At 43.4% G+C, this 57,495-nt stretch carries 58 protein-coding genes and 1 tRNA gene (1 of these 59 only partly in view); 18 read left to right on the top strand and 41 right to left on the bottom strand.

Features of this window, described 5'->3' with window-relative positions; translation table 11 throughout:
- A protein-coding gene (locus EJA10_RS02140; protein ID WP_125478333.1) for a potassium/proton antiporter crosses the window boundary here: on the top strand, positions 1 to 324 show its final stretch. 1,179 nt of this gene lie to the left of the window's left edge; only the last 324 of its 1,503 coding nucleotides appear in the window; its start codon lies beyond the left edge, outside the window; the stop codon is at positions 322 to 324.
- 38 nt (positions 325 to 362) lie between these two features.
- Here EJA10_RS02140 and EJA10_RS02135 read toward each other — a convergent pair whose 3' ends face one another.
- From EJA10_RS02135 to fdhD, 12 genes are all read right to left on the bottom strand, one after another.
- Positions 363 to 977 (bottom strand): TetR/AcrR family transcriptional regulator, encoded by a 615-nt coding sequence (locus EJA10_RS02135; RefSeq protein WP_125478332.1) that lies wholly within the window; start codon positions 975 to 977, stop codon positions 363 to 365.
- Positions 978 to 999: 22 nt separating this feature from the next.
- The gene (locus EJA10_RS02130; RefSeq protein WP_281274459.1) at positions 1,000 to 2,532 is read right to left on the bottom strand and encodes a carboxypeptidase M32; all 1,533 of its coding nucleotides are present in this window, start codon (positions 2,530 to 2,532) and stop codon (positions 1,000 to 1,002) included.
- A 216-nt stretch (positions 2,533 to 2,748) separates the two neighbouring features.
- The gene (locus tag EJA10_RS02125) at positions 2,749 to 4,287 is read right to left on the bottom strand and encodes a flotillin lipid rafts scaffold protein FloT (RefSeq protein WP_125478331.1); all 1,539 of its coding nucleotides are present in this window, start codon (positions 4,285 to 4,287) and stop codon (positions 2,749 to 2,751) included.
- A gap of 11 nt (positions 4,288 to 4,298) precedes the next feature.
- Positions 4,299 to 4,835, bottom strand: coding sequence for an NfeD family protein (locus tag EJA10_RS02120; protein ID WP_125478330.1), 537 nt, complete (start codon positions 4,833 to 4,835; stop codon positions 4,299 to 4,301).
- A 184-nt stretch (positions 4,836 to 5,019) separates the two neighbouring features.
- On the bottom strand, positions 5,020 to 5,571 hold the full coding sequence (locus tag EJA10_RS02115; RefSeq protein WP_246017645.1) for a DinB family protein: 552 nt from the start codon (positions 5,569 to 5,571) through the stop codon (positions 5,020 to 5,022).
- Between the two features lie 131 nt (positions 5,572 to 5,702).
- Positions 5,703 to 6,392, bottom strand: coding sequence for a DUF975 family protein (locus EJA10_RS02110; protein ID WP_125478329.1), 690 nt, complete (start codon positions 6,390 to 6,392; stop codon positions 5,703 to 5,705).
- A gap of 96 nt (positions 6,393 to 6,488) precedes the next feature.
- Positions 6,489 to 8,537 (bottom strand): bifunctional diguanylate cyclase/phosphodiesterase, encoded by a 2,049-nt coding sequence (locus EJA10_RS02105; RefSeq protein ID WP_125478328.1) that lies wholly within the window; start codon positions 8,535 to 8,537, stop codon positions 6,489 to 6,491.
- Between the two features lie 205 nt (positions 8,538 to 8,742).
- Positions 8,743 to 10,299 carry a BCCT family transporter gene (locus EJA10_RS02100; RefSeq protein WP_125478327.1) on the bottom strand — a complete coding sequence of 519 codons (1,557 nt, stop codon included), beginning with the start codon at positions 10,297 to 10,299 and terminating at the stop codon, positions 8,743 to 8,745.
- 182 nt (positions 10,300 to 10,481) lie between these two features.
- On the bottom strand, positions 10,482 to 11,219 hold the full coding sequence (locus EJA10_RS02095) for an amino acid ABC transporter ATP-binding protein (RefSeq protein ID WP_125478326.1): 738 nt from the start codon (positions 11,217 to 11,219) through the stop codon (positions 10,482 to 10,484).
- Positions 11,220 to 11,231: 12 nt separating this feature from the next.
- A complete protein-coding gene (locus EJA10_RS02090) occupies positions 11,232 to 11,891 on the bottom strand; it encodes an amino acid ABC transporter permease (protein WP_125478325.1) in 660 nt (219 codons plus the stop codon).
- Positions 11,892 to 12,039: 148 nt separating this feature from the next.
- Positions 12,040 to 12,804: a transporter substrate-binding domain-containing protein gene (locus EJA10_RS02085; RefSeq protein ID WP_125478370.1), complete on the bottom strand. Its 765-nt coding sequence runs from the start codon at positions 12,802 to 12,804 to the stop codon at positions 12,040 to 12,042.
- Positions 12,805 to 13,289: 485 nt separating this feature from the next.
- Complete coding sequence (gene fdhD / locus EJA10_RS02080) at positions 13,290 to 14,078, bottom strand: formate dehydrogenase accessory sulfurtransferase FdhD (RefSeq protein WP_125478324.1); 789 nt, start codon at positions 14,076 to 14,078, stop codon at positions 13,290 to 13,292.
- A gap of 472 nt (positions 14,079 to 14,550) precedes the next feature.
- Here fdhD and EJA10_RS02075 point away from each other — a divergent pair, with 472 nt between their 5' ends.
- From EJA10_RS02075 to EJA10_RS02055, 5 genes are all read left to right on the top strand, one after another.
- The gene (locus tag EJA10_RS02075) at positions 14,551 to 15,813 is read left to right on the top strand and encodes an L-lactate MFS transporter (RefSeq protein ID WP_125478323.1); all 1,263 of its coding nucleotides are present in this window, start codon (positions 14,551 to 14,553) and stop codon (positions 15,811 to 15,813) included.
- Between the two features lie 72 nt (positions 15,814 to 15,885).
- Positions 15,886 to 16,248, top strand: coding sequence for a Na-translocating system protein MpsC family protein (locus tag EJA10_RS02070; RefSeq protein ID WP_125478322.1), 363 nt, complete (start codon positions 15,886 to 15,888; stop codon positions 16,246 to 16,248).
- A 121-nt stretch (positions 16,249 to 16,369) separates the two neighbouring features.
- Positions 16,370 to 18,730 (top strand): FdhF/YdeP family oxidoreductase, encoded by a 2,361-nt coding sequence (locus EJA10_RS02065; protein ID WP_125478321.1) that lies wholly within the window; start codon positions 16,370 to 16,372, stop codon positions 18,728 to 18,730.
- A 208-nt stretch (positions 18,731 to 18,938) separates the two neighbouring features.
- On the top strand, positions 18,939 to 19,418 hold the full coding sequence (locus EJA10_RS02060) for a hypothetical protein (RefSeq protein WP_125478320.1): 480 nt from the start codon (positions 18,939 to 18,941) through the stop codon (positions 19,416 to 19,418).
- A gap of 117 nt (positions 19,419 to 19,535) precedes the next feature.
- Positions 19,536 to 20,099 (top strand): hypothetical protein, encoded by a 564-nt coding sequence (locus tag EJA10_RS02055; protein WP_125478319.1) that lies wholly within the window; start codon positions 19,536 to 19,538, stop codon positions 20,097 to 20,099.
- A 26-nt stretch (positions 20,100 to 20,125) separates the two neighbouring features.
- Here the strand turns inward: EJA10_RS02055 and EJA10_RS02050 are convergent, their stop codons facing one another.
- Positions 20,126 to 21,253: a DUF2515 domain-containing protein gene (locus EJA10_RS02050; protein WP_211340517.1), complete on the bottom strand. Its 1,128-nt coding sequence runs from the start codon at positions 21,251 to 21,253 to the stop codon at positions 20,126 to 20,128.
- 209 nt (positions 21,254 to 21,462) lie between these two features.
- On the opposite strand from EJA10_RS02050, the gene EJA10_RS02045 reads away from it, so the two are divergent.
- Complete coding sequence (locus EJA10_RS02045) at positions 21,463 to 22,311, top strand: manganese catalase (protein ID WP_125478318.1); 849 nt, start codon at positions 21,463 to 21,465, stop codon at positions 22,309 to 22,311.
- Between the two features lie 74 nt (positions 22,312 to 22,385).
- Here EJA10_RS02045 and EJA10_RS02040 read toward each other — a convergent pair.
- Positions 22,386 to 22,458: transfer RNA gene (locus tag EJA10_RS02040), tRNA-Val, on the bottom strand.
- A gap of 71 nt (positions 22,459 to 22,529) precedes the next feature.
- The gene (locus EJA10_RS02035) at positions 22,530 to 23,162 is read right to left on the bottom strand and encodes an NUDIX hydrolase (protein ID WP_246017643.1); all 633 of its coding nucleotides are present in this window, start codon (positions 23,160 to 23,162) and stop codon (positions 22,530 to 22,532) included.
- Between the two features lie 174 nt (positions 23,163 to 23,336).
- Between EJA10_RS02035 and EJA10_RS02030 the strand changes: the two genes are divergently transcribed.
- Positions 23,337 to 23,558, top strand: a complete 222-nt coding sequence (locus EJA10_RS02030) for a hypothetical protein (RefSeq protein WP_125478316.1) — start codon at positions 23,337 to 23,339, stop codon at positions 23,556 to 23,558.
- A gap of 69 nt (positions 23,559 to 23,627) precedes the next feature.
- Here the strand turns inward: EJA10_RS02030 and EJA10_RS02025 are convergent, their stop codons facing one another.
- From EJA10_RS02025 to EJA10_RS02015, 3 genes are all read right to left on the bottom strand, one after another.
- Positions 23,628 to 25,571: a TRAP transporter permease gene (locus EJA10_RS02025; RefSeq protein ID WP_125478367.1), complete on the bottom strand. Its 1,944-nt coding sequence runs from the start codon at positions 25,569 to 25,571 to the stop codon at positions 23,628 to 23,630.
- A gap of 4 nt (positions 25,572 to 25,575) precedes the next feature.
- Entirely contained in the window at positions 25,576 to 26,109 is a 534-nt protein-coding gene (locus tag EJA10_RS02020) for a DUF1850 domain-containing protein (protein ID WP_246017642.1), read from the bottom strand.
- A gap of 213 nt (positions 26,110 to 26,322) precedes the next feature.
- Positions 26,323 to 27,327, bottom strand: a complete 1,005-nt coding sequence (locus EJA10_RS02015; RefSeq protein ID WP_125478315.1) for a TAXI family TRAP transporter solute-binding subunit — start codon at positions 27,325 to 27,327, stop codon at positions 26,323 to 26,325.
- A 205-nt stretch (positions 27,328 to 27,532) separates the two neighbouring features.
- Between EJA10_RS02015 and EJA10_RS02010 the strand changes: the two genes are divergently transcribed.
- The 3 genes from EJA10_RS02010 to EJA10_RS02000 all read left to right on the top strand — a co-directional run bounded on the left by EJA10_RS02010 (position 27,533) and on the right by EJA10_RS02000 (position 29,319).
- A complete protein-coding gene (locus EJA10_RS02010) occupies positions 27,533 to 28,258 on the top strand; it encodes an alpha/beta hydrolase (RefSeq protein WP_125478314.1) in 726 nt (241 codons plus the stop codon).
- Between the two features lie 119 nt (positions 28,259 to 28,377).
- Positions 28,378 to 28,887 (top strand): YjcG family protein, encoded by a 510-nt coding sequence (locus tag EJA10_RS02005; protein WP_125478313.1) that lies wholly within the window; start codon positions 28,378 to 28,380, stop codon positions 28,885 to 28,887.
- Between the two features lie 6 nt (positions 28,888 to 28,893).
- Entirely contained in the window at positions 28,894 to 29,319 is a 426-nt protein-coding gene (locus tag EJA10_RS02000) for a GNAT family N-acetyltransferase (RefSeq protein ID WP_125478312.1), read from the top strand.
- A 58-nt stretch (positions 29,320 to 29,377) separates the two neighbouring features.
- Here EJA10_RS02000 and EJA10_RS01995 read toward each other — a convergent pair whose 3' ends face one another.
- On the bottom strand, positions 29,378 to 29,710 hold the full coding sequence (locus tag EJA10_RS01995) for a hypothetical protein (protein ID WP_125478311.1): 333 nt from the start codon (positions 29,708 to 29,710) through the stop codon (positions 29,378 to 29,380).
- A gap of 213 nt (positions 29,711 to 29,923) precedes the next feature.
- Here EJA10_RS01995 and EJA10_RS01990 point away from each other — a divergent pair, with 213 nt between their 5' ends.
- On the top strand, positions 29,924 to 32,242 hold the full coding sequence (locus EJA10_RS01990; protein WP_125478310.1) for a UvrD-helicase domain-containing protein: 2,319 nt from the start codon (positions 29,924 to 29,926) through the stop codon (positions 32,240 to 32,242).
- Positions 32,243 to 32,270: 28 nt separating this feature from the next.
- On the opposite strand, the gene spoVIF is transcribed toward EJA10_RS01990, so the two are convergent.
- The 9 genes from spoVIF to EJA10_RS01950 form a co-directional block, all read right to left on the bottom strand.
- A complete protein-coding gene (gene spoVIF / locus EJA10_RS01985) occupies positions 32,271 to 32,525 on the bottom strand; it encodes a sporulation-specific transcription regulator SpoVIF (RefSeq protein ID WP_125478309.1) in 255 nt (84 codons plus the stop codon).
- Positions 32,526 to 32,653: 128 nt separating this feature from the next.
- Positions 32,654 to 32,785 (bottom strand): YjcZ family sporulation protein, encoded by a 132-nt coding sequence (locus EJA10_RS01980; protein WP_125478308.1) that lies wholly within the window; start codon positions 32,783 to 32,785, stop codon positions 32,654 to 32,656.
- Positions 32,786 to 32,889: 104 nt separating this feature from the next.
- Positions 32,890 to 33,606, bottom strand: coding sequence for a DUF421 domain-containing protein (locus EJA10_RS01975; protein ID WP_125478307.1), 717 nt, complete (start codon positions 33,604 to 33,606; stop codon positions 32,890 to 32,892).
- A gap of 26 nt (positions 33,607 to 33,632) precedes the next feature.
- On the bottom strand, positions 33,633 to 33,989 hold the full coding sequence (gene spoVAE, locus EJA10_RS01970) for a stage V sporulation protein AE (RefSeq protein ID WP_125478306.1): 357 nt from the start codon (positions 33,987 to 33,989) through the stop codon (positions 33,633 to 33,635).
- A 15-nt stretch (positions 33,990 to 34,004) separates the two neighbouring features.
- Positions 34,005 to 35,018, bottom strand: coding sequence for a stage V sporulation protein AD (gene spoVAD, locus EJA10_RS01965; protein ID WP_125478305.1), 1,014 nt, complete (start codon positions 35,016 to 35,018; stop codon positions 34,005 to 34,007).
- Complete coding sequence (gene spoVAC, locus EJA10_RS01960; protein ID WP_125478304.1) at positions 35,019 to 35,498, bottom strand: stage V sporulation protein AC; 480 nt, start codon at positions 35,496 to 35,498, stop codon at positions 35,019 to 35,021.
- Positions 35,499 to 35,513: 15 nt separating this feature from the next.
- Entirely contained in the window at positions 35,514 to 36,002 is a 489-nt protein-coding gene (locus tag EJA10_RS01955; protein ID WP_246017641.1) for a YhcN/YlaJ family sporulation lipoprotein, read from the bottom strand.
- 246 nt (positions 36,003 to 36,248) lie between these two features.
- The gene (locus EJA10_RS23875) at positions 36,249 to 36,374 is read right to left on the bottom strand and encodes a hypothetical protein (protein WP_281274458.1); all 126 of its coding nucleotides are present in this window, start codon (positions 36,372 to 36,374) and stop codon (positions 36,249 to 36,251) included.
- A 95-nt stretch (positions 36,375 to 36,469) separates the two neighbouring features.
- Positions 36,470 to 36,814, bottom strand: coding sequence for a DUF1360 domain-containing protein (locus tag EJA10_RS01950; protein ID WP_125478303.1), 345 nt, complete (start codon positions 36,812 to 36,814; stop codon positions 36,470 to 36,472).
- 203 nt (positions 36,815 to 37,017) lie between these two features.
- Between EJA10_RS01950 and EJA10_RS01945 the strand changes: the two genes are divergently transcribed.
- On the top strand, positions 37,018 to 37,515 hold the full coding sequence (locus tag EJA10_RS01945) for a CotY/CotZ family spore coat protein (RefSeq protein ID WP_125478302.1): 498 nt from the start codon (positions 37,018 to 37,020) through the stop codon (positions 37,513 to 37,515).
- Positions 37,516 to 37,570: 55 nt separating this feature from the next.
- Here EJA10_RS01945 and EJA10_RS01940 read toward each other — a convergent pair whose 3' ends face one another.
- From EJA10_RS01940 to mgtE, 4 genes are all read right to left on the bottom strand, one after another.
- The gene (locus EJA10_RS01940; RefSeq protein WP_125478301.1) at positions 37,571 to 38,056 is read right to left on the bottom strand and encodes a CotO family spore coat protein; all 486 of its coding nucleotides are present in this window, start codon (positions 38,054 to 38,056) and stop codon (positions 37,571 to 37,573) included.
- A 148-nt stretch (positions 38,057 to 38,204) separates the two neighbouring features.
- Positions 38,205 to 38,972, bottom strand: coding sequence for an enoyl-ACP reductase FabI (fabI, locus tag EJA10_RS01935; protein WP_125478300.1), 768 nt, complete (start codon positions 38,970 to 38,972; stop codon positions 38,205 to 38,207).
- A gap of 108 nt (positions 38,973 to 39,080) precedes the next feature.
- Entirely contained in the window at positions 39,081 to 40,940 is a 1,860-nt protein-coding gene (locus tag EJA10_RS01930) for a monovalent cation:proton antiporter family protein (protein WP_125478299.1), read from the bottom strand.
- 12 nt (positions 40,941 to 40,952) lie between these two features.
- Positions 40,953 to 42,278 (bottom strand): magnesium transporter, encoded by a 1,326-nt coding sequence (gene mgtE / locus EJA10_RS01925; RefSeq protein ID WP_425462060.1) that lies wholly within the window; start codon positions 42,276 to 42,278, stop codon positions 40,953 to 40,955.
- A 294-nt stretch (positions 42,279 to 42,572) separates the two neighbouring features.
- On the opposite strand from mgtE, the gene prpE reads away from it, so the two are divergent.
- Positions 42,573 to 43,313 (top strand): bis(5'-nucleosyl)-tetraphosphatase PrpE, encoded by a 741-nt coding sequence (prpE, locus tag EJA10_RS01920; protein ID WP_125478297.1) that lies wholly within the window; start codon positions 42,573 to 42,575, stop codon positions 43,311 to 43,313.
- A 394-nt stretch (positions 43,314 to 43,707) separates the two neighbouring features.
- Here the strand turns inward: prpE and EJA10_RS24040 are convergent, their stop codons facing one another.
- From EJA10_RS24040 to EJA10_RS01895, 5 genes are all read right to left on the bottom strand, one after another.
- The gene (locus EJA10_RS24040; protein ID WP_425462059.1) at positions 43,708 to 44,790 is read right to left on the bottom strand and encodes a CAP domain-containing protein; all 1,083 of its coding nucleotides are present in this window, start codon (positions 44,788 to 44,790) and stop codon (positions 43,708 to 43,710) included.
- 105 nt (positions 44,791 to 44,895) lie between these two features.
- A complete protein-coding gene (locus EJA10_RS01910) occupies positions 44,896 to 45,801 on the bottom strand; it encodes an RluA family pseudouridine synthase (protein WP_125478296.1) in 906 nt (301 codons plus the stop codon).
- Positions 45,802 to 45,953: 152 nt separating this feature from the next.
- Positions 45,954 to 46,754, bottom strand: coding sequence for an NAD kinase (locus EJA10_RS01905; RefSeq protein WP_125478295.1), 801 nt, complete (start codon positions 46,752 to 46,754; stop codon positions 45,954 to 45,956).
- A 33-nt stretch (positions 46,755 to 46,787) separates the two neighbouring features.
- On the bottom strand, positions 46,788 to 47,426 hold the full coding sequence (gene yjbM, locus EJA10_RS01900) for a GTP diphosphokinase (protein WP_125478294.1): 639 nt from the start codon (positions 47,424 to 47,426) through the stop codon (positions 46,788 to 46,790).
- Positions 47,427 to 47,460: 34 nt separating this feature from the next.
- Positions 47,461 to 47,841 carry a UPF0738 family protein gene (locus tag EJA10_RS01895; protein WP_125478293.1) on the bottom strand — a complete coding sequence of 127 codons (381 nt, stop codon included), beginning with the start codon at positions 47,839 to 47,841 and terminating at the stop codon, positions 47,461 to 47,463.
- A 118-nt stretch (positions 47,842 to 47,959) separates the two neighbouring features.
- Here EJA10_RS01895 and EJA10_RS01890 point away from each other — a divergent pair, with 118 nt between their 5' ends.
- The 4 genes from EJA10_RS01890 to EJA10_RS01875 all read left to right on the top strand — a co-directional run bounded on the left by EJA10_RS01890 (position 47,960) and on the right by EJA10_RS01875 (position 50,694).
- A complete protein-coding gene (locus tag EJA10_RS01890; protein WP_125478292.1) occupies positions 47,960 to 48,547 on the top strand; it encodes a CYTH domain-containing protein in 588 nt (195 codons plus the stop codon).
- 20 nt (positions 48,548 to 48,567) lie between these two features.
- A complete protein-coding gene (locus EJA10_RS01885) occupies positions 48,568 to 49,203 on the top strand; it encodes a lytic transglycosylase domain-containing protein (protein ID WP_125478291.1) in 636 nt (211 codons plus the stop codon).
- 211 nt (positions 49,204 to 49,414) lie between these two features.
- The gene (locus tag EJA10_RS01880) at positions 49,415 to 49,816 is read left to right on the top strand and encodes a globin domain-containing protein (protein WP_125478290.1); all 402 of its coding nucleotides are present in this window, start codon (positions 49,415 to 49,417) and stop codon (positions 49,814 to 49,816) included.
- Positions 49,813 to 50,694: a ClpXP adapter SpxH family protein gene (locus EJA10_RS01875; RefSeq protein WP_125478289.1), complete on the top strand. Its 882-nt coding sequence runs from the start codon at positions 49,813 to 49,815 to the stop codon at positions 50,692 to 50,694. The genes EJA10_RS01880 and EJA10_RS01875 overlap by 4 nt, the downstream gene beginning before the upstream one ends.
- 891 nt (positions 50,695 to 51,585) lie before the next feature.
- Here EJA10_RS01875 and pepF read toward each other — a convergent pair.
- The 4 genes from pepF to mecA form a co-directional block, all read right to left on the bottom strand.
- Positions 51,586 to 53,403 (bottom strand): oligoendopeptidase F, encoded by a 1,818-nt coding sequence (gene pepF / locus EJA10_RS01870; protein ID WP_125478288.1) that lies wholly within the window; start codon positions 53,401 to 53,403, stop codon positions 51,586 to 51,588.
- Between the two features lie 126 nt (positions 53,404 to 53,529).
- The gene (locus EJA10_RS01865; RefSeq protein ID WP_170169029.1) at positions 53,530 to 54,762 is read right to left on the bottom strand and encodes a competence protein CoiA; all 1,233 of its coding nucleotides are present in this window, start codon (positions 54,760 to 54,762) and stop codon (positions 53,530 to 53,532) included.
- 90 nt (positions 54,763 to 54,852) lie between these two features.
- Positions 54,853 to 56,364: a cardiolipin synthase gene (gene cls / locus EJA10_RS01860; RefSeq protein WP_125478286.1), complete on the bottom strand. Its 1,512-nt coding sequence runs from the start codon at positions 56,362 to 56,364 to the stop codon at positions 54,853 to 54,855.
- A gap of 154 nt (positions 56,365 to 56,518) precedes the next feature.
- Positions 56,519 to 57,190, bottom strand: coding sequence for an adaptor protein MecA (mecA, locus tag EJA10_RS01855; RefSeq protein WP_125478285.1), 672 nt, complete (start codon positions 57,188 to 57,190; stop codon positions 56,519 to 56,521).
- Positions 57,191 to 57,495 lie beyond the last annotated feature (305 nt).

The raw sequence follows: 57,495 nt of genomic DNA, 5'->3' as shown, positions 1-57,495 counted from the left end.
GGATTGAACGGGCCGAAGAAAACAGAACCGATGCAGTCACTTGAATTGATTTCCCTTGGAAAAGCGGATGCGGAAATGATCGAGTATGAAATGGAAAGCGACAGTGCCATTATCGGCAAACCGTTGAAGGACATCCCTTTCCCGGAAGGCTCCCTCGTGAATGCCATCATCCGGAATGGAAAACTTATTGCCCCTACCGGCAATACCATCATCATGGCTGGAGATTTCCTTTACATCCTATCAGCACGGAAAAACAAGGCACATCTTAGTAAAGTGTTGAAGGAGAAAACGATTTATACACAAGAGACAATGGAGCTAAAATAAACAAACCCAGTGAGGAAATCCTCACTGGGTTTGTTGCTTCACAGCCTTAACTTTTCGACGAACATTCTCTGCATTTCTTCTAAAATTTTTTTATACGGATAGTTTTCAAGGATGGTTGCCTGCAGGGTGACTCCATTGACCATCGCCCAGAATATAGCTGCATAGACATGGGAATCGTGTTTCTTATTGAATTCTCCCGCACCCTGCCCTTCCTCGATGATTCCTGCCACCAAGTTGACGAAGAAATCCTTGTAGCGATCCGTCAGCGCCTTCTTTAATTCAGGATTTCGTGTAGAATAAAGCCTGAACTCAAAGTGCACAAGCGCCTGATCCTTATTCTCTTCAGCATTTGGGTCATTGTCCAAATAAGCCGACATCAGATAATTCAATTTTTCAAAAGCTGAGTCACGCTCGGCAATTGCTTTAGCGAACTTTGTACCTGATTCGTTTGTCTGTCCTTCCATGAGCGCAAGGTAAAGTTCTTCTTTGCTCTTGAAATAATTATAGATTGCTCCTTTGCTTAGGCCAGAATGCGCCACAATATCATCGACTGTCGAAGCTTCGAATCCCTTTTTCGCAAAACAAGCATGGGCACTTTGCAGGATTTCCTGCCGCTTCTTTTCCTTGTATTCATCCGAAACAATCGGCGCCATCGCTTCTACCTCTTTTTCCGAATTAGAGATTATAAACTTTGCTGTATTTCTCTTCGAGATAGTTTACAAGATAATCCGCATTCAGTTCTTCACCTGTAGCTTTGACCATGAGCTCATTCGGTGTGTACAACATCCCGTATTGATGGATGTTCTCCCTCAGCCACTTTTGTATTACCACAAAATTCCCTGTTTCTATACTTTCGTAGAATCCTGGTACATCCTGCTGGATCTTGTTCAGGATTTGGGCTGCATACAGGTTACCTAAGGAATAAGACGGGAAGTATCCAAAGCCCCCAAATGACCAATGGATATCCTGTAACACACCCTCCCTGTTAGTTGGAGGAGTAATGCCAAGGTATTCATTCATCTTTGTGTTCCAGATTTCTGGAAGGTCCTTCGCTTCAATTTCCCCGGCAATTAATGCCTTTTCAATCTCGTATCTTACCATGATATGGAGATTATATGTCAGCTCGTCAGCCTCAACGCGTATGAAAGAAGGCTGCACTGCATTGACGGCACGATAAAAATCATCCAGTTCCACGTTCCCTAGCTGCTCTGGGAAATGCTCCTGAAGCTTAGGATAGAAGTATTTCCAGAATTGTTCACTGCGCCCTACCATGTTTTCCAGGAATCGGGATTGTGATTCGTGAATTCCAAAAGAAGCACCTTCCTGGAGGACTGTCCCCTCGAATTTTGAATCGATATTCTGCTCATATATTCCATGGCCTGCCTCATGGATCGTGCCGAAGATCGCTGATCGGACATTGTCTTCCAGATACCTGGTCGTGATCCGAACATCCCCGGTGTTCACAGTCTGTGCAAATGGGTGGACTGTCTCATCCAGCCTGCCTGCTTCCATGTCGAACCCAATCTCCGGAAGGATATAGCGGTTGAAATTCTTTTGCTTTTCTATCGAGAATGGCTGCTCAAAAATTTCAACAAAGGGCCTGGTGGCCGAGTTCTGGATTCTTTTTAGAAGATCAGTACTAGACTCTCTTACCTTAACAAATAATGAATCCAGCTTTTCAACAGTCAGTCCAGGTTCATATTCATCCAGGAGCGCATCATATGGATGGTTCTCATAGCCATAGATTTCGGCTGCTTTTCTTTTGAAATCCACAATTTTTTCAAGGTATGGAAGGTACTTTTCAAAGTCATTTTTTTCCCTCGCTTCTTCCCAGGCCTCATTTGCCTTAGAAGTAAGTACAGAAAAATCTCTGATCATATCAGCTGGAATACTCTTTGAGCGGTTATAGGCATTAAGGCGTTCACGTACTCTTGCTTTTGAGACCTCATCCAAATGTTCTTCTGCCTCATCAGAAGTCAGCGCTTGGAGAAGCTCCCCCATTTCTTCAGAAACGGTCAACTTGAACGTTTCCGTCCTGAGAGTCCCGTTTGCTTCGGCAAAAATGGACCTTCCTTTTTTAGGAGCAACCACTTTTTGATCCCAGCTAAGCAAACCTAAAATACTATTAAAATGTGAAATTCTTTCATCTAGTTCTGTAAATTTCTCAAGTGCATTCATGATCGTTTCGTTCATTACTTTTTGTTCCATACAGCTTCCCCCTTTAAAATAAACCATTCAGTCGATTTATTATAAACGATATTACATTATTTTTTCAATTATCACAAAATTATTAAAAAATATTTGATTTTCGCTTTTAAATCAGGACTATCTCTATAAAAAATGTTATCGTTATTAAATTAGATTTTTGCTATGTTAGGCCCCTGTAAAAAAGCCGCCTGGATTCACAGTCCAGGCGGCTTTCCTTTAATTTTCGTCTTTCACAGCCGTTTCCACGGTCTTATTATCACGAATTTCATCCGTCAAGGCATCGATGCTATGCCTAACGTTTCCTTTTCCAGAAAAATTTTCGATCAGTTCCTTTACATCAATCCCAGAGGATGCCTTCAGGGACTCCTGGAGGGTGGACATTAAGTTCGTGGCATAGCCAGTCACCTTGTTCGCTCCTCCATTGGAATCACTTCCGCCAGTATCCACGACTGTGATCTTATCAATATTACCTAGTGGTGCTGCAACCTGTTTTGCATATTCAGGAAGCATCTTCACAATCATATCAAGGATGGCTGCCTGGCCGAATTGCTCGAACGCTTGAGCGATTTTTTCCTTCGCTTCTGCTTCAGCGACACCCTTCAGGCGGATGATCTCAGCTTCTGTTTCCCCTTTCGCGCGTTCAGCTTCGGCTTTTGCCAGACCATCCATGCGGATTCTTTCGGCTTCAGCGCGTGCCATTGCTTCAATCCGATATTTGTTTGCATCGGCTTCGGCAATTTGTTTCGCCTTGTCTGCAGCTGCTGATTGCTCAACGGAGTAACGGTCTGCGTCCGCTTTCTTCTTGACCTCGGAATCATACTGGCGTTCACGGCGAAGGATTTCTTTTTCTTCCAGTTCGATTTGCTTCTGGCGCTCAATGATTTTAACTTGCATTTCATGTTCGGTTACTTCTTGCTGGGCTCTTGCTGTCTCAAGGTCGTACGCCTGGTCGGCGCGGGCTTTGGCAATGTCCTGCTCACGTCTGAATTCTGCCATTTTCAGGCCATTGATCTTTTCAGCTTCGGCGATTTCAGTCGCACGCTCAAATTCAGCCTTCTTTGCTTCTTTGTCTGCTTCCGCTTTCTTGATGCGTGTTTCTTTTTCAGCATCTGCAGTCGCAATGTCAGCATCACGTTTTACCTGGGCGATTCTCGGTTTACCAAGTGAATCCAGGTATCCATTTTTATCCCGGACATCCTTGATCGTGAACGAGACGATGACAAGACCCATTTTCGCAAGGTCCTGTGAAGCGACCCTCTGGACTTCCTGGGAAAACTTATCTCGGTTCTTGTAAATTTCTTCTACAGTCATGGAACCCAGGATGGAACGAAGATGACCTTCCAATACTTCTTTCGCTTCATTTTCGCGGTCTTCTTTTGTTTTTCCAAGGAACTGCTCGGCAGCCGTTGCGATTTCACTGATCGATCCGCCGATTTTGATGATCGCCGTTCCGTCAGCCATAACAGGAACTCCCTGTTCTGTGTAAACTTCAGGAGTCGTAACTTCTAATTTACTGGACAGCAGGCTCAGCGGACGTGACTGCTGGAACACCGGGAAAATGAACGTACCGCCGCCCCTGATGATCTTTATTTTATTGTTCGATTCATCTGTGTGAACATTTCTGCTCCCCAGGAAACTTCCCGTAACGATCAAGGCTTCATCAGGGCCCGCTGTCTTATATTTAGTAATGAATACTGCAATTAATGCGATGATCAGGAATACAACAAAACCAATAACGATAAACATTAGATCCATACCAATTCCCCCTAAATAAAAGTCTCTAATTCTTCATGCAGCTTCACTTGCAGAACACCACTTTCAATATCAATGACCAGCACTTTTTTGCCATACGGTATTTCGGATTTTGTAAAACTGACTGCCGGCTTTGAGATGCGGCCGCTGATATTCTCGATCATGACTTCTCCATAACCGTCGACCGGGATTGAAGTTATGACGGTTCCGATCCTTCCCCTCAGGTCGCTTTCCTTATACACCAGGGATTCTTCGGCATTGGATAAAGGGATCAGCACAAACACATTCAATAAGGTGACAAGAATAAGAGCAATAATAGCTGATGCCCCAGCGATCAAACCGCTGTGCAATTTTGTAAAAACTTCACCCAAATAGCCGCCTGCCGAGAAAATCGTCACAAATGAAAAGATTAATGTCGGATTGACCAGCGGGATTGCTTCAAGAACTCCATCAAGGAAATCACCAAAAAACAGATAGATGATTGTAATTGCCCCTGATATGACCAACCCCCAAAAATAAATGGTTTCCAATGGTGTACCAAACAGCTCCATTTTTCTCACTCCTTGTTACAATCTAAAAAGCACCCTCCCTTATTCCATTAATTGCTTGATATGTAATACGATTGTCACGGGAAGAAGTTTCACAACAATGAAAAATTTGTAAAAAAAACTGTCTTCTTTTGCGAAAACAGTTCCTCCCACTATATTTCGCCGCTGAATAATATTGGCTACCGGGCTATTTAGCCAATCCTTCCGTCGCTTTGCTTTGAATTTTTCTGATCATCCGGATTTGGCCGCGATGATTGATTTCATCTTCAAACACATGGAACCATTTGAAATAATTGTTTGCAGGCTGATTCCACCACCAATTCGTTTGTTCATACAGCCATTCATCGGAAAGTGACTGGAATTTCTGATAAGTGATCTCCCTTACCTTCTGGAGGTCTTCGAGATAGTACTCCAGAGGATAACCCTTGAATGTGGTGCGGCCTTTCTCGCCAAGTTCAAGCCCCGCTGAGAGTGCTTCCTCCTCTTCTTCCGTTGGGTCCCTCCTTTCAAATGTGACAATCTGATAAATCCGCTCCACAGCAGCCATATGGGCAAGCAGCATCCCAATTGAATTCGCTTCGTCATGGACAAGAAAATCCAGTTCCTCAATCGAGAGCCCCTCAACCGCTTCATGCGTGGTCTTGCGCACATAATTCATCATCGAGACCAACTGGCTGAATTCTGGATCGAATCCATCTTTTTGATCAATCAAAAATAATGTGGACATATCAAACCCCATATTCTCCCTCTTTTCCCTATAGAATAGAAGATATATATATTCGCCGTATACTCTTGTTTCTCCTTTATCACAGTCAGGTGAGCAGCAAATAAAGAAAGCTCCAGCTATCAATCTAGCTGGAGCTTTTTTAGTTAGATTGCCAAATCCGCAGATTTTGCATCGTCGTTTCCCTGAGGTGCGATTAATTCATTGTAGAAGGTTGCATTGGCTGTACTGATGTATGGTGTAAGCCATAAAAGTCCAATTCCAAAAGTGAAGATGGCGATGAAGACCCATCCGATAAAGCTAAGATTCAACAAGAAATACTTCCACTTGTAGCCCTTCATCCGCTTTTTGCTCTCGGTTATGGCGTCCAGAGCGGACAGCTGTGGATTGTCCTTGATCAAGAAAAAGACTTGTGAATAGGAAATCGCTTTGATAATCCCGGGTATAATCAATAATAATGACCATAATGCTGTGAAGATCCCCACCAGGATCGAGCTCCCAATGACTTTCAATGATAGACCCATATCTTTATAGACTCCAAAGACCTGGGATATTTTCGGATCATTCCATCTCGCAATAATCAGGTAGAACCAGTAGCTTGCCACTGTCAGCGGAATCAGCACGATCGATAAGAATACATTGACCACATCCGCAAGCACAGGTGTTTCCGTCTGTTCTACCCACGTCGAAAACCCGCCGCTGGCAAGAACTTCAGCAATTCCCGGTACAATGGTTGTCACTAAAAATACAAGGAATGTCAGGCCAACACCAATCCCCCACATCCCTTTTAAAGACGCAAGGGCTTTCTTTTTAATTTGAGAAATACTTAATTCCATTCCCTTTCCTCCTTTTTAGATATACCGGTAAAATATAGCAAATTCCAAGCTACATATCAATTGTATTTTGAAATTTTTAACAAATACATGGAATATTTACGATACTGCACTTGATATTTTTCTAAATTCATTGACCCAATCTACGATCTCTGCTGCATTAAGCGGCCTGGAATAATAATAACCCTGGATGATTGGGTTCTCCGAACTCGTGGACAGGAACTTAACCTGTTCTTCAGATTCTACACCTTCCACTACCACCTTCAGCTTTAGTGAATGGCCGAGGCTGATGATCGATTTCATTATCGCCGAGTCCTTTTCAGAATGAGGAACATCATCAACGAATGACTTATCAATTTTCAACGTCGAAATGGGCAGCCGTTTCAAATAGGATAATGAAGATACGCCAGTCCCAAAATCATCAAGCGCAACAGTAAAGCCGTAACGATTAAATTCACCTACAGCCTGGATTGCATTTTCAATATGGTCGATGACACTCGTTTCGGTAATTTCCAGTTCGAGGCACCTGCTGTCAATACCATATATTGAGACTTTCTTCTTCAAGGTTTGCATGAATTGAGGAGATGTAAAATAAGACCCTGGAACATTGATGGCGACTTTTAGTGGCTGATAGCCCATTGAAGCCCAGGAAACGATTTGCAGGCATACATGATTGATCAGCCAGTCCGTTACTTCGTGCATCTTGCCATTTTCCTCGAGGATCGGGATAAACACGCCAGGCGATATCATTCCATGCTGAGGGTGTTTCCAGCGAAGCAATGCCTCTACACCGAATACGATGTTTCTGTTTGAATATATAGGCTGGTATAAGACAAAAAGTTCATCTTCCTCAAGGGCCCTGTCTATATCCTGGATAAGGTTCCGTTCAAAGGCAAAAGTATGAATTTTCGGGTCGTATTCAATTACCTCATGGTTATAAGCGATATTTGTATGCTGCAGCACTGCAATGGCATTGGAAAATAAATTGATATTGCCACCCTGGTTATAAGCTAAAGCACAAACAGAATTGAGAACTAACTTCTTTTCATTGATAATGAGAGGCTTTTCCAATACGGCTGAGATTCTTTCCAGGGAAATTTTGAATTTTTCATCATTCCGGCTTACAGATGTTATGATCGCAAAACGATTTCCTTCAATCCGATATAACGTTGCGAAACCTGGCTTTAATCTGGCAATAATCTCACTGCTTGCCTTGATCATTTCATCCCCAAAATCATATCCGTATCGGCTGTTCCATTTCTCCAATCCGTGTAAATGGATGATTGCAAGTCCGGTTACCCCTTGAGCATGTATCATTTTCTCAAATTGCCTTCTGTTTGGGAGGCCTGTCAATGAATCAAAGTGGTTTAATCGAAATTCCACATAACGATCGAGAAGGCTTGAAAACCCTGATAACCCGAGGATGACAAAAATCCCAAGCGATATAGCCACAACCAGCAGATGCAAGTCCATCTGATGACCATGATAGAACGAACCTTGCAATGCCGCATCAGCATAAAAAACAACTGCTTCCATCCCTGTATAATGCATGCTGGCAACAGCAATCCCCATCATCAGAGAAGTAATTGACTTTACAAAAAAGTTTTCCAGCCATTTCTGTTTGCTCGAGAAGATAAACAAAGCAACATAGGATACGATGATTGCCAATAAAATGGACAGGACAAAAATGAAAGGTTTATACGTAAAGTGAATGCCCTCTTCCAGATCCATTGCTTCCATTCCGATATAATGCATCGCGGCAATTCCGCAGCCCATAATGATACCGGCAAGAATCTGCGGCCACCTGCTCTGATTCGAACGATTGGCTATATAGAATGCCAGATACGAAGCGGTAATCGCCGGCAGGACTGATAAGACCGTCAGAGAAACATTGTATTCCATTGAAACAGGAATGAGAACAGCGCTCATCCCAATGAAATGCATTGCCCATATCCCCAGCCCCATCGCAAATGATGCCAGAACCAGCCAAAAGTTTCGGCTGAAGAACCCGTTTTTTTTAAGCCTCTCATTCATTGTCAGGGCTGTAAATGCAGCGAGACAGGAGATAATAATGGAGAGGATGACTATAGGAATTGAATACTCCACGGGTAAAATAATCAGATTTTCGGAATCAGGCATAGTGAACATGGCGTAAACATCCTTTACAGGTCTTTCCGAATCCTTTATTGCTTCCTGGACCCCTCACATGATTCCTAGTCCGCACTGATGATACGAAAATACCTTTTTAGTTTTTCATGGTGTAAATAATAGTTTTTATATCGGCTGCACCCGGTAATTATTAATCAAAACACAAAAAAACGCTGCACCTTAACAGCGTTTTTTTGTCTACCTATTACTTTTTTTCATGGTCCTGATTTGCGGCTTTTTCCAGTCTCCTGAACCGGCGTAGATCTGCAGGCCTGATTGGCAGCGGCTCCTTTTTCAAAAGCTTCAGGATTGCGAACATCAGCAGGACGAGAATAACTGTGAAAGGAAGTGCGGCAATCAGGGAAGCCGTCTGCAATGCTTCAAGTCCGCCCGCGTAGAGCAATACGGCAGAAATAGCTGCCATTAACGATCCCCAAACAATTTTGGCAAACCGCGGAGGATTCAGGCTACCCGAGGATGTCATGCTAGCCAGAATGTAGGTCGCAGAATCCGCTGATGTTACCAGGAAAGTAAATATCAGGATGATGGATAGGATGGACAGGATCGTCGTCAATGGCAGAAATTCAAAAGTCTTGAACAATGCCGAGGTTAAATCTGCATCAACCGCTGCAGCAATTCCTGTGTTCTTATTTAAATCGTTCCATAGGGCAGTACCTCCGAAAGCTGCAATCCACAGGCAGGCAATTACTGGCGGTATCACCATGACACCAAAAATATATTCCCGAATCGTCCTTCCCCTGGATACCCTGGCAACAAATGCCCCGACAAACGGTGACCAGGCAATTGCCCAGGCCCAGTAAAAGATGGTCCAGTCCCTTGTCCACGTTCCCTCCTGATAAGGCTGGAGCCTGAGGCTGTATTGGATGAAGTTAGCAAAATAATCCCCAATAGCCAGCGTAAAACTCTCCATAATGAAGACGGTAGGTCCAGCTGCCAGTACGAATAGCAAAAGCACAATCGCAATACCAAGATTCACATTGCTGAGCATTGCAATCCCCTTCTCCAACCCTGTCGAGGAGGAGATCATATAGGCTACAAACATGACAAAAATAATGACCATTTGGATCCCGATCGAATTTCCGGTATTGAATACGGCGTTGAGACCGCCATTCATCTGCAGGACACCCAACCCGACAGAAGTGGCAATCCCCATTACAGTAGCGACAACCGCAAGCGTATCGATCGCATTTTTAACAGCGGGCTTGCTGCCAGTAATGGGCTCGAGGGCCGTCGAGACCAGTCCATTTTTCTGCTTCCGGAATTGGAGGAAGCCTATAACCAGGCCGACAATCGCAAAGACTGACCACTGGCTGACTCCCCAATGGAAAAAGGAGTAACCCATAGCCACTCTGGCTGCACTTCTCGATTCCCCTTCGAGATTTGAAAAAGGCGTATTAAAAAAATGGCTCATCGGTTCCGCGATGCCCCAGAATACGAGTCCGGCTCCAAATCCTGCCGAGAATAGCATTTCCATCCAGGTGAAGAAGGAGAATTGCGGCCGCTCTCCTTCACCTCCAAGCCTGATGGCACCATATTTGCTGACTGCCAGGCCAATCAGGAATAAAACAATAATGAATACCGCCAGTAAATAGAACCAGCCAAAGTTGATGGTTGTAAACTCAAATAGCTTTCCAGCAACCGCACCAAATTTCTCTGGCATGATTGCCCCAACTACGACGAAAAGCAAGATCACCGCAGCTGACACAGAAAAAACGAAGTTTGAAAAAATCTTTCTAATCATGTCAGCCTCCATTTGCATTAAACTTTTAGATGTATTAGTATTCCAATAAAGTTTCTCGATGGCAACTATTTTGCCTAATAGAAAAACATCTTGTACTATCACGCTTTTTTATGATGCAAAGTATTTCCCTTTATTATCCATGGTTATAAAAAAAGAACGCTTAGCGAACTAAGCGTTCAATTCTAAAAAGTTTTGCTTAAAAATTCACGCGTCCGTTCTTCTTTTGGTTTATCAAATATTTCATCCGGGTGGCCAACTTCAATGATCCGTCCGCCATGCATATAAACGACCCAATCCGCAACTTCACGGGCAAAGCCCATTTCATGGGTGACGACAACCATTGTCATCCCTTCCTCCGCAAGTTCCTTCATGGTGGCGAGAACTTCTCCAACAAGTTCTGGATCAAGTGCTGATGTCGGTTCGTCAAACAGCATGATATCCGGCTTCATCGCCAGCGCACGTGCAATTGCCACACGCTGTTTCTGTCCGCCGGAAAGCCTGGATGGATACACATTTTCCTTGTCTGCCAGTCCTACCTTTACCAGCAGCTCCCTTGCTTCCTTAATGGCCTGATCCTTGCTAACTCCCTTTACATGGACCGGTGCCTCTATGATATTCTCGATCACATTTTTATGAGGGAAAAGGTTAAAATGCTGGAAAACCATGCCGATTTTCTGGCGTACTTCGTTCAAATCGTGCGTATTTGCATTTATTTCTTCACCTTCTATGATGATTTGGCCATCATCCTTGATTTCAAGGAAGTTAAGACAGCGTAACAGTGTACTTTTCCCCGAACCACTGGCACCGATCAAACAGACAACGTCGCTTTCTTTTACAGTCATATCCACATCCTTCAATACATGAAGATCACCAAAGGATTTATTTAGTTTTTTCACATTGATCATATCTCTACCGTCCATAACAATTCCCCCTTAATCACTTACAGAAAGTTTCTTCTCAAGCAGTCCTACCAAAGCAGATATCAAGTAAACCAGGAATAAATAGTAAACAGCAACAATCAGCAAATAGGTCATATTGTCAAAATCATTTGCTCCTTTTGTTGTCGCTACATTGAATAATTCATACATCCCAATGAAGGCTGCTAATGAAGAATCTTTAAGTCCGATGATAAATTGATTTCCAAGGGGAGGCAAAGCACGCCGGAATGCCTGCGGAAGGATGACTCTTCTCATCGTCAGGTTCCTGCTCATTCCAAGCGAGCGTCCTGCTTCCATTTGTCCCTTATCTATCGATTGAATCGTTCCTCTGAAAATTTCTGCAATGTAGGCACCGTTATGGAAAGCGAGTCCGAGTGCTACTGCCCAAAATGCAGACATATTTAAATTTGTCATCCCAAAGTAGAAGATAAAGATTTGGACGATCAGCGGAGTACCCCTGACCAGATAAATATAGGCATTAGCAATCCATTCCAAAATTTTAATGCCTGAGATCTTAAGAAAGGCAAACAATAAACCTATAAAAATAGCAATAAAAATCGAGACGGCTGTAACCTGCAAGGTAAGCAGCATGCCTTTTAGAAATATATCGTAAGTGTCAAAAAAGACTTCGATAACATGCGATAAACTTGGCAAAATACATTCAACTCCCTGTGAGCTCTTTTCGAAAATGGCTGTTGGGTTCAGGCAAGCTCTTGATATGAGCGATCCAAAACCCTGAAAACAGCATGTTTAAGCAGAAACGAATGTGCAGTAATACCGCACATTCGTCCCAACTGACAACTTATTGCTCCGGATCAGCAGTGATATCTTCTCCGAAATAATTTTCACTGATTTTTTTCAACGTTCCATTTTCCCTTAAGGTTTCCAATGCTTCGTTGATTTTCTTCAGTAATTCATCGTTGTCTTTGGCTACGGCAATACCTTGCTCGCTACGTCCAAGAAGTTCCTTGCCTTCAAGTTTAAGACCGGCTCCCATTGCTTCTTTTCCTGTAATAAAGTCCGTTATAACAGCGTCGTGCCTTCCATTTGCCAACGCTTCCAGAGCTGTTACGTCACTGTCATAAAGCACAATATTATCTGTCACTTCTTCTGCTGTCTTAGCATAAGTCGACCCTTTGGATACGGCAATTTCCTTCCCTTCTAAATCAGCCAGCGCTTCAGCGTCGCTATCTGGCCTAACAAAAATCTGTGGACCGGAATAATAGTATGGAGTAGAGAAATCGACATGCTTCAATCGGTCTTCGTTAATAGTATGACTGGCAACCGCTGCATCAAAGCGGCCTGTTTTCACACCTTCTACAATACTGGCAAACTTAAATTTCTGCTGGTTCGGCTCGAGCCCCAGTTCCTTTGCCACTGCTTCTGCAACATCAATGTCAAAACCAGTCATCTGGCCTTCGCCATTTGTAATGCTAAACGGCTTAAATTCCCCGGATGCAGCAAAAGTGAACTGGCCATCCTTTGCCAATTTCATACCGCCTTCACCGCCGGATGCCTTTTCATCGCTGCCGCAAGCAGCCAGGAGACCAATCGCGGTCAACATCATCACGAATACAGTTATAAATTTCTTCACTTTTTAAAACTCCCCCTCAATATTTCTTTCATTTATACGACTGGATGGAAAACCCCTACAAAAAAAATGTCGTGGGCACCCTGACTTCTTTTACCCGTTTTTTTTATAGAGTAAACACCTGGATTGCTAGCTTTAAATAATAGACCGGGACCCCCTTGCACATATAATATTTGATTCAATATAATTGTAACAATCCTGTAATATGCACTCAAAATGCAAATTATCTGATAATTCACTATATACTAGCATATATCCTATTCTCATGGATTCAGCTGGCTGAGCCTCCCTTTTCCCGCCAGATCCTTTCATATGCTCCCGTTTCTTTGATGTCCGACAGAATATCCGAAAGTTTTACATTATACTAAAAAAGCCAGGTTCCATGATGGCAACCCGGCTTTTTTTAGTATAGAATTTTTCCTGCAATCACTGCATGTTAGGTTTTTCCTGATCAATAATCATTAATCTATGATTCTTTCCGGACATGAGTACACGTTAAAAGACTTGCCTCGGATAAAGCCTACTGCGGTTATATTCAAATCCTTCGCAAGTTTAATGGCAAGGTCTGTTGGTGCAGACTTAGAAAGAACGATTCCGACTCCTATTTTCGCCGCTTTTAACAAGACCTCTGAGGAGATTCTCCCGCTGAATACAATGATTTTATCACGGACTGGAATTCTGTTCATCATGCTATATCCGAATAATTTATCAAGGGCATTATGGCGCCCAATATCCGTGCGAACAGCAAGCATTTCATCAGGAGAACAAAGGGCTGCATTATGTACGCCTCCTGTCTCCATGAACACTTTGGAACTTTTTTGCATCTCATTCATGAGTGCAATGCTCTGGGATGCAGTAATAGTCGTTTTTGCCATTGAAGTTTTTGCTGTTCTCGCATCGTTATGAAAATAAAATTGTCTGCTTTTCCCGCAGCATGAACCTATGAAACGCTTTGAATAATACTCCTGGTTCGTGGTCATATTCACTTTCAACATTACGTAGGCATATCCCCTGCTTTCATCGATGCTCAGTGAATGTATATCATTGTAAGAGCGGATTAACCCTTCAGATGCCAGAAAGCCGACGACCATTTCTTCAAAATGTGTTGGAGTGCAAACCATGGTGGCGAACTCCAGGTCATTGACATATATCGTCAACGGGAATTCATTCACGATAAAATCTTCTACATCCAAAAACTGCCCATCCTGATATTTTGTGATGCTATATTTTTCGCTCATATTTTCCAACATTGCCCTCACCTTAACCTTAAGAAATTGAGAATAGTAAAATCTAAACATACTATTTTCATTTTCACAAGAAAAATTTACAACACCGACATAGTGAAAAATTAATTTAGCAATGCTAAAGGGTATTGCAAGTGTATTTGGGAAATGATAAGATTTTTTGTAGTTCACAATTCTGACACATTTTGATACGAGATAGCGACCCTGTCTTCGGTTAAGATGGTTTCGGAAATGAAAGCGATTAACTGTTGGTCCGTAAGTAGCGAATCCTGCTTATTGCTAACCGTCAATCTTTCGGTCAAAGTCCGTTTTAACGGGGTTTGGGAAGATTGGCGGTTTTCTGTTTCTTGAGAATGATTCAGCTGTCCTTAAGATTGCCAACAGGATTCATACCGAACAGGATTCACCAGTTCAGTGATTCTATGAAACTCAATCACTGTCATTGACGAAACAAACAAATAGTAAAGGGGAATTAAGCATGAAAAAGACGAAGAACCGATGGCTTATTGCTGCATCGGCAGTGGGAATTCATATTTCCATTGGATCGGTATACGCCTGGAGTAACTTCACAAATCCGTTGATTGAGGAATTCGGCTGGACATCAAAGCAAGTTCAATTTACCTTCAGCCTTGCAATCCTGTTTTTAGGATTATCCGCTGCCTTCCTTGGCCATTTCGTTGAAAAGCACGGACCAAGAAAAGCCGGCCTTCTTGCTGCAGGATTTTTCGGAGCTGGAATCTTAGGCTCAGGCCTTGCAGTCAACCTTGGATCATTGCCATTATTGTATATTACATACGGTGTGTTAGGCGGCATCGGGCTTGGAGTTGGTTACATCGCCCCAGTCTCCACACTGGTGAAATGGTTCCCTGACCGCAGAGGACTTGCTACAGGTCTTGCAATCATGGGATTCGGGTTTGCAGCAGCAATCAGCAGTCCAATCATGGATTCACTGATTAAGTCTGTCGGTACCGCAAATACATTTTATATTTTAGGTGCTGCCTATTTCATCATCATGACAGCATCGTCACTATATCTGGAAAAGCCGCCTGTAGATTGGGTTCCAAATGGCTTCAAGGAAAAAACACAGTCCGGAAAAGTAAAAGTCCAGAAAGATCTTTCACAGCTGACAGCGAATGAAGCGATTAAAACTTCACGCTTTTACTATTTATGGGTGATGCTATTCATTAATGTCACTTGTGGGATCGCAATTCTTTCAGCTGCAAAGCCATTAGCAGAAGAGAGCATTGGGCTTACTACTGCAGAAGCAGCAGCACTCGTTGGCGTTTTAGGTCTCTTCAACGGCTTTGGCCGGATTGCCTGGGCTTCCATTTCCGACTATATCGGCCGACCGAATACTTATACGATTTTCTTTGCGTCACAGATTATATTATTCATGCTGCTGCCTCATACGAAGGAAGCATTTCTGTTCCAAATCATGCTTGCTATAGTTTATACAATGTACGGCGGAGGCTTTGCTGCGATTCCTGCTTTCATTGGTGATATGTTTGGAACAAAGCAGCTTGGTGCCATTCACGGCTATATTTTGACTGCATGGGCTGCTGCAGGATTGGCTGGTCCAATGTTCGCTGCCTGGATGAAAGACACTACCGGAAGCTATGGAACAAGCTTGACTTTCTTCAGCGGGCTTTTCGTTGTTGCCCTCGTGGTCTCCATTCTGATCCGACGTGACATCCAAAAACTGCGCAAGCAAAATGAAGCGAGTGAAAGATTGGCTGGATAATTCTTTTTTATTGCCTGATCGTATGGTAAAATACCAATCATCTTATAGCCTGTATATTGGCAGGAGGATATCATGAATAAATACGAGGCAGAGTTCAGCAATATAGTACGCTCCTTCCGCAAAAAACACATGGGTAAAGGCCCGAGCAAAATTACAACGACGTTTTGCAAAAAGTGGGCTATTTGTGAAATGGAAGGCAATCTTTCACCAGTCGAGAAGTTTATCGCTTCAGCAAATGAAGGTAAACAGGCATTAAGAGCAGCACGAACTGAAATGGTGAAAGAAATGTACCGGAAAAACCCACCGGTAGAAATGGAAGAATTCCTCGGCTGCAAACTTGTCGAACTCTTTGTGGATATAGATATAGACCGTGATTTCGGTATGTCGATCTTCGTTTTCGACGAGGATATACAAGCAAAATTTTGCAGCGAATAGGTATGGCACTTGGCAGCGAACCTGCTAAAGACTAACCACCGTTAAAAACCTGAAGCAATCGCTCCAGGTTTACGGTGGTTTTTTAATGGACTTAAAGATTTCGTAATGGGAGTGTTATAGAGTGGGAAAAACAATACATCCAGGACCACAGAAAAAATCGGCTATGCCGGCCCCAGAGCATTGGGTAAGTCCCATCCCGTTCGGTCTCGGGAAGGTAAAGCCTAAACATATCAGGGACACTGTAAAAACCCTTTGGGACAATAAAGATAATTTTGGCTACGCGGCCAATATTCTCACGAAAGGTGTGTGTGACGGTTGTGCACTTGGGGTATCCGGTCTTCACGATCAGACCTTGACTGGCCCGCATATTTGTACAACTCGATTAAACGTTCTCCGTCTGAATACGATCGGAGCGATCAAACCTGAAATCCTGCACGCAGATATTGATGAACTCAGAAAATATGACAGCACTGAATTGCGTAAACTAGGCCGTATCCCCTACCCTATGATCCGCAGAAAAGGCGAAAGAAAGTTTTCTCGTATTACCTGGGACGAGGCGATGGACATGATTGCCGGGAAAATGAAAAAGCTTGACCCAAAACAGTATGCCTTTTACTTAACAAGCCGCGGAATCACAAATGAATCTTATTATGTAGCAGGAAAAGTAACCCGATTCCTTGGTACGAATAATATTGACAATGCCAGCCGGATTTGCCACTCCCCATCTAAAACAGCATTGAAGCGTTCGATTGGGGTTGGGGCATCAACTTCAAATTACCAGGACTGGATTGGCACCGATGTCTTATTGTTCTGGGGAAGCGTGGCATCAAACAGCTCACCTGTTTCATCAAAATATATGCTCGAAGCAAAGAAAAAGGGAACAAAAATCATCGTCATCAACCCATATAAAGAACCTGCGATGGATAAATACTGGATACCTTCAAATCCAGAGTCTGCCCTGTTTGGCACGAAAATCGCAGATGATTTCTATCAGGTCAATATCGGTGGCGATATCGCTTTCATGCATGGAATCATGAAGCATTGGTTTGATATGGAGGAAAGCATGCACGGTTCTGCCATCAATCATGACTTTGTAGAAAAGCATGTAAATGGCTACGAAGAATTAAAAGCAAAGGTGACGGAACATTCCTGGGAAGATATCGCAGCTTCTTCAGGAGTATCCAAAGAGCGCATTATTGAATTGGCAGAACTGCTTGCCAACAGTAAGAATGCTGTATATGCCTGGGCGCTTGGACTCACAATGCATTCATTCGCAACCGACAACATTTCTCAAGTGGCAAACCTTGCTCTGCTTCGAGGTCATCTGGGCCGAAAGCATGCTGGTTTAATGCCCTTCCGCGGCCACTCTTCTGTTCAGGGAAGCGGTGAAATGGGAGCGGATCCTTTCGTCCTTCCTGGCGGGGATTTTTATGGAGAGAATATAAAGCGCATTGAAGACCTATGGGGATTTGAATTGCCAAAATGGCAAGGTGACATCGTAGGAGTCACTCTTGAAAATATCCTGCTGCCTGAAGACCACGAGCGAAAGATCAAGATGTATTACCTTTCAGGCGGAAACTTCCTCGAAACCATGCCAGATCCAAACTTCGTGGAAAAAGCATTATCACAGCTCGAAATTCGAGTGCATCAGGATATCATATTAAATACTTCCACTCTTGTTGATGCGAAAGAAGCCGTCATCCTCCTTCCTGCTAAAACACGATACGAACAAGAAGGCGGCGGAACCTCCACTTCTACAGAGCGTATGGTTTATTTCAGTCCTGAAATTGAAGGAAATAAGAACCAAGTCGAAGAAGCAAAGGCGGAATGGAAGATTTATATTGACCTGGCAAAGCGAGTTAAGCCAGAAACAGCACATCTGGTGGATTTCAAGGACGCACAGGAAATCAGGAATGAAATCGCTGCAGCAAACCCTAACTACGATGGAATCCAACACCTTGAAAAAGCTGGAGATGTCTTCCAGTGGGGCGGAGCGTGGTTATGTGAAGATGGCATCTGCCCTACCCCTGATGGCAAGGGACATCTGATTCCTGTTGATATTCCTGAACTCGGGAAAAAGGAAGGCCAATTCATTGTTACCTCACGACGCGGCAAGCAATTCAACTCCATGGTCTACAACGAAGTGGACCCGCTAAACGGGGCTGGCCGATATGATGTGCTCATGAATGCAGATGATGCCCAGGACCTTAGCATTGCTGAAGGTGAAGGGATTGTCCTTTACAATGGATTCGGTGTATTCCAGGGCAGAGCGAAGTTTGTGGACATTTCCAGAGGGAACGTCCAGGTCCATTTCCCGGAAGGAAACTTCCTGCTGCCAAGAGGACGCTATGAGAAGTTTGCCGGAATCCCAGATTACAACATCACGGTTACACTTGAAAAAGCCGACCGCTTCAATGCTCGCAAGGATGTAGAGCATCAAGAAAGAAGAATTGAAGACGACGAACTTGACTCCCCTGCTTAAAAGGGATGGAAACAGCTTGCTAGACTACAGTCTGCAAGCTGTTTTTTTATGATCATCATAAGAAAACCCAACAAAAACAGTCACTGGAAAACTTGGAAAACAAAAATCCACCATGAAAACATTTACAGAATGAAACCTCGTTTATATGCTATAGCATGGGGTAAAACCTGTACATTGATTCATAATAAGCCAAGGAGGGATCTGAGTTATGTTTGGCTTTTCAGACTTCTTGGGTTTTCTTTTAGCCCTTTTGTTCATTTATCCTTTTGTATCGTTCGTGCATGAATTGGGACACTCTTTTTTCGCCTGGTTATTCGGCGGAAAATTCAGCTTTTCCCTTGGCAGAGGAAAAAGAATTATCAAGACAGGACCCTTTAGTTTAAATTCCATGTATTTCTTGGACGCATTTTGTGAATATGAAGAGTTAAAATTCAACAATCGCCTTACCCATTTTCTCGTCCATGCTGGAGGAGTCATTTTCAACCTTGGTTCGGTATTATTGCTTAACCTTCTCATTTCCTATGGAGTACTCGAACCGCATGACATTTTTGTCCGTTATTCCTACTTTTCGGTTTGGCTCGCGACCTTTTCTTTAGTTCCAGTTGATTATGGGAACGGAAATTACAGTGACGGCCTGGCCATTTACAAAGTCATCCGGCACAACAATTGGCCAAAGCTTACGGGGTGACTATGGATCATAAAAGCTTGCTCCAAAATACATTTTTGGGGCTCTTTATCATTATCTGACTTGATTTCCGCATTGGTTGTCTTCCTTTTTCATATGATGGTGAAAAGGAGGTTGACCATGTTCCTGTACAATCTTTTTGTCTTTTTTTCACTTGGGGTACTGCTCTTGTTATCAGCCATTTTTGCAGTATGGTACAAAAAACAGCTTGCCGGCATGGCCGGTATGATGATTTCCATGTATATAGGGATGAATATAGGCTTAACAAGCGGGATTCTGCTTGGCACAGTGTTTCAAGGCAGTTTATTCCTATCTACACTTCTTGCCATGTTGATTGCCGTTTTAAGCGGGACCCTGATAGGTTTCATGTTCAGCACATCTGCGGCGATCGAAGGAATGATGGCTGGTATGATGGGCGGTATGATGGGGGCAATGCTGGGTGAGATGATCCCTCCCCATCAGACACTTATTCTCGTTAATATTTTCTTGACCATTTCTTTATCAGGCTTATTCCTTTTTAACATCCTTTCCAGGAAGGAATCCTCTGTAAAATCTAAATCAGACTTCGTCAAGCCTGGTCTGCTGCTGGCCATTCTGACAATCTATCTTATTGCCGGAAGCCAGTTAGGATACAACTGGGTCAACGATTTACAGAAAGGGCAAGGGCAGCATCACCAGCATTGAAAAAATGCTGAAAGGGGTGCAATCAATCAATCCATGATTGAAGTAATCTTTTTGGCTAAAGCGGCCAGTTCCAGTCTCTCAAGAGTTTTGCAATAGTCAAATTCAATATTGCCAACTTGGGGAGCTTCCACTTTATGGAGATTCTCTAATACTTTAAAGCTTTTAAACCAATCCCCCGGTGCTGCTTCCTCATGTTTTACGTCTCTCCATGCGTTCATAAGTGCGGGGCTGAAAATTCTGCTCGCTCCGCTTTTTTTCTTGCACGCACTCAATTTGATTTGGTATTTCAGCTTGGGGATCCCTTCATTGACATCATTAAAGATGTCTGGCCAGTAATCCTTGCGGGAAGCTGTATGGGGATGCACTAATGCCCAGTCTACGGCATGACTTAAAACATCGTGGTCGAAGAGAATGGCATATAACCTCTTCCCTAATTGAATCCGCTCATCCAGAGATTTAAACTGGTTGACCGTTTGGCCCGCGAGACGTGTCGCCCCGTAAAGTTTATATGGGAACAGGATTTGATTAAAAGATAGTAGATCCTGTATCTCAAACTCAAAAGTATCAAATACTCCCTTCATATAAAGCTGATTTTGAATGACTCGGTTTTGGATATAATTCTGTTCGTTAACGATCAACCCAATGGTAAGCAGGGCTGAATCCTGCCTTTTCCAATAGTAGTTCCACATTCCCTCCATAAAGATTGAAATATTTAATGGACCGAGCAATTTAAACAATGGCTCTTTCCTTTTCTGGCTCTCTTCGTAAAGAAGAAGCTGTGGGTATGCATCCTGAAATATCAGCCAGTTTCCCCTTTCCAGAAATGAAAAATAAGATACTTTCTCCTTTTTGCTTAGCAATCTGGATAATAGCTCACCCTTGAGGTCTGTCATGCTCCATCCACCGTTGCGTGAGACCATATGAGCCAGGAATGCCCAGTGTATCTCCGGGTGACGCTGATAAAAATCCAGATAGGCTTTTGTTCTGGTGATATTGTTCAGGTTCAGCTCTTTAGTTCTCTCTTTTATGCGGCATATGATGGTCTCTTCGGTCTTAGAGAGGTTCTTAGATATGCTGACAGCTTTCAACATTTGCAACTCGGCCTTGATTTCCTCAACCGGCGATTGAACTGGTCTATTTGTGAAGAAGATCATCGTCCCTCCCTTTTCCAAAATTGTCACTAATACAATCCGTAGATATTTGCAGCACAGTCCCTCCTTCTCATCATATTTACAGCTAAGTAAATTCATGATTTTTAATCGAATCAGCATGATGAGAGCGAATGCAATGTTCAAGTTTCCATTTCTGCCTAATCCCATAATATAACTTTGGAGTGAACTTTTTCGTTTAGGGGAGGAATAAGATGTTTTACCATAGAAAAGAACTGCAGTACCAGGCTAAGCCAGAGAGGCCCGATCCAGTTTACGCAAAGAAACTGCAAGAGGTTCTTGGCGGACAATTCGGAGAGATTTCTGTCGCGCTTCAGTATTTATTCCAGGGATGGAATACCCGAGGAGACGGAAAGTACCGGGATTTATTAATGGATACAGGCACAGAAGAATTGGCACATATTGAAATGCTTTGCACCATGATCGCAAGACTGCTTGATGGTGCCCCTGTTGGAGCCCAGGAGGAAGCCGCGAAGGACCCGATGATCAAAGCAATCCTTGGAGGCATGAACCCTCAACATGTCATCGTATCGGGCTTAGGGGCAATGCCTGCTGACAGTGTAGGGAATCGCTGGACTGCAGATTATATCGCAGCGAGCGGCAATCTGCTGGCTGATTTTCGGGCAAATTTGACTGCAGAATCCATGGGGAGGCTTCAGGTAGCCCGGTTATATTATGAAACGACAGACCGTGGCGTCAGGGACATGCTATCATGGCTGCTGGCACGCGACACGATGCATCAAAACCAATGGATTGCCGCGATCAAGGAACTGGAAGCAAAAGAAAACGTCGTGGTACCAAGTACGTTCCCGAGAAACCTCGAAAAACAAGAGGTTTCATACGTTCTCTTCAACCTTTCTGAAGGAGATGAGAGTGCTGCAGGCAGGTGGGCAAGCGGACCAAGCATGGATGGCAAGGGAACATTCCAGTACGTCCAAAACCCTGTTCCATACGGTCCAAAGCCGAAACTGAAGCCAGCCCCTCCCCACATACACAATACTTTACCTGAAGTCATGCATCACGTACCGCCAAATAGAATGTAAGACCAGCAAAAAAAGGATAATGACCATAAAAAAAAGTCGGCAACAGATAAACTGTTGCCGACTTTTTCTGCGTATGATTCCGACTGGGATCGAACCAGCGACCTCTACCCTGTCAAGGTAGCGCTCTCCCAGCTGAGCTACGGAATCGTTAATGAGTTTGTCCTTCAATGAGGACATTAATAAATATAATACGGAATGGTCGCAATGTCAATCACTTTTTACAAATCTTTAAGAATTAAATTGTCGATTGCTTTGATCACACTCTCAATATAAGAATCTTCATGTGGAACAAAATCTCTCCTGGCAACTGTCCTGGTTTGCAGGATTTTCTCACCAAAATCATTTATTATGAATCCTGCAACCTCTATTTCATTCAATTCCCTAAACCACAGCTTTTTAAAATCATTGGTACACACCTTAAAGATACCTGCAACCTCTTCTCTCTGAAGCTTAAATGCTTCTAATGGAACTTGCCTGTCATATAAATAGACATGGCACAGCTCTCGATCGATAAACGCCGGGCTTACTAGCTCATCCTTTATCAGACCCAATGGAATCACTTCGTCAAATGCCAGAGTGATTCCCAGTTCCTCTTCCACCTCTCTTAAACCATCTGCCGGACTTTCATCTGACAAAATATGCCCTGCTGCTGTTATATCCAATAGATTCGCATAGTCTTTTTTTACCGAACTGCGCAACTGGAAATAGAGATAGGTTCCTGCATTCTGACTCTCAACAAACCAGCAATGAAAAGTCTCGTGCCAATGTCCTGCTTGATGCACCACAGACCTTTGTTCAATTCCTGTTTCATTGCCTTCCTCATCAAAAGTTTTAAGTAACTCGTTTTCCAAGATATTCCCTCCATTATATAAAAATCACTTTTGGTCATCTCTCATCTTTCCTGATTATACCATTTATTATGGAAACTAATATACGGAAACAACAACGAACACAAGTTCTGTTTTTATCGAATAAAGAACGAATGTTCGGGTATAATAAGATTATCATGAAAAGGAGGATTAACCATGAATGCACTTCTTGCAAGGTCCCTTAAGGAACATATTCCTGTGGAAATGATCTATCTTGCCGCAAATAATCAGATTACCCAGCGAAGAATAATCGTGAAAGAAATGCGCGGCAGCTATTTTAAGGCTTTTTGCTTCCTTCGCAATGATGACAGGCTGTTCAAATTAGAAAACATTCTTTCTGTCATGCCTGAAAAACAACGACTTTTAAAAACCAGCTAAAAAAAGAAGCCCTTTAAAAAGGACTCCTTCTCTTTTAATCAAGCTACTATCAAGGTAAGGACCGTTATCTTATGACTTAGCAGGCTTTGGACCAGCCTCACCTTTATCCTTCACAAGAATTTGCAGTGCAACTACCAGAATGAAGATACCCAGACCAATTATATCTGTCATACCTTCCGGATAAATCAGCATGATTCCGCCTACAATCCCCAGCACTCTTTCCCACCACTGAAGCTTGCGCAGCCAGTAACCGATGATTCCAGCACCGATCGCCAGCATACCTGAAATAGCCGTGAAGACAACCCAGATTAATTCATACCATGTCGTATCAATCATCAGCAATTGTGGTGACAACACGAACATATATGGAATGATGAAGGCCGCAATTGCCAGTTTCGCCGAGTTCACACCAGTCCGCAGCGGTTCCCCGCCGGAAACCCCGGCAGCCGCAAAGGCCGCAAGAGCGACTGGAGGCGTGATATCAGCGATAATCCCGAAATAGAACACAAACAAGTGAGCTGACAGATCCGGCACACCGAGCAAGATGATGGCAGGAGCAGCGATAGTCGAGGTGATGACATAGTTTGCCGTCGTAGGCGAACCCATACCCAGTACAATGGCCGCAAGCATTGTCAGCATCAAGGTCGGAATCAAATAACCGCCTGAAAGGTCAAGCAAACCATTGGCAAGCTTGAGACCAAGGCCTGTCTTTGTTACTACCCCGACAATGATACCTGCTGCTGCTGTTGCTGCCGCAACGCTCAATGCGGTACGGGCACCATCAACAAGTGCATCGATCGCATCTTTAAAACCGATTCTCGTCGCTTTGTTGAAAGCACTGACGATAATCGTAGAAAGAATGGACCATAGCGCTGCACGCATGATACTCATTCCACTGACCATCAAAATGATGACGATCAGAATCGGCAATAGAAGATAAATCTTTTTCAAGACTTCTTTCCTGTTTGGCATTTCTTCGTCCTTAAGGCCGCGAAGTCCGACCCTTTTCGCTTCAAAATGCGTCATGATCCAAATCCCTGTAAAATAGAGCAGGGCCGGGATCGTTGCTGCTTTGGCAATGTCCCAGTAGGTAATTCCGCCACCGATGAACTCAACCATCAGGAATGCCGCTGCACCCATGATTGGAGGCATCAGCTGACCGCCAGTCGATGCAGCTGCTTCAACGGCACCTGCAAACTCTTTGCGGTATCCAAGCTTCTTCATCATTGGAATCGTGAACGACCCGGAAGTCACAACGTTAGCAACCGAGCTGCCGCTGATCGTCCCTTGAAGCGCACTGGAGAAAATCGCAACTTTTGCCGGTCCTCCTGTACTTTTACCCGCAACCGCGACAGCGAGATCATTGAAATATTGACCTACACCCGTCTTTACCAGGAACGCTCCAAATAGCAGGAACAGGAAGATGAACGTTGAGGAAACGCCCAGTGGAGTACCAAGGATCCCCTCAGTCGTAAAGAACATTGTCTGGACAAGTGACTCAAGATCAAGCCCTCGATGTGCGAGAAACCCTGGCATATACGGTCCATAAAGGGCATATGTCATGAACAATGCCGCAATGATCGTGATCGGCAATCCAACTGTTCTGCGTGTTGCTTCCAGTACCAGCAGAATTGCGGCAATCCCAATATAAAAATCTGTAGGGGTAAGGCGTCCGACACGATTGACCAGCTCATCAATCATAAGCGGCCAATATGCACCAACCGCAACGGCGATCAGGGCCAGGAGCAGATCATACCATGCTACTTTTTTAGCCCTGAGATTCTTCTTCCTCGCCGGGAACAGCAGGAAAATCAATGCCAGCGCAAATCCCAGGTGAATGGAACGCTGAAGCTGTGCAGTCAGCACACCAAAGATGGAGGTATAAAGCTGGAATAATGAGAATGCCAGCAGTCCGAAGAAAACAACCCATCCCATAATACCTGCCAATTTTCTTGTTGCGGCTTCTGGATCAAATTTCTCCAGAAGCTCTTGCTGTTTTTCTTGAGAAATCATTTCTTCATCTTTCGTCAAGGATGTTCACTCCTTCCAATTGCTTCAGTAAACTAATTTTCTTAACCTTAATGCGAACCCTGCTGCCAGGTTCTATCGCATTTGACAAAGGGTAGGTAATCCCGTCATACATTATGGTATGGTTTGCACGGACCTGTCCAATCCTCAGGTCGAACTGTTCAAATTCCCTGCTCATGTTTTTGATGAAGTACTTGCCATCCTTCATTTCAAAGCGCTCACCATCAGCAATGTCGGATGGCATCCCAATTGCAAAATCTTCATATTCAAGTTCATATTGCATGATTTGATCGGTATTGGTTACCTTGTACTTTTCAATTACATCCGTTAAATGAATCGAATGCGTATACTTGATTTGAAAGGTTTCTCCCTCGTCAATCGGTACATAGCAGAGTATATCATTTCTTTCTGGCTGAAGGAAAACTAGAGCTTTTTTATAAGGAATATTAATTGAGATTATAGCAAAAAAAATAATGAGGGTTAACAGAACGAAGATTTTTATTTTACAAATGTCCATTTTCATATTACTAGCCTCGCCTGTCCAATGTCTCTCCTGGAGAAATACAATTCATACAGTAAAAATAGACCGATTGGAAATGCGGTCTATCATTCCGGAATATTCCACCGGTGCATGATCCTGTTTAACCTTTCCCCAAATGCGAGAAAAGCTATCTCTTTAAAGATGAATTGACCGGACAACGTCCTGGAAGGACACTGCCCGGTCATGGTCAATCTATTACTGTGCTGCTTTTACACCTTTTTCATCGAAGTACTTTTGAGCACCAGGGTGAACGTCAATACCGACGCCATTCAAAGCATTTTCAAGCTTGATTTGCTTCGCTTTCGCGTGTGTTACTTGATCAAGGTTCTCGAAAATCGACTTTGTGATGTCGTAGACAAGTTCATCAGATAGATCAGACTTTACAACAAGCATTGCAAGAACAGCAACTGTTGGAACTTCTGAAGCCAGCTTGTAAGTGCCAGAAGGTACGACTTCCTTAGCATAATAAGGATATTTCTCGATCAGCGCATCAGCCTTATCAGCTTCAACAGGAACGATTACGACTTTTTCTGTAGCTGAGAGTTCTTCAACAGCAGCTGTGGGTGTACCAGCAGTTACGAAAGCGGCATCGATTGTGCCATCTTTGATTCCTGTTACTGACTCGTCAAAGCTTAAATCCTGCTTCTTGATGTCAGAAAGTGACAGGCCGTATACTTCAAGGATTTGCTCTGCATTCGCAGCTGTACCAGAGCCTGGGGCCCCAATGGAAACTTTCTTGCCTTTAAGGTCTTCAACTGTCTTGATTCCGGATTTTTCAGTTGTAACGATTTGAATTGTCTCTGGGTATAGAGTACCAATTGCCTTGATATTATCAATTTTGTTTCCGTCGAACATCAGCTTTCCTTCCGTTGCATAGGAAGCGATGTCAGTTTGCGTGAAGGCGATTTCACCTTTGTTGTCCTTAATGCTCTGCATGTTTTCTGCAGATGCACCTGTTGTTTCAGCATTAGTTTCAACCCCAGTTGCTTCTGAAACGATTTTTGCAAAAGATCCGCCCAATGGGAAGTATGTACCACCTGTCCCACCAGTCAGGATGCTCATGAATTTTGGTTTTTCAGCTGATTTTCCATCGCCTTGTCCTTCGCCGCCCTTTTCGTCTGAGCCGCCGCCACATGCAGATAGTACCATTGAAAGCACTAACATTAGTGTGGTGAACAAAAGAAACTTTCTTTTCTTCATCAGAATTCCCCCTTGTTATAAAATAGAATGCTTCACCTTAATCTTACCTATCACTTCACACAATTGTCAAACATGTTACTTAAATGGCAGGTTCCCGTTCCCGATATAAATAGATTTCCATATAAGCTTTTTCAAAACACATATGCTAAAATCGGTTTGTGGAAAAGATAATAGGAATAGTATGATTGATTTGGAGGGTAAATAAATGGATTATCCAATGGGCAAAATTGAAGAAATCACACTCAAAAGCAAGGAGTTGCGGGAAGATGTGACCATGCTGGTATACCTTCCTGCCAACTATTCTCCCTTATATAAATACTCTGTCCTGATAGCGCAGGATGGCCGGGACTACTTCCAGCTGGGAAGGATCGGCAGGGTGGCAGATGAGCTTCTTGGCAAAAAGGAAATTGAAAACGTCATCATTGTAGGAATTCCTTATGAATCTGTTGAAGATCGAAGGCGAAAATATCACCCAAAAGGAGAACAGCACCAGGCATATATTCGCTTTCTTGCTCATGAGCTTGCTCCATACCTTGATGAGAAATATCCAACCTATCAAATGGGGATGGGACGGGCCTTGATTGGCGATTCACTGGCAGCGACTGTATCCTTGCTTACAGCATTGAATTATCCGCATACGTTTGGCAGAGTGCTGCTCCAGTCACCATATGTAAATGATGATGTATTTTCGGCTGTTAAACATTTCAATCAGCCAGCCTTGCTGAATATTTACCACACAATTGGGAAAGAGGAAACGTCCGTTAAGACATCATCCTCCAGCAATAATGACTTCTTGACACCTAACCGTGAGCTTTCAGGTATATTTAAGGAAAAAGGTTTTTCTTACTTTTACGATGAGTTCGATGGTGACCATACATGGACCTATTGGCAGCCTGACCTCAAACGAGCTATAAAACGAATGTTTACTTAAAAACAACACTTCTATATATTATATATTTTGAAAATTTGTTATAATGAATGGTAAATCATATTTTCGGTTTTCTTCAAATTACGGTTACTGCACCATACTATTGAAACGGAGGTATTGAGATGAAATTTGGTATTGTCATATTTCCAGCGAAAAAAGTCCAGGACTACGCTAACTCACTAAGAAGGCGCTATGACCCGCATTATGCGTTGATTCCGCCGCATCTTACCTTGAAGTCCGCATTCGAGGCCACTGAAGAAGAAATCAAAGAAATTGCCAACAAGATTCATTCAATCGCAAAAAACTTTGACCCGGTCAATATCAAGATCACCAAGATTGGCTCTTTTAAGCCGGTGAATAACGTTATCTATTTGAAGGTTGAATCTCCTGAAGAACTGGAAAACCTTCATAATGAGCTTAATTCTGCATTCGACGGGAATCAGGAATACAATTTCGTCCCGCATATCACGATTGGCCAAAAGATGTCAGATGATGAACATTCCGACGTATATGGCTCACTAAGGATGACTGCAGTGGATTTCGAAGATTTAGCAGACAGAATTCATTTACTGTACCAGTTGGATAATGGTTCCTGGACAGTATATGAAACATTCAGACTTGGAAAGGAATAGACTTAAGTGGAAGTAAAAATCGCAGGAAATGAACAAGAATTAGCAGATGCATTTGAAGTGCGCAAGACCGTTTTCATTCATGAACAGAATGTGCCGGAAGAAGAAGAAATAGATCAATTCGAATCTGAATCCGTCCACTTTGTATTATATGACGATGCAGGAAAGCCTGCTGGTGCCGGACGATTCCGTGTACTGGATGGAGTTGGCAAGGTGGAGCGTATTTGTGTTTTGAAGGAAAACCGCAAAACGGGAGTCGGCGTCGCTGTCATGAATAAAATCGAGGAATATGCCAAGTCCCAGGGGGTTGGCACCTTGAAATTAAACGCTCAGACACATGCAATCCCATTCTACAGCAAACTTGGATATGATACCGTGTCAGAAGAATTTATGGATGCAGGTATACCACATAAAACCATGAAAAAATACATTTAAACACGAGCTCCTCTTAATGAGGAGCTTTTAGTTTGCAAAAAAAAGCACTCCAGCCGAGTTAAATGGACTCGCTGTAGTGCTTTCCTTTCCCTGTGATTTCAGCATATGTTCTGCTGACTACCACTGGATTGACTCTTTTTTTGTAAACTCTGTCTGACGCTTTGTACCCAATGTCAGAAGCAGCCAACTGCATCCGTGCCACAGGCTGTTGTTCTTTTCTCTTCGTCCCCATCGCTAAAGTGGTCTCTTGTTGATCCTGGCCTTTTTGCACAGGGTCTTCCTTGCGAATTCTTGATACCTTGCCAATTAAGAAGGGATCGTAATCCGTTCCGATTTCACGTTCTGCATATTGTATATATTGATAGTTTGTCACTGGAAGAATGTATCCCATTTTTTATATCCCCCAAGCTTTATTAACTGATTGAATGCTTATCTCACTATAACCTTCTTATCCTTTTCCCTCTTTTTGTCCGTACCAAACGAGAAATTAGCAAATTTTTCTTTAAGTGGAGACCTCATGTTTGATCTGAAACTCTCTTTTTCTATAAATCTTATTCTGTTATGATAAGGATTGTGCTATTTTTGGACGGAAATGAGGATTAACATGAAGAGTGCTAGGTACAATAAGCAAATAATAAGCCTTGATGAATATAATCGTGAGGATTATCAAAAGCTCTATGACGACAGCAAAAAAGGGATAAATGAATGCTCTGTTTGCGGTGAACCGGTCAGGCTTTATCTTGGAATCCAAAACAAGCCACATTTCTATCACCACCTCACTCCGAAGGAAGACTGCATAGAAAATATAAAGTCTTCTATACCCGTCCAGCGGGAAGAGAATGTGGAATATATAGAGAGAAACGGCTTCCGCATCCCTAAATCCAGATCCATTACGATGGAGGCGGAAAAGGAAGTCAAGTTCGCTTCACCCAGGGAAATTAATATTCCAGCACCCTTTATCCCCTCTCCCCCTATAAAACCTTTAACAAAGATGGATTATTTAAAGCAGCTTTCGGACTCTGGCATTCAGTTTGACGGCAATCAGGAAAAGGCTGTGGTCAGCATTGATGGACCACTGTTAATTCTTGCAGGAGCTGGGAGCGGCAAGACTAGAGTGCTAACTGCCAGAACAGCATTCATGCTGGAAGAAAAAAAGATAGATCCCGCTTCGATTATGCTTGTAACCTTCACTGCAAAAGCAGCCGCTGAAATGAAGAATCGGATCACCCATTATCCCGGAATGACTCCAGCTAAAGTGAACAAGCTTGTCGCCGGCACATTCCATAGTATTTTCTATCGCATCCTTTGTTTCCATGAACGGGAAAAGTGGTCTTCTGACAAGCTCATCAAAAAAGATTGGCAGCGGGAGCAGATTTTAAAGGAGGCCGGACGAAGGCTCAACCTTGATGAGAAAGAGTTTGCATATGATCTCGCCCTTCAGCAGATCGGCCTTTGGAAAAACATGATGTGCACTCCAAATGAAGTTAAGCCTGCGTCTCCATGGGAAGAAAAAGTGGCACTACTATATAAAGACTATGAATCTGCAAAAGAACGGCAGCGTTTATTTGATTTTGATGATATGCTCTTAGGCTGCTATAAACTGCTGAAAGAGCAGCCTGAAATTCTCGAACTCTATCAAAATCGGTTTCAGTACATGTTGATCGATGAGTTCCAGGATATTAATAAGGTCCAATATGAATTGGTAAAAATGATTTCCCGGAAAACCGGCAATGTCTGTGCTGTGGGGGATGATGACCAGTCGATCTATTCTTTCCGCGGCAGCGACCCTGCTTATTTGTTCAAGTTCAAGGAAGACTTCAAGAAGACAAGGCTCATTATCCTTGACCAGAATTATCGATCGCCCCATGAGATTGTTGAGACTGCCAACTCGCTCATCTCAGCTAACCTGACACGCCATGAAAAAGAGATGAGGGCTCAGTTTGCCGGAGAATGCTCCCCTGTCATCTTCCATCCATACGATGAGGAAGAAGAGGCAACGATGATTGTGACGGATATAAAAGAGCGGATTGAAAAAGGCGCTCGTCCGGGTGATTTCGCGATCCTGTTCCGGACGAATGCAGCGAGCCGGGCCATATTCGAAAGACTTGCCACTTCAAGCCTTCCTTTCCGTGTCGACCAGGATATTGAATCCTTTTACGAGCGCTTCATGGTTAAAGGAATGCTGTCGTTTTTACGGCTCAGCCTGAATCAGGATGATTCTGAAGCCATCAAGCATATTCTTCCTTCCCTGTTCCTGAAACAATCTGTTTTCCGCGATTTGCAGGCGAACAGCATCCTGAATGACTGCTCGATGCTTGAAGCACTTGTCCACGTGAAAACCGGCTTTGCCTTCCAGGAGCAAAAGTTGAAGAAACTCATCCCGATCGTCCGGTCTCTTACATCACTTAGTCCAGTGACAGCCATTGACATTGTTGAAAAGGACCTCGGTTATCAGGACTTCATAAAAAAGCGTGGCAATGAAGGCAATCAGCTGGAAAAAGGTTCAGATGATATCCGCGATTTGAAGGTAGCTGCCCGGAACTTCAAGACGGTAGCGGAATTCCTCGATCACGCGGACCATATGACAGCCATGAATGCCGAAATTAAGCGAAGCAGTAAAAATGCCAGTGACGCGATTACCCTGAGTACTATTCACCGTGCAAAAGGTCTGGAATATGAGAATGTCTACATTATCGGTACTGTAGACGGCAGTATTCCCCATGAGTATTCACTGGATGCCTACCGTAATGGCGATCCACTGCCACTGGAGGAAGAACGCCGGCTGCTTTACGTAGCTGTGACCCGCGCAGAAAGGAATCTGTTCATATCTGTTCCCCAAAAAAGACGCGGAAGAAAAGCGAATGCCTCCCGTTTTCTATCCAATTTGAAAAGAAAAATGCCAAACCAGGACCTCGGACTTTAAGTTCCGAACCTGTTTTGGCTTTTTTGGTTTATTTTTTATTGATCATCTTGGAAATCTGCCCAAAATCGAGCTGTTTTCCGTCCTTGACAATGGATTCGACGATCTTATCTTCCATTTCCTTGTTTACAGGCTTATTGGCCATTTGAGAGACACGCCTAATGACGCCTCTGACCGTTTTCTCATCTTTGAAATTCGCATTTTGCAATGAATTTGCAAGATCAAATACATCCTTCATATTAACGCCAGTCTTTTTCTCTATATTCTTGAAGAAATTATTATCCATGTAAAATCACGCCTCCTTCATTAGCTACTCTTTATACTATGAAGGAAGCTGAAAAAGGTGAAAAAGAAGCCCATTCAAAGATGCAGAAGAAGCCGTTCTGGAAGGGAACGGCTTTTCCTGGCCTTCAATTAGCTGTAGAAGCTTGCTCCTACAATAATCAACAAAATGAACAATACGACAATCAAAACGAAAGTGGAACCGTAATAGCCGCTACCACCGTAGCCGTAGCCGTAGCCGCCTCCGCACCAACCGTAGCCCATTCTTCTTCACCTCACTTTTTATTGCTCATTAGCAATATATGTAAGGCCTATTCGATTTGTATGGGCGAGCCCCCAACCATATTGATAAAACGGCCAGATTCAGGTTATATACGGTCAAAATCCGGGAACCGGGCGGTGAGAAATTCATCATAAAGGTCAACGTTCATGTTTCCATCTGGATCCATTTCTGCATAAAAAACCTGTTCTTGTTCATACCCGCATGCCTGGATTTTTTCATACAGCTGGATTTTATTTAAGCCAGCCTGCCGCAGATTCTCTTCAATAATCTTGCCATCCATTATGACGGCAACCGAGGCAGCATCGTGTACCTTGTGATTCAATACATCTTCATAACGCAAAGGTTGTTTCGCCTTTTTCAATAATACGCTCAATTCACCGTTGGAATCGAGTGAAGCAAACTCTACATCTGCTACCTTGAAAACACTTTTTTTGCGAAGCTGTTCAAGGAGTTCATCAATGCTGTATTTTTCCTTGCGCAGATTCTTCTCAACGATATTCCCGTTTTCAATGAAGGTCGTCGACTTGCCTTCAACAATATTGCGAAAAGCCCTGCTCTTCAAAGAAATCATCGAAATACCCAAAGGGACGAATGACCAGATGATCATGCTGGCAATTCCGTCCCTTAAGCTTAAATCAGGATCCATGGCTAAAGTACCTGCAATATCTCCTACAGTGATGCCGACAATGTATTCAAAAAATGAAAGACTGGACAACTGTTTTTTTCCGAGAAGCTTCGTAATGATGAATAATCCAACAATCAGTAGAATAGATCGAATGATGGTCCTCAAAATATCTGGCATTTTATCATCCCTTGACCCCTATAGAATCAACCTTTTGGCTTAAATAGCAAGGCACCGATAAAACCGAATATGACAGCTGCGGAAATACCGGAGCTCGTGATTTCAAACATTCCTGTCAGGACACCGACCAATCCGTGCTGCTCGGCTTCCTGAAGCGCACCGTGCACGAGCGAATTGCCGAAGCTGGTAATCGGAATCGTTGCACCCGCACCAGCGAAATCAATAAGGGGTTCATAAAGCCCGAAGCCATCCAATAAAGCTCCCAACACGACAAGCAGGCTCATTGTATGTGCAGGTGTCAATTTAGCAATGTCAAACATCAACTGGCCAAAAACACAAATTAAACCTCCGACGACAAATGCCCAAAAAAACATTGGCAGCAAGGTGATTCCTCCCTTCTAGTTCATTTCAATTGATACGGCATGGGCAATACATGGGATGCTCTCTTTTTGCTGGAAAGACAGAGGCGAAAGCAGCGCACCTGTTGCCACTACAAGGATTTTCCTGTATTCTCCTTTGGACATCTGATTAAGCAAATGCCCGTACAGGACAGATGCAGAGCAGCCCGCTCCGCTTCCTCCTGATTGGACAGGCTGTTCTTCATTGTAAATCATCAAGCCACAATCCTGGAATTGCTCCTTCGTTATCTTCAGGCCAGCCTGCTGCAATAGATCATATGTAGTAGCCTGTCCTATCCGGCCAAGATCGCCTGTCACAACTAAATCATAATAAGATGGATCAAGGTTCAAATCTTTAAAATGGGATATGATTGTATCAGCTGCCGCCGGTGCCATCGCTCCTCCCATATTGAATGGGTCGGAGAGCCCCATATCTACTACTTTTCCAATGGTTGCTGAAGTTGTCACTATCTTTCCCTGTTTATCCTGATTATCCGTCAGGACAGCTGCACCGGCACCAGTGACCGTCCATTGAGCGGTTGGCGGCTTTTGCCCGCCATATTCTGTTGGATAGCGAAATTGTTTTTCCGCGGCCGAATTGTGGCTTGAGGCACCGGTCACCGTCTTATTGGCACCCTGGTAATTCACAATAAATGAAGCGAGTGCCAGACCCTCCATCGAAGTTGAACATGCCCCGAAGAGTCCGAAATATGGAATCTGCAGCGTCCTCGCTGCGAAGCTTGTAGGCGTAATCTGGTTGATCAAATCGCCTGCAAGCATAAACTGCATGTCTTCCTTGTTAAAATTCCCTTTTTGCAATGCGGCTTTGATTGCCTCTTCCAGCAAAACTCTATGGGCTTTTTCATAGGAGTCCTGCCCCATCCATAGATCATCATGTAGTACATCAAAATCAGCTGCCAGTTTTCCTTCTGCCTCAAAGGGACCTCCCGAGGCTCCCCAGGATTCAATGACCGGGCGATTCATAAATTCCCATGATTGCCTGCCAATCAACATTTACAGCACCCCCATCATTGTCAGCAAAGTTTTGAACAGCGCGACCACAAACGCAGCAAAAACACCAAACAAAATGACGCTTCCTGCCAGTTTAAACATATTGCCGCCGACACCAAGCACAAATCCTTCTGTACGATGTTCAATCGCCGCGGAAATGACCGAGTTCCCGAATCCGGTCACCGGTACGGCGCTGCCTGCCCCGGCGAATTGTCCGATGTGGTCATAGACTCCGAAGCCTGTCAGGAGCATCGACAGAAAAATCATCGTCGCTACAGTTGGATTCCCTGCTGTCTGTTCGGTGAAATGAAAGAAATAGATATAGAAATAGGTAATCGCCTGTCCAATTGTACAAATCAGCCCGCCAACCAAAAAAGCTTTAAAGCAATTTTTAACAACCGGGCGTTTTATTTCATGTTTCTGTTCCAGTTGCTGATATTGCTGCTGTTCTGGTGTCAGCTTTTGTTTTTGTTTATCTCCCATCTCACCCATCCCTCCTTAAGTCATTTCTTTTTTCAATGAGATGATCTTCTGCAGCTGTTTTTCCGCCTTCTTTTCCGGATAGGCCGGATTCTTCATTTTTTCCTGCAGCTCCACTGCCTCTATGAAAATTTTGAAGTCACTGGAAACAATGAAGTTTTCGCCTGGATAATTTTTTTCCAGCTTTTTATTGATTTCTTTCTCGATTCGTTTCATGCCAAATCGCTTCATATGCTTCACCTTATAAGCGACCAGTGTATCTTCTTTCCCGGCAATAACTGCGACGTCATAGAGTTCTTCAAATGCCTGGATGTCTTTTTTCACCTTTTCAGCCAGCTCGACCTTTTCATGATTAAAATCGTTGGTCGCACCAGGGGCCGGATTGACGGACTGGATCATAGATGCCCTGCTCTCCTGAGTGGTTTTTCCAAATGAGCAGCCGGCAGTCCCAGCCGAAATCAAAACCATTGCAATTAATGCTTTTACTGCCTGTATTGGTTTCATCATAATCCCTTCCTATGCTTCATCAAATTGGTTGATTTTATTTTCCGCGACCAATAGGGAATTTATGAGTTTTTTATATCGGATATTATTTCCATGCATTGTAAAGAACGATTTGATTTCAAAAGAATTTATTTTAAGATCCCTTTGATTACCATTAAAAAATTGGCTGGCCAGTTTTCAAACATGAAGCTCCATACACCTTAAAGCTTAAAAAGAAAACGCCTGCCAGTATGAATGGCAGGCGCAAATTTATGTTTTTTTCTTCTTCCCGCAACCGCAGCCGCCTGTTTTTCGCCTGCGTCTTGTACCTGTGATTCGCTTCGCATTGGAGGATGGTTTCTGCTCCCCGCTGGAAGCTTGTTGCTTTTTCTCCATGTTCACCAACTCCTTCATTAAAGAGTCCATATATCATTTTATGGCATTTTGTCCCCAGGTGTTCTGGACGGACTCATTAATTTCTATGAACGACATCAATCTTTTACAAGAGAATGCTGAATGAGCGCAGCTGCACCTGCAATGGCCAGAATTGTGATCACCGGAAGCGAAAACTCTGGGAAGAGCGAGTAAGCCCCAAAAATGATAGCTGATGACCATATTCCTGTACACCAGTGGCAGCTCAATAATTCTCCTATCCAGTACCTCAGCCCGGAACCTTTAATTTCTATGAATGTTTCTGTTTGACCGTCCTCAGTTATCTCTTCCACTGTTTCATGGAAGGGAGCCCGGAGAAATCCAGTGATAGTATCGTACACAATCAGCCGGGTCAAACGGAAGCTAGCTAATATAAGAAGGCAAAAATCAAACCAGCTACCCACCTTTTACACCACCTGCACTTTTTCGAGTCATTTCAGCATATGCAGGGCAAATCCCTATGTATAGGCAGGAGCCTGTCCGCTCCTGTCATTAATTTTTGTGCGAATCATGATGAAAATTAGACAAACACCCACACCAATAGGAGGGCGATTCATATTCTATTAAGGACAATAGGTCATATCAACTAAAAGGAGATGAACTTGTTATGGGTTGCAAAGGTAAAAAACACGATGGCGACAGCTGTGTATGCGAGGTCTTGAGAGCAGTTGCAGACGCCCAGGATGAAGTGGATGTAGACAATGATTGCGATGTCAGCTGCCACAGATCGATTCAAGAACTTTTAGCAGGCGCACAAACACCAAATGGTTTAGATACAATTCCTCTAATCTTGTATTGTGGGGATTGCGTACCTTTTGAAGGATTTGGAGCACGAGTTAGAAACGGAAATTTGGATTGCTTCCGCTCATTCTTCTTCAGGGTAACCTCTGTAGATAACGATTGCTGCGCTAAAATCGAGTTATTGACTACTCGGGGAGATAGCGGTAACTTTGCTGATCCTTGTGCTCAGATTCAAACTGGTGGAGCCAGAAACGAATTCTTCCGGACTGGTATCTGTATCACTGTTGATCTGGATTGCTTCTGTGCAGTCACTTGCCTGGATCCAGTAGCAGCACTTCCACTATCAAGCCTTCCTGGGCAATAAATTGCTTATAAAGGCTAGGATGAACCAGGCTTACCGTAAAAAGGTAAGCCTATTTTTATAATCCCGCCCGCTTAATATCTATCAGATCCTGTTCAGAAATTGTGACATTTTTCTTTCTTGGAACAATCGAATGAACCAAGAGTACTCCATCTTTCATTTCTATAAAAAATCCTTTGTACGATCCAGTATGGGTTATGAATTCATATTTGACTTTTACCACAGAAGCCGGTACAAGCTTTAAATGTCTGATTTTTTCCTCAAGAGTATACTCACTAAAAGACTTCTTTTTATTTGTTTCGCTTTCAGTTTCAGTTTTGCTTTCAGTTACAATTTTAGTTTCTGCCTCTGTTTCCACCATTTCTTCCTTCTTAAGAGAGGATTCTGTCTTCATCTGATCCATTACAGGATTTTGACTAGACTCCTTTCGATCTTCAGTGTTCTTATAAAGGAAATCCCTCTGCATATCAGGTTGTGGAAAGTCAAGCTGTGGTTGGTTAATATAAAATATAGGTAAAGTTTTACGACTGCGTTTCCTTCCCAAGTTCAGCACCTCCAATACTTCATTCCCTTTATGTTTATGCGTTTGCCTATGATAGGTGACGAAACCTAAGCATTTCTGGCAACAGAAGAAAGCCCGCTGATAAACAGCGGGCTTTCTTCTGTTGCTATTAAGGATTAATGATCCTTCTTTAAAGAATATGAAATCCAGAATCTACATGGATATTCTCGCCAGTGATGCCACGTGAAAGGTCACTGAACAGGAATAATGCTGTATCGCCAACTTCTTCTGGAGTCGTGTTTCTGCGGAGCGGTGCTTTCTCTTCGATCTCCTTCAGGATGGAATTGAAGTCGCTGACTCCTTTTGCAGACAATGTCCGGATTGGTCCTGCAGAGATTGAGTTAACACGGATGTTTTGCTTACCTAAGTCTGCTGCCAGGTAACGTACGCTTGCGTCAAGGGAAGCTTTTGCAACGCCCATGACATTGTAATTCGGGATTGCTCGCTCACCGCCCAGATACGTCAAGGTTACGATGCTTCCGCCTTCAGCCATCAGTTCCTTTGCTTCCTTGGCCACTGCTGTCAATGAATAAGCACTGATATTGTGGGCAAGAAGGAATCCATCACGGGTAACGTTCATATAATCGCCTTGCAATTCTTCTTTATTTGCGAATGCGATGCAATGCGCTAAACCAGAAATAGTTCCGGTAGCTTCCTTGATTTCCCGGAAGCACTTAGCCACATCCTCGTCGCTGGTAACGTCGCAAGGTAAAACAAGATAGTTTTTATCAAGTGATTCTGCAAGTTCGCGGACACTTTTCTCGAGACGCTCGCCTGCATAAGTGAAGATCAAATTAGCTCCTGCGTTATGAAGGGATTGAGCAATTCCCCATGCGATGCTTCGTTTATTGGCAACACCCATTACAACGTATGTTTTTCCGTTCAGTGAAAGAGTCATTCTCCAAATACCCCCGTTTTAATACATGTTATTAGTACCTAGTGCTAATTCTACACTATTTTTTTTCATTTGAAAAGAAAAACCCGCCAAAAAGGCGGGTTTCCGTATTTAGCACCAGAAACAGAATTCTAATTCACGTTTCAGTTCATCAACATATTCTTTTGAACCCGTAACAATCAAACGGTCATTCAATCTCAATTCAGTATCTCCATGCGGAACAATCGACTCATTGTCTCGAAGGATTCGGACAAAGATCACATCTCCTGTGAATGGGAAACGCCTGATGCTCATGCCGTCAAAGTGATCATTGAGCATTCGGATTTCATGCAGTGAATTCTCATGATTTGTCAGGATGCTCATGACTCCTGGTGATTCAATCATGGCGCGAAGCAAGGACTCAGTAGATCTGAGGACGGAAAATACTTCAATTCCCTTTTCCTGTGATTCAGCAGCAAGATCAGGAGTTTCAATCCTGGCTATGACTCGTTCCACTCCGCTATCCTTTGCACTTTCTGCAATGGACGCATTCAGTTCGCCATCACCAGTGGAAATCACGAGGATAGGTGCATCAAATACCTTGTGCTTTGCGAGTGTCTCGGTTTCATAATTTTCCAATTCAATGATTTCAAACACTGAATCAGCAATTAACTTCTCGGATTTCTCCTGTTTTGTATGATAAAGGACTGGTTCATACAGGGATGATTGTAATTCACGTGATACAGGAAGTGTCATCTGGTTGGCACCAATGAATGCCACTTTGACCTTTTTCTCCTCCGCCTTTTCCTGAGGGAAAACCTTTTTAAATAAAATCGGTGTCAAAACACTCGAAATAACGGCCACGAGAATCAGTGTCCCGTTCATTTGCGGAGTAATCATTCCCATTCTTTCTCCAATTGCAGCAGCCGCGATGACCAGAGACAGTGTGGATGTCAGCAGGAAACCGGACGCCAATACGGTTGTGGTGTCATACCACTTTTTCAAAAGATACACCGGCACCATCTTTGATATAAATAGAGCCAGCAACAAAAGCGGAATCAGTAAAAGAAGCTTTTTGTCACTCAGCAATGACCACAAATCCAGCTCGACTCCCACCATTACAAAGAAAATAGGAATCAGGAATCCATATCCAAACGAATCAAGCTTGTGAACCATTTCCTGATCTGGAGCAAGCAAGGAAACAAGCACGCCAGCCAGGAACGCACCTAGGATATTCTCCGCACCAACAGTTTCAGAGATGGCAACCAGAAGGATGATCAACGCAAAGACAGCACGGGTGCCGATCTGTGTAGTCCCTGTTGAAAGTGCATTGATGAAAGTACGGTTTTTGAAGGCTCTTCCGACAAAATACAGCGCCACTCCTGCTGCAAACAGGACTAGCAGCAGCCATGTATTTCCTTCTCCTCCATCATAAAGAGAAACGAAAACAGCAAGCAGAATCATTGTTGCCAAGTCAGCAATGACAGCGACCAATAAAATGATCTGCCCGATATTCGTCTTCATTAAATGTGCGTCTTTCAAAGTTGGCACAACTACACCAAGGGAAATCGTCGAAATAATCAAGGTCATTAAAAATACATTTTCAATGAAGCCGGCAAGTACGAATAAATAGGACAAACCGAATGAAGCAATGAAAATGCCTATAAAAATCAAGGAGGATACCACAAAAGTATTGGGCTCCTTTTTGCCATTGGCCATCACTTTATTTTTCTTGCCACCTGAAAAGGCAGTAAAATCGATTTCCAGCCCGCTCAGGAACATCAGAAACAAGAAGCCTAATGTAGAAAGAGTGCTCAGCCATGCATCTTCATGGACGATATTGAATCCGCTCTTGCCGATGAGCAGACCCATGATGATTTCGGCAACCACGACAGGTATGAAATTCATTCTGAATCGATGCAGCAATATGGGTGTTAAAAATGCAACAATGATGACGATTACGAGCGAAGTAATCGATGCATGATGTTCCATCCCATCCCTCCTTTAGTTTGTTAAATAACTCATGAAAGCAGTGGCAATTCCGAAATAAATGAGGATACTGATAATATCATTAATAGTCGTGATAAACGGACCTGATGCCACTGCCGGGTCGATTTTTAACCGGTGCATCAGCAAAGGCACCAATGATCCTGCGAGCGTTGCAATGATCAAGGTTATAAAAATCGAAATACCGACCAGACTGCCGAGGAATAGATCACCCTGCCAGAAAAAAACGACCAGGGTGACCAAAACACCGCAAATAAACCCGGTGATCAAGCCAGTTCCGGCTTCCCTTAAGATAATATTCCACTTGCTTTCTTTTTCAAGATCGCCAGTAGCTATCCCCCTTACTGCAACTGCAAGAGCCTGTGTGCCCGTGTTTCCTGCCATACCAGCAATCAGCGGGATGAAGACTGCCAAAATCGCTACTTTATTCAAGGTATCCTCGAACCTGCCAATGAGGCTAGCGGTGAACATCCCTAAAAACAGCAGGATGATCAGCCATGGCAGCCGCTTCTTAGCAGCAGCAATGGGATTGCGGTCAACACTATCCAGGTCAGCAATACCAGCCAGTTTGGAATAGTCATCGGATGCTTCTTCTTCCATAACGTCGATAATGTCATCGACCGTTATGATTCCCAGAAGGTGATTCTGAAAATCAACAACCGGAAGAGCAAGGAAGTTGTAATCACGCATCATACGCGCTACCTCCTCCTGGTCCTCCCCAACCGAGACGGAAACAACACGATCATTCATAATTTCGCCAATCATGGTTTCATCATCGGCAACAATCAAATCGCGGAGTGAAATGACACCAGCAAGACGTTTAACCTCATCAATAACAAAAATATAATAAATGGTTTCAGCCTGGGGAGCTTCTTTTTTCAGAATATACATTGCTGACCTGACAGTCTGATTCGCAGAAATCGCAATGAATTCAGTCGTCATGATACTGCCGGCAGTGTACTCTTCATAATGAAGCAGGTCCTTGATCTCCTGGGCAGCTTCTTCATCCATGATCGTCAGATAGCTTGCCACCTGTTCCTTATCCAGCTCATTCAGTACATCAACCGCATCATCCGCATACATATTCGAGAGCATGTCGGCCGCATAATTCGGATTCATCTGTGCCAGCACATCTTTGAAATCCTCATCATCCGCTTCCAGGTTTTCGAAAAGCTCTGCCATTTCTTCAGGGGACAAATACTGATAAACCTTCGCACGCTTATCGTCTTTCAGTTCACTGAAGAATGCAGCCTGATCATACGGATGCAGGTCTAAAAACTCTGCCCTAAAAGCATCAATATTCTCAGAGTAAAGTGCTTCCATCAGCAGCTCGGTATTGATTTGCTGCTTTGATGCTGATTCTTGACGTTCTTCAGTCATCCACCTTACCCCCTTTCCTTCTCTGTACATTCCATTATACTAGCATTTATTGTATTCTTTGTCTTTTATCTGCTCTTGTTGGCCTGCACAAGTTTGTTTTCATCCGTTCCTATCGTAAAATATAATCGACCTTTTCATTAACATTCCCTTTTTCGGGATACATTGTGAGTAAAAAAATTTTACTTTTCATTTTCCATCACGAGGGAAAAAATAAGCTAACAAAAGGAGGGACAACTTATGAAACTGGATATAATTGGTGATATACATGGGTGTTTGATTGAGTTTGAAGAACTGACAAAAAAACTGGGCTACTGGTGGGATTCCGGGATTCCCGTTCATCCAGAAGGACGTCTGCTTGCTTTTGTAGGAGACTTGACTGATCGGGGGCCTAACTCTCTCAAGGTCGCAGAACTCGTCTATGAACTGGTGGTGTCCAGGGAAATGGCCTATTACGTTCCAGGAAACCATTGTAATAAGCTTTACCGTTATCTGTCAGGAAACAAAGTACAGACTACCCACGGACTTGAAACCACTGTGTCAGAGTATTTAGCACTTGATAAACAGCAGAAGGATTCTTTCCGGGAAAAGTTCCTCCGTTTATATGAGGCTGCTCCGCTGTACCAGGTACTTGACGGAGGAAAACTCGTCATTGCGCATGCAGGGATAAGAGAAGATTACATAGGCAAAAGTGGGTCCAAAGTGAAAACGTTCGTCCTTTATGGCGATATCACCGGACAAGCAAACCCTGACGGCACGCCTGTCAGGCGCGACTGGGCGAAAAAGTACCAAGGAAAAGCGCTCATCGTTTATGGACATACACCAGTAAGGGAACCGAGGATTGTCAGCAATACTTATAACATAGATACAGGGGCGGTGTTCGGCGGACAATTGACGGCTTTGCGCTATCCAGAGGTTGAACTCGTCTCTGTGCCATCTACAATGCCGCTTGTAGCTGAAAAATTCAGGGATATAGAATAATTTAAAATAATTTTCGTTCATAGTACCACGTTAAGTTTGAAAGTCCAGTTGATTGGGGTGGAAGGCGCGTTGACTCCTCCGAAAATGCCAACGCATTTCCATCGTGCGTGGGAATTTTCAAGGAAGCGAATTCATAGTCCTGCGGGATCAGCTGGAAAGGTGAGACCCCGCAGACGACAACGGCGGTGAGGAGGCTCTCCGCCACAGCCCCAAGGATTGCTTATGAAAAAGACGGCAGTTGGTCTTTTTCATATTCTTCCCGCGGAAAGCGAAGCGCCTGGAACGGAAATCAACAGTTCAGCACCAATCAAAAAAGACTGTAGAACAAACACGATTTTTATCGAGTTTGTCTACAGTCTGAGCTAACCATTTAGTCATGGTTAGCTTTTTTGGTTTACTTGCCAATAAACATTTGCGTCCAATAATTGCCTTGTGCCGTATGGCCGACACCGATATGCGTGAAGTTCGGGCTCAGGATATTTTTCCGATGTCCCTCACTGTTCATCCATGCATTCACGACTTCTTCGGCACTTTGCTGTCCCATGGCAATATTTTCTCCGGCCGAATTGTACGTTACTCCGAAATCCCTCATCATATCGAAAGGAGATCCATAGGTTGGGCTTGTATGTGAAAAATAATTCTTCGCCTGCATATCATTTGATTTTTGCTGTGCTACATTGCTCAAGGCTGTATCAGGCGACAGGTTAGGCAGGCCGTTTTTCCTGCGCTGCTCATTCGTTAAATCAATGACTTTCGATTCGAAAGCACTCAACTCTGTTCCACTTGGAGTTTGCTTTTGTTGTTCTGGTGCGGCTTCTTCCGCAGGTGCTTGCTCAGGAGCAGGTGCTGCCTCTTGTTCTGGAGCAGGTGCCGGTGCCGCTTCAGGTGCTGGTGCTGCTCCCTGATTTTGTTCAGGAGCTGGTGCTGTTCCTTGTTCTGGTGCTTGAGGCGCAGGCGCTGCCTGATTTGGAGCTGGTGTTGCTCCCTGATTCGGGGCTGGTGCTGTTCCCTCATTTGGAGCCGGAGCCGCTCCTCCTTCGTTCAGGTCTGGCATATCAATTCCCGTGCGGCGCTGCAATTCATTAAGCAGATTGTTCAAATCTGCTCGCTGGCCATCTTCCAGGGTCAATCTTCCCTGCCCATTCATTTGAGTGTGCGGATATTTCGCGCTAGGGATTCCAGTGCTGTATGAGTTCGGGTCAACCGTTAAATACCCATTCGGCATCTGAAGGATTTCACTTGTAGCATTTGCTTCACTTTGACCATTGTTCCTGCCAGTGTTTGTGTCAGGTCTCTGGTTCTGCGTTCTAAGTCTGTTTGTATCATTGTCCCAATAACCAGTACGGTCATTTCCAAGGGTAGTCATTCGATTGTCACGTAAATCCATTGCTTCGTTATTATTGTTATTGCAGGCTGCAAGCCCTAAAAGCATGACAGCAGAAACCGCAATAAGTTTACCTTGTTTATGAATGTTCAACTGATGCTTCCTCCTTGATTTTCATTTACTACTCCCTTATGATTTGAAGATTTCACGGAAATATAGAATGAAATATCTGATAAAAATGTAAAAAGACAAACCGTATCAAATCGGTTTGCCTTTTGCGAACAATTCACTCATATCCTCAGGAAGGTCCGAGGTGAACTTATATTCCTTATGTAAAAACGGGTGGTAAAATTTGAGTTCCCTGCAATGTAATGCCTGTCTTGCTATTTCCTCTCTGTTGCCGCCATATAAAGTATCGCCAAGAAGCGGATGGCCAATATGGGACATATGGACCCTGATTTGATGGGTCCGCCCTGTCAGCAGCCTTAGTTTAATATGGGTAAAATTTGCGTACCGTTCAATTACCTCGAACAAAGTGACTGCATACTGGCCCTCAGGATGCACTTCCCGCTCAATGATGCTGTCACTTTTTCGGGCGATTGGCTGCTCGATTTTGCCCTGATTCTCCTGTACAGAACCCTCTGCAATTGCTTCATATGTACGTTTGACTCCCCCTGCCTGCTGCTGCTTGCTGAACAAGTGGTGGACATGACTGTGCTTGGCGATCAGCACGAGTCCCGAGGTATCCCGGTCCAGCCTGGTGACTATATGGGTCGTGGCAGATATACCTCGTTCTCCATAATAACCGATCAGCCCGCTTGCCAGGCTGCCATGAGGATGTTCACGCGAAGGGATCGTATTCATGCCCGGCGGTTTATTAATGACCAGCAGGTATTCATCCTCAAAGATGACGTCAAGGGGGATGCTTTCCCCCTTCACACCTTCTGATGGCACTTCAAGGGGAAACATCACCTTAACCCGATCACCGCTTTTTAAAATATACCGGACATTCATTTCCTGGCCATTCACCCCGATGAAACCGCCTTTGAATTTAATATCCGTCAATGCTGTTTTTGAAATTTCCTTTTCCTTCAGGAATTCCCTCAGCACCTTTCCATTGTCGGCAGTCTCCGCTGTGAATTCCAGTGTGAAGTGTTTTGCCATATCAAAGGCTCCCTGTTATAAATGCTGTTAATTGGACATAGTAAAAGGTCCATTAAACCTCTTTTATTAGACATTTTGAAAAGCTAAGTCACTTAAAATATCCATTACATAATTCCATGAAAATTATCTCCGACATTCCCCACTTGTCAGTCTTAATCACTGTCCGAAATGAAGGAGTCATGAACCCTTTTCCAGAATGGGAATGGCCTGAAGCGGGCGAATCGGATTTTTTCGTCGGCCACCCTGAATTGGATGGATTTCACATCTTTATGCAATAGGGTCAAGTGGTCGACTGTTACCTGGAAATCAGGCCTGTTCACTGGCTTTAGTGTGCATGTATGATGATCAGGAAGAATCAGCGGCGATCCTACTGTCCGGAAAACCCTGTTATTGATTGATGCCATTTCGGCTACCTGGATGGCTCTTAACGAAGGATGAAGAATCGCTCCGCCCAATGCTTTATTATAGGCTGTACTCCCGGAAGGTGTTGAAACGCACAACCCGTCACCGCGGAATCGTTCAAAGTGCTGGCCGCGGATTTCCACATCCATCACCAATGTCCCTTCTACTGATTTGACTGTCGATTCATTCAGGGCAAGATATCTTGTTTCCCTGCCGCCATGCTGGTATCTGATGATCACCTCAAGCAGGGGATATTCAATTACCTGGTATGGAGTCTTGGCTATGGCGATGACGAGTTTCTCGATTTCTTCAGGAACCCAGTCTGCATAAAACCCGAGATGGCCGGTATGTACTCCGATGAATGCTGTTTTATCCAGCCTGCTGCTGTACCTGTGAAAAGCGTATAGCAATGTGCCATCGCCGCCGACTGATATGCAGATATCCGGTTGATCTTCGTCATAAACCAAATCGAAATCTAAAAGATAAGTCCTCATTTTATGCATTAATGTATTTGACCGTGAATCCCCTTTTGAAGTGATTGCAAATTTCATGTATTCAAACACCCCCGCATATCGGTATTAAGTCTATTTCTTTCCATCCTGCTGCATCTCTTTTTTACGTGTGAAAAATGCCTGGGCATCCTGTATTTCCCCTCTGATGGTCGACATCTCCTCATCAAGGCGGAAAGCGGCCTCCGCAGCTCGCTGGAGCCTGATTTTAATATCCTCAGGAAATAGCCCTTTATATTTGTAGTTAAGCGAATGCTCGACCGTAGCCCAAAAATTCATTGCTAATGTACGGATCTGGATTTCCGCAAGGATGTTTCGTTCGCCCTGAATGGTCTGGACGGGGTAGCGAATAACTACATGGTAAGAGCGGTAACCACTCGCTTTTTTATGGGAAATATAATCCCTTTCCTCGATAATCTCAAAGTCATTCCGGCTTCTCAGCAGTTCCACGACCGTTTTGATATCATCAACGAATTGGCACATGATCCTCAATCCGGCAATATCCTGCATTTCCAAATCCAGCTTATCCAGCGAAATCCCCTTCTGATGGGCCTTGTCAAGAATGCTTGCAATAGGCTTTACCCTTCCTGTGACAAATTCAATCGGTGAGTGATCGGAATGGAGCTCATATTGGCTTCTTATTCCTTTCAGCTTGACCTTCAGCTCTTCAACAGCATATTTATAAGGTTCTAAAAATTGATCCCAGTGTTTCACATCAGTCACCTCATCCGGTTCTTTTCACGAAAGTCTAAGCCAATGTAGCAGCAAATACCTCTTCAACCTTCGTGACCATTTCCTCTCCATAGTTGCTGTTGCCTGTTATGTTTGCGATCAGGTATTCCATTTCGGTGCCAAAACCTTCGAGTTTTAATTTTTCCCCATCTGAGTTCAAGAAGGTGTCGATTCCCGCATCAAGACCTTCTTTAATGACGCTCCATGTTCCATCCGGAATCGTGACATATCGATATCCGTCCTCTTGATCGACGATATAAATAAATGATAATTGATCAGAATCAACCAGCATCTGGCCTGTAGCAGCCAGTCCGTCAAGTTTCATTTTCGTTTCGGTGTTGAGCAGCAGCTCATTATTTTCGATTTTCGCATTAGTAATCTTAATTCTTTGGCTCATTTCTCTACCTCCATAATCTTTTTTATTTTATCATAATGAACCAATTTCTACTAAAGATTGAAGCAAACAGAGATTAACGAGATAATAAATAACAGTTAATAAGAAAGGACGGACGCATGTGAGCCAGAATATTGAAATCGAATTCAAGAATATGCTGACAGAGGATGAGTTCCACCTGCTCATCAAGCATTTTAACCTGGAAGATACCGATTTTAAAAAACAAGTCAATCACTATTTCGATACCCCTTCTTTTTCATTGAAAGATTATGGGGCGGCGCTCCGAATAAGGGAAAAAGGCAGCAAGTTTGAAATGACGCTGAAGCAGCCAGCCTTCCAGGGATTGCTCGAGACCAATCAGGATCTTGCCTCAGATGTCTCCAGGGAAGTTTTGTCAACCGGAACACTGCCAGGAGGAGAAGTAAAAAACGCAGTCGACAGCCTGATCGAAAATGCTCATGAATTGCAGTACTTCGGTTCGTTGACAACAGTGCGTGCCGAGTTAGAGTACAAAGGCGGATTGCTCGTCCTAGACCATAGTTACTATTTAAATTCGGAAGATTATGAGCTAGAATATGAAGTGACTGACGAAGCCGAAGGGTCAAAGGCATTCTCAGCATTGCTTAAAGTACTTAACATTCCTATGAGACCTACCGATAATAAAATCAAGCGGTTCTACGCTAAAAAATATCATCAATTACAAGAGTGAACCAGGCAGGAGATTTCAGAATGAACGTCGACCAGTTAAAAGTCATGCTTGAATTGCAGGCTCTTCAAAACTTCAACAAGCCCTCTTCTCAAAATGGGAACAGTCTTTTCCAGGAGATGCTTTCGGGCATCATGACCGAAAAAAACGATGAACTTGGTGCTACAGCAACTCGTCTTGAAGAATTTTTCGGCAGTCCAAAAAATGCGATTGATTCCATCAACAAGCTGAGCATCGGACAAATGCTTCCACCTATCCAGCTGACAAAAGCAGCAGGAAAAAGAACAGATTTTGATGATATTATCGACAAGGCAGCTGAGGCATTTAGCCTGCCAGCAAAGCTGATTAAGTCTGTCATTCAAAAGGAATCGAATTTTAACCCGAATGCCGTCAGTCATGCAGGCGCATCCGGCTTGATGCAATTAATGCCTGGTACTGCAAGGGGCCTTGGTGTAAAGAATGTTTTTGATCCGGCAGAAAACATTTATGCAGGCAGCAAATACCTCCGTCAAATGCTCGACAGGTATGACAACAATATCGAATTGGCCTTGGCCGCCTATAATGCAGGTCCAGGCAATGTGGATAAATTCGGCGGAATCCCGCCATTCAAGGAAACTCAGAATTACGTACGGAAAGTAACCGATGTATTTTATGGATAAGGGTAATATTCCCATCTCATTTGACCGACTGTCAGTGGTAACAGGCGGTCTTTTTGTGTACATTAGTAAGGCAATCCTAAAAAATACAGGCGGTCCATCCGTTTTACAAGCCTATTTGTTTGAGATATAAATTTAGCATTGCTACAATAAATAGCATAACTATCGAAGCAGAATGAAATTTCAAAATTTACTTTTTAAAGGAGTTTTCAATATGGTTGAGAATAAGACCCTACCATTCGAAGCCATTGGCGAAGGGACACTTCACCGGCTGGTCGATGCTTTTTACAGCCGAGTTGGAATGCATCCTGATCTTGCTCCTATATTCCCGGATGATTTAACGGAAACTGCCCGTAAGCAAAAGCAGTTTTTGACACAGTACTTAGGAGGGCCTCCCTTATATACGAGTGAACACGGCCACCCCATGCTGCGCGCACGACACCTGCCTTTCGCCGTCACGCCAAAACGAGCAAACGCATGGCTCGCCTGCATGGCCGAGGCTATGGATGAAGTGGGTTTGGAAGGGCCTGTCAGGGAGGATTTTTTCGCAAGGCTATATCTTACCGCCCAGCATATGATCAATACACCAGATGATGAAACTGGTGAGAGCACATGAAACTAAAACGTGAAAACTTGCTGAGCTACGATCCAGCCGAGTTTTGTCATGGCATGGATAAAAAGCCAATTGAAATCTATATGTTTGTCGACCCCCTCTGCCCAGAGTGCTGGGCACTTGAGCCAATTCTCAAAAAGCTTCATATCGAATATGGCAAATATTTCTCCATCCGGCACGTCCTGAGCGGAAGGCTTGCCACCCTGAATATGGGCAGAAAAAAACGCTATGAAACGATCGCCGAGCTATGGGAAAAAACTGCAAGCAGAACAGGGATGTCCTGTGATGGCTCCCTTTGGTTCGAAAATCCTGTTTCTTCACCATATTTGGCCTCCATTGCCATCAAATCAGCGGAGCTGCAGGGAAAGAAAAAAGGAATCAGGTTCCTGCGAAAGCTGCAGGAAGTGTTGTTCCTTGAGAAACAGAATGTCTCTAACTTTGATGTATTGAAAGGCTGTGCAAGAAGTGTTGGGTTGGATGTAGAAGAGTTCGTGACCGATATTCACTCCGAAACAGCTGCCAAAGCCTTTCAATGTGATTTGAAAATAACGAACGAAATGGATGTTCAGGAAATCCCTACTTTAGTTTTCTTTAATTCGAATGTTGAAGAAGAAGGCATCAAGATCACTGGTTTATATCCCTATGAAGTTTATGTTCAGATCCTTGAGGAAATGCTCCAGGAAAAGCCAGAGCCAACCCAGCCGCCAGGCCTGGAAAACTTCCTTAAACAATACAAAATGGTGGCATCCAAGGAAGTCTCAGTCGTCTACGATATCAGTGTAGCCCAGGCTGAAAAGGAACTGAAAAAGCTAATGCTTAAGCAAAAGGTTGAACAGGTTCCAGCAAAATATGGGATGTTCTGGAGATTTATTGGAGGATGACCGTGCCGATGCACGGTTATTTTTTTCGGAAATCAATCTGTATACAGAAAGCAACAAAGTTTACGATTATAGCCTTACATACGGAAAAAGGCCTCGCAGCTCTCCAACTGCCAGGCCTTTTCTCTATTATACGAACAAAGGGGATGGGAGAAATTTTTCACGGTCAAACAAAGGGGTAAATGTTTGCTTGTGATCAACTTCACGAGATAAATATACCATAACCCTTCCCCCTATCACAATAGACTTGTGTGTTATTTCACAATATTGTCAAATACCAATCATGTTCAAGAGGACAACAGCATATACTTAACTACAATGCTATCTTTCGGGGTGATCGAAATGGATAAATTAGGGCTCTTCCTTATAGGACTGTTCATACTTTTTTCATTCATCTTTCACATTGGTGGCTTGATGCACCTCGTCCCATTATATGTGACCTCCCCGATCCTGTTTTTATCATTATTTATTTTAGTACTATACTTAAATAACCGGAAAAAGTTTAAAGGGTTTTAGTTGAGTATAGGTAGTTCTTACACTTTGATTGATCCTTTGGTTTTACCTATTAATGGAAAAAGTAGTGAAAATCGGAAATTCCGTAGTGAAAACCGAAAATTTCGTAGTGAAAACCAAAAATATCGTTTTAATAGCAACAGTTATAACCAAAAACGACGCTTTTCTGAAGTGTCTCCACCCATTCTCAGAGTGAATCCCAGCTTTTTTACTAAAACTCTACCCACTTTCGAACTAAACCGCAGCCTTTTCGCCTGCGTTTTCCTAGCTGCTTCACTAATTCCTGCCTAATCCCTCAACATTTCGATGTGATGAAGCCGGAATTATATTCTCACCTGAAAAAACCGGCCGCATGATTACATGCGGCCGGTTTCCTATTGATTATGAAAGCAATGCTTCCATCTCGTTCAGCTTTTCTTCAAAAACCTTCAATGCTTCTTCAATTGGTTTAGAGCTTGTCATATCGACTCCAGCTTTTTTCAGGACTTCGATTGGATAATCCGAGCTTCCTGATTTCAGGAACTCGATATAACGCTCGACCGCCGGCTGTCCTTCTTCGAGGATCTGCTTGCTCAATGCAGTTGCGGCGCTGAACCCAGTCGCATACTGATAAACATAGTAGTTGTAATAGAAATGCGGGATTCTTGACCACTCAAGACCGATTTCCTCATCAATCACGATGTCTTCTTCGCCAAAGTATTTTTTGTTCAGCTCATAGTAATCTTTTGTAAGTGAATCGGCTGTCAATGCTTCATTGTTCTGCGCTTTCTGGTGGATCATGTGTTCAAATTCAGCAAACATCGTCTGCCTGAACACTGTTCCTCTGAACCCTTCGAGGTAATGATTCAGCAGATACAGGCGCTTCTGCTCATCATCGATCGTCTTCAGCATATAATCATTCAACAATGCTTCATTGCAGGTTGACGCCACTTCAGCCACGAAAATCGAGTAGCTGCCATATGGATATGGCTGTGTCTTCCTTGTGTAATAGCTGTGCAGAGAATGGCCGAATTCATGGGCCAGCGTGAACAAGTTATTCACATTGTCCTGCCAGTTCATCAGGATATACGGGTTTGTGCCATACGCTCCCGATGAATAGGCCCCGCTGCGTTTTCCTTTGTTTTCATAAACATCAACCCAGCGATTTTCAAAGCCTTCCTTCAAGATGCTGTTGTATTCCTCACCCAGAGGCTCCAATCCTTTTAGAACATACTCTTTCGCTTCTTCATACGGAATTTCCATCTTAGCATTCTTCACAAGCGGCGTATACAGGTCATACATATGAAGCTTTTCTAGGCCAAGGACCTTGCGGCGCAGCTTGACATACTTGTGAAGAAGATGAAGATTGTCATTCACCGTGTTCACAAGGTTTTCGTATACACTTTCAGGAATGTTGTTCGCAGAAAGTGCAGCATGTCTTGCTGAATCATACTTACGTACTCTTGCGTTAAAATTATCTTTTTTGATATTGCCACTCAATGTGCTGGAGAATGTATTCTTGAAGCTGCCATACGTTTTGTATACAGCTTTGAATGCATCCTCGCGCACTCTGCGGTCTTCACTTTCAAGGAAGCGGATATAGCGCCCGTGAGTGATTTCGACCTCTTCGCCATTTTCATCCTTAATGGACGGGAACTCGAGATCCGCATTGTTCAGCATTCCAAATGTATTGGATGGTGAACTCATCACCTCGCCTGCTTCAGCAAGAAGTGCCTCTTGCTCAGCTGACAGGACATGCGGACGCTGGAGGTTGATTTCTTCCAACGCATGTTCATAGAGCTTCAGTTCTTCTTTTTCCGCTAAAAACCCTTTGATTTTCTCTTCCTCAACAGCAAGGATTTCCGGAACGATGAACGCAAGGCTGCTTCCCGCCTGGGAATAAAGGTTCTTAATGCGGTCATCCAGTCCCTGATAGAAAGAATTCGTCGTATCCTGATCATAGCGCATATGCGCATATGTATAGAGTCTGCCAAGGCGCTCAAGCAATTGGTCCTGCAGTTGAAGCGCATTGTACAGCTGGTCAGCACTTTCGCCCAGCTTGTCCTGGTATTCCTGAACGGAAGGAATAAGTGCCTTTACATCATCGAATTCTTTTTCCCATGCTTCATCATTTGCGAAAATATCCTCAAGTCTCCACGTATGCTCGGCGGCGACCTCGTCTCTTGCTGGCAATTTCTTTACAGCAGTTTCATTCGACATATTGATCCTCCTTACGACATTTCGAAATTCGAAAAACTTTTCTAGTATCATAATTCGCTATGGGGTACAGATTTCCTTCTACTTTTTAAAGTTTTTCACTTTTTATATACCCCATTCTTAACTTCCTTATTTTACGCTTTGAACAATCTTTTCATGTCTCTGAAAAAAGTCTTCTTCAATTTTATTTTGGAATCTCTTAAAAAATTCTGCCGCTGATTCTACAGCATCCTGATAATTTCCATGTAAACAGAGCTCCCTCTTTACCTTTACAGTACCTGAATCGATCTTTGTCAAAAACGTCACCTTCGTTAAAAGGAAAATGTATTCAGCTAAAGCATACAAATATGTTCTCTCCCCTGAAGCAGGCAGATTCCTGAGCAGAATATCCCCTGTTCTTAACCGCTTATTGAACGCTTCCCGGATAGTGGGATAGTGAATCACTTCGCCTGCCTTATAATGACGTAATACATCCAGGTAAAGATACGCCTGCCAAATAAATGATGGGGTTTCGATGAAAGGGCTGGAGTATACAGGGAGACCAATTTCAGGAGGGAGAGTCAGAAGATTTAATCGGTTAAGGTAAAGGTCTTGAAGGAAGCGGTTATTCTGCGCTCCCGGATACATCAGGTAACGGGATTTGATTTTTTGATTTTCAGTTTGCCAGCTTTTCAGCATAGGAAATGGTTTGGCGACAGGATTTATTAGTTGGTTGATAGAGCAGGTTGAAAGTGGATGGATTTGCAAATTGGTTAGTGTTTTTCTTGAGGAAAGCGGAATGGCTCCATGAAGCACAACGAACTGTTTTGTAATCGGACAATATGCTGGAAGACTCCAGGTTCGTTCCGGCTGACGCAGAAATAAATATAGGAATTGATTCATTGAAACGGTGAAACTTCCTTTCCGTTTGATTAAGCTTTCGGCAGCAATCCAAACTGGAATGTAATCGTTTTCAAGGTAGGCTGAATTCCTTTTTACAAACAGTTCTTCCGGAATAACAGAGCATTGGAATTCAAGCGCATATTTCTGATTCTGCCATTCAAAGGTGATATCAGGTTTTTGCCTGATTTGCTCATCATACTTCTCGAGCTCAGCGTTAATGCCCTGATGAATCAGCCAGTTGTATAACTGCAGCTTCCCGGATAAGTGGTATTCTGACTCCCTGTCATAACGAGATTCACAGCTGCTTCCTGCCAGATGCGAAAAATGCCAGATTTTCCTGGAACCCAGCTTGAGGATCACCTCCTCTTTGCATTGTGGACAATGGAATTTGTCATTCGACCTGATTTTGACTAATTCCTCTTTAGTCCAGCTTGCACCGAGAGATAATCTTTCTCCATTGCTTCGATTTGCTACTAGCACATTTAATGCGCCTCCTTTCATCAGTAAGATTTCGCCGCTGCCTGGGTAAAACCCTTTTTGAATATAAAAAAACCCGGAAATGATCCGGGGTTAGAGCATCGGCGACAGCAGCCTGGAGGTTGATTCAAGCAGTCTGTAGCCAATATGGCGCTTGCTGAAGTCGTCCATCATAATTTGCTTTGATACGAGCAGGTCCTTTTCGAATTCTTCGACAAGCTTCTCTGTGCTGGATGTTTTATAAAGAAAGGCATTGACCTCGAAATTAAGGTGAAAGCTCCTCATATCCATGTTCGAGGTGCCGATGGATGCAAGCTGGCCATCGACAATGACAATTTTGCTGTGCATAAAGCCTTTTTCATATTCGTAAATTTTAACGCCTGCTTCCAGCAATTCAGGGAAATACGATCTTGATGCATAGAAAACAATTTTTTTATCCGGCTTATGCGGCACGAGCAGCCTGACATCGAGACCGCTAAGGGCCGCCACCTTTATTGCCGTAAAAATATCTTCATCAGGTATGAAGTAGGGCGATGCGATCCATACAGATCTATCTGCCGAAGAAATCATTGAAAAGAATATATTCTTTATGACACTCCATTCATTATCAGGGCCGCCAGCAATCATCTGGACTCCGCCATGTGTATTTTCCTCCAGTGCCGGAGAAAGGTACTCTGTGGTCAGCAAGCTGTTGTTAGTCATGTAAAACCAATCCTGGAGAAAAATGAGCTGCAGGCTCCTGACGGCTTCTCCCCTGGCCATCAGATGGGTGTCCCGCCAAAAGCCGAATCCTTCATCCCTGCCGAGGTACTCGTCGCCGATATTCAATCCGCCGACAAATCCGACGGACCCATCAATCACGATGATTTTCCGATGATTCCGGAAGTTGAACTTGCTATTCAGAAACGGAAGTCTGACGGGACCAAATTCCACCATTTCCACTCCGGCATCGATCAATTCGCCAATATACTCATTTGAAAGCTTCCATGAGCCAACTGAATCATAAAGGAAACGTACTATAACCCCTTGCTTCGCTTTTTCGATCAGCACGCTCTTGATTTCCTGCCCAATCTCATCATGACGGACGATATAATATTCCATGTGGATATGGTGTGTTGCCTTTTTCAACTCGGCAAGGATATGGCAGAATGTTTCATCACCATTTGTCAGAACTTTTGATGTTGTAGCAAACGATATCGGACTATTACCCAGCTGCTGGGCAAGATGGAACAATCGACGGTGATCCTCTTCCATCTCCTGCATTCGGACTTCATTTACTCTCTCAGCATCCCCTTCAATTTTGGAAAAGGTTTGTTTATCGAGAAAATATTTTCGGCGAAACATTTTTTCCTTGCGATGATTACGTCCAAACAACAAGTAAAATATGAAACCGACAACCGGAAATCCTCCGAGAACAACAATCCAGGTCAAAGTCTGGGCTGGATGGCGGTTCTCAAGAAAGATGACAAAACTGATAAAAATGACGGTCAATGACATAAAAATACTGATATATCCAAGGTAGACTGCATCAAGTTTTTCATAAAAAAAATAATAAATTCCAGCAAGCAGCAAGACAAACATTAGAATCCGCACTGTGTTCTTCATGGTAAATCACCTGTTTCTCTCTCTGATTTCTTTCCACAGCCACTGGATTATGAGGTTAAGGAAAGCATTAGTTATATATACGATTCTATTTAAGAAAGGGATTCATACAAATTATATCAAAAAAGCCGATTTCATCTCTGAAATCGGCCTGCAGTCAGGAAAAATGCTTCCTTATGACACTAAACACATCTTCTCCGATAATCTTGTTACCATATTCATCGAGACGGTGAATGGTAATCGTCGATTCCAATCCATATTCGAGAAGCACGCTTAGGATATTATCAATTTCTTCTTCGTCCTCAAAATCCTGCTCAGGAAATTCAATGTAAAGATAATACTTGTCAGAGTAGCTGTACAAGCTCGTCTTTATTTTATCTACTCCCGGCCGTTTTGACAGGGCAATGATATCCTCGAAATCCTTGAAATATAACAGGAATTCAAGATCGTCCTCATAAACTGGATCTAAATCCTCCAGCTCTTTCGCATTGAATTGCTGGTCCAACAGTTCCTCGATTCTTTCATCGACTGGCAGATCCTTCAGTTTATCATTCGGCAACGGCAATTCAAATTTAGGACCATCCTTGGATAGCTGGGCCTTAGTTACCAAGACTTCCAGGCCTTTTTCAAGCGCCTGAACCTGGATCCATAAAGGGCCTTCCACCGCAAACTCTTCTTCTGCATGGACTTCATCCATCATCTCCCAGAACAGTTCTTCACTGCGATCGCGGTTGTACCAGATTTCCTCCCGATCAAAGCCGCGCTCCTCTATGTCCATATATGAAATATAAAACTTAACCGTATTTTCATTAATACGTTCGATTTCCATTCGCTTTCTCTCCCTTCCAGGCAAAGATTTGAAGGGACTATATACCCCCAAAAAGCTGTTGGTCTTTATCTTTTACCCTTAATAAATAAGCCTAAATCACCTTGTTTTTATAAAGGGAAGGTAAATAGAATAACGATCTTGTACTTTTATTTTATGTTATATTAAGCCAATTTGGAAACAAAATATACACCCATTTTTCGAAAAGGCTAATATACACAGCAATTAAAAGTATTCTTTATATTTTAGCAGAAATCCATGCTGAATTCAATTTAGCAGCACGTTTAAAAATGCTTTGCTCACATGTT

Origin of the sequence: Mesobacillus subterraneus (assembly GCF_003937825.1) — a bacterium.
In the GTDB taxonomy this organism is placed as follows: Bacteria; Bacillota; Bacilli; order Bacillales; family Cytobacillaceae; genus Mesobacillus; species Mesobacillus subterraneus.
This window is presented reverse-complemented; position numbering and strand designations above follow the sequence as displayed.

Excerpts from the sequence above, each read along its gene's own strand:
- EJA10_RS02135 (WP_125478332.1), bottom strand. The coding sequence starts at position 977 with ATGGCGCCGATTGTTTCGGATGAATACAAGGAAAAGAAGCGGCAGGAA.
- EJA10_RS02130 (WP_281274459.1), bottom strand. The coding sequence starts at position 2,532 with ATGGAACAAAAAGTAATGAACGAAACGATCATGAATGCACTTGAGAAA.
- EJA10_RS02125 (WP_125478331.1), bottom strand. The coding sequence starts at position 4,287 with ATGGATCTAATGTTTATCGTTATTGGTTTTGTTGTATTCCTGATCATC.
- EJA10_RS02120 (WP_125478330.1), bottom strand. The coding sequence starts at position 4,835 with ATGGAGCTGTTTGGTACACCATTGGAAACCATTTATTTTTGGGGGTTG.
- EJA10_RS02115 (WP_246017645.1), bottom strand. The coding sequence starts at position 5,571 with ATGGGGTTTGATATGTCCACATTATTTTTGATTGATCAAAAAGATGGA.
- EJA10_RS02110 (WP_125478329.1), bottom strand. The coding sequence starts at position 6,392 with ATGGAATTAAGTATTTCTCAAATTAAAAAGAAAGCCCTTGCGTCTTTA.
- EJA10_RS02105 (WP_125478328.1), bottom strand. The coding sequence starts at position 8,537 with ATGTTCACTATGCCTGATTCCGAAAATCTGATTATTTTACCCGTGGAG.
- EJA10_RS02100 (WP_125478327.1), bottom strand. The coding sequence starts at position 10,299 with ATGATTAGAAAGATTTTTTCAAACTTCGTTTTTTCTGTGTCAGCTGCG.
- EJA10_RS02095 (WP_125478326.1), bottom strand. The coding sequence starts at position 11,219 with ATGGACGGTAGAGATATGATCAATGTGAAAAAACTAAATAAATCCTTT.
- EJA10_RS02085 (WP_125478370.1), bottom strand. The coding sequence starts at position 12,804 with ATGATGTTGACCGCGATTGGTCTCCTGGCTGCTTGCGGCAGCGATGAA.
- fdhD (WP_125478324.1), bottom strand. The coding sequence starts at position 14,078 with ATGTTGGAAAATATGAGCGAAAAATATAGCATCACAAAATATCAGGAT.
- EJA10_RS02075 (WP_125478323.1), top strand. The coding sequence starts at position 14,551 with ATGAAAAAGACGAAGAACCGATGGCTTATTGCTGCATCGGCAGTGGGA.
- EJA10_RS02070 (WP_125478322.1), top strand. The coding sequence starts at position 15,886 with ATGAATAAATACGAGGCAGAGTTCAGCAATATAGTACGCTCCTTCCGC.
- EJA10_RS02060 (WP_125478320.1), top strand. The coding sequence starts at position 18,939 with ATGTTTGGCTTTTCAGACTTCTTGGGTTTTCTTTTAGCCCTTTTGTTC.
- EJA10_RS02055 (WP_125478319.1), top strand. The coding sequence starts at position 19,536 with ATGTTCCTGTACAATCTTTTTGTCTTTTTTTCACTTGGGGTACTGCTC.
- EJA10_RS02050 (WP_211340517.1), bottom strand. The coding sequence starts at position 21,253 with ATGATCTTCTTCACAAATAGACCAGTTCAATCGCCGGTTGAGGAAATC.
- EJA10_RS02045 (WP_125478318.1), top strand. The coding sequence starts at position 21,463 with ATGTTTTACCATAGAAAAGAACTGCAGTACCAGGCTAAGCCAGAGAGG.
- EJA10_RS02030 (WP_125478316.1), top strand. The coding sequence starts at position 23,337 with ATGAATGCACTTCTTGCAAGGTCCCTTAAGGAACATATTCCTGTGGAA.
- EJA10_RS02025 (WP_125478367.1), bottom strand. The coding sequence starts at position 25,571 with ATGATTTCTCAAGAAAAACAGCAAGAGCTTCTGGAGAAATTTGATCCA.
- EJA10_RS02020 (WP_246017642.1), bottom strand. The coding sequence starts at position 26,109 with ATGAAAATGGACATTTGTAAAATAAAAATCTTCGTTCTGTTAACCCTC.
- EJA10_RS02015 (WP_125478315.1), bottom strand. The coding sequence starts at position 27,327 with ATGAAGAAAAGAAAGTTTCTTTTGTTCACCACACTAATGTTAGTGCTT.
- EJA10_RS02010 (WP_125478314.1), top strand. The coding sequence starts at position 27,533 with ATGGATTATCCAATGGGCAAAATTGAAGAAATCACACTCAAAAGCAAG.
- EJA10_RS02005 (WP_125478313.1), top strand. The coding sequence starts at position 28,378 with ATGAAATTTGGTATTGTCATATTTCCAGCGAAAAAAGTCCAGGACTAC.
- EJA10_RS01995 (WP_125478311.1), bottom strand. The coding sequence starts at position 29,710 with ATGGGATACATTCTTCCAGTGACAAACTATCAATATATACAATATGCA.
- EJA10_RS01990 (WP_125478310.1), top strand. The coding sequence starts at position 29,924 with ATGAAGAGTGCTAGGTACAATAAGCAAATAATAAGCCTTGATGAATAT.
- spoVIF (WP_125478309.1), bottom strand. The coding sequence starts at position 32,525 with ATGGATAATAATTTCTTCAAGAATATAGAGAAAAAGACTGGCGTTAAT.
- EJA10_RS01980 (WP_125478308.1), bottom strand. The coding sequence starts at position 32,785 with ATGGGCTACGGTTGGTGCGGAGGCGGCTACGGCTACGGCTACGGTGGT.
- EJA10_RS01975 (WP_125478307.1), bottom strand. The coding sequence starts at position 33,606 with ATGCCAGATATTTTGAGGACCATCATTCGATCTATTCTACTGATTGTT.
- spoVAD (WP_125478305.1), bottom strand. The coding sequence starts at position 35,018 with ATGTTGATTGGCAGGCAATCATGGGAATTTATGAATCGCCCGGTCATT.
- spoVAC (WP_125478304.1), bottom strand. The coding sequence starts at position 35,498 with ATGGGAGATAAACAAAAACAAAAGCTGACACCAGAACAGCAGCAATAT.
- EJA10_RS01955 (WP_246017641.1), bottom strand. The coding sequence starts at position 36,002 with ATGATGAAACCAATACAGGCAGTAAAAGCATTAATTGCAATGGTTTTG.
- EJA10_RS23875 (WP_281274458.1), bottom strand. The coding sequence starts at position 36,374 with ATGGAGAAAAAGCAACAAGCTTCCAGCGGGGAGCAGAAACCATCCTCC.
- EJA10_RS01945 (WP_125478302.1), top strand. The coding sequence starts at position 37,018 with ATGGGTTGCAAAGGTAAAAAACACGATGGCGACAGCTGTGTATGCGAG.
- fabI (WP_125478300.1), bottom strand. The coding sequence starts at position 38,972 with ATGACTCTTTCACTGAACGGAAAAACATACGTTGTAATGGGTGTTGCC.
- EJA10_RS01930 (WP_125478299.1), bottom strand. The coding sequence starts at position 40,940 with ATGGAACATCATGCATCGATTACTTCGCTCGTAATCGTCATCATTGTT.
- mgtE (WP_425462060.1), bottom strand. The coding sequence starts at position 42,278 with ATGGAAGCACTTTACTCTGAGAATATTGATGCTTTTAGGGCAGAGTTT.
- prpE (WP_125478297.1), top strand. The coding sequence starts at position 42,573 with ATGAAACTGGATATAATTGGTGATATACATGGGTGTTTGATTGAGTTT.
- EJA10_RS01910 (WP_125478296.1), bottom strand. The coding sequence starts at position 45,801 with ATGGCAAAACACTTCACACTGGAATTCACAGCGGAGACTGCCGACAAT.
- EJA10_RS01905 (WP_125478295.1), bottom strand. The coding sequence starts at position 46,754 with ATGAAATTTGCAATCACTTCAAAAGGGGATTCACGGTCAAATACATTA.
- EJA10_RS01895 (WP_125478293.1), bottom strand. The coding sequence starts at position 47,841 with ATGAGCCAAAGAATTAAGATTACTAATGCGAAAATCGAAAATAATGAG.
- EJA10_RS01885 (WP_125478291.1), top strand. The coding sequence starts at position 48,568 with ATGAACGTCGACCAGTTAAAAGTCATGCTTGAATTGCAGGCTCTTCAA.
- EJA10_RS01880 (WP_125478290.1), top strand. The coding sequence starts at position 49,415 with ATGGTTGAGAATAAGACCCTACCATTCGAAGCCATTGGCGAAGGGACA.
- EJA10_RS01875 (WP_125478289.1), top strand. The coding sequence starts at position 49,813 with ATGAAACTAAAACGTGAAAACTTGCTGAGCTACGATCCAGCCGAGTTT.
- pepF (WP_125478288.1), bottom strand. The coding sequence starts at position 53,403 with ATGTCGAATGAAACTGCTGTAAAGAAATTGCCAGCAAGAGACGAGGTC.
- cls (WP_125478286.1), bottom strand. The coding sequence starts at position 56,364 with ATGAAGAACACAGTGCGGATTCTAATGTTTGTCTTGCTGCTTGCTGGA.
- mecA (WP_125478285.1), bottom strand. The coding sequence starts at position 57,190 with ATGGAAATCGAACGTATTAATGAAAATACGGTTAAGTTTTATATTTCA.